Below are 47,100 nucleotides of genomic sequence, written 5' to 3' on the forward strand. Positions count from 1 at the left end.
AAATTTACTCAACGTCAGCTCCTCGCGGAGGCCGGCATTCCAATACCTGCTTATCGCTTAGCAGCGAATGCAGCGGAGGTTGAAATCTCTGCCGCCGAGATCGGCCTGCCGGTGATTCTGAAGCCAGTCATAGGCAGCGGCAGCATCGGTGTGCGATTATGCAGCACCGTCGATGAGTTAGCCGAACATACCACCTACCTATTGGGTGGGAAGCATATTTGGCGATCTTCACCGAGGATACTTGTTGAAGAATACGCGAATGGTCCAGACTACGGCGCTTACGCAATGGGAAATGAAATCGTTGGGATAGAGGCTGCTGTATATGGCGGCCAGCCGCATTTCGTCTGTAGTGAAGGAACCTTCCCAGCCCCGCTCATTGATGACGAGTACAAACTTATGGCCGATGTTTCGCTGAGTTGCTTGCGATCTCTCGGCCTTGGCTGGGGGCCAACCAGTATCCAATTCCGATGGACGACACGTGGTCCAGTCGTTATTGAAGTCAACCCGCGGCTTGGTGGTGGTCCTCAACCGGTTCATCTGGCTTACGGAGTCGACCTCGTCACCGAACACATCAAGCTTGTCATCGGTCGCGAATGTAACCTGCGCAAAAGCCATTCACATATCGCGGCCTGGCGCTCATTGTTTCCTGATCGCGATGGCATCCTCGATTGGATCCATGGCGGCAGTCAGGCTGCTGCTGTACCGGGTGTCGCCGAAGTCAAATTTTATGTTGAGCCCAAGACGCCGATCATCAGGAAGGGCGATTACCGAGACTCCATGGGGTACATTATCGCCGTTTCATCCAACCGTTCTCGGACAAAGTCGATACTCCAGCAAGCCATCGACCTAATCGACTGGTCGATCACACCATTTCCGACTGAACAGGAACAATAATCGGTTCCTCGTCTCTCCGCACCAGCGCAGATGTCCCAGCCAAAGAGTGATCGTTGCCGAACATTGGTGCGATTGAGAGCACGAAAGAGATGCGGAGCCATAGCTATACTTTGCGATCCGTGGCGAATCGCGATCGGTTGATTTTTGCTGATTCACAGAAGCCTCGTGCTTTGCTTTCCGCGACACGATCGTGAGTGGCGACTGATTACCTGCGCTCCAAAGGGGCTTTGCGCGAGCTAGGCTTCGCTTGATCAGGCGGCCGCCACCTGCTGAACAAGTCTCTCGGAGACATCTTGCAGCCAGATGACGTCGATATGGAAACTGCATTTGACCATGGCCGCTGGGCGTTCAATCGTCTGACTTCTCTAGCCGCGAGTTGAACAACAAGCACAGGACGATCAAGCCTCAGCGACCGGATTGTGCTGGCCAGTCTTAGCGGAGGCTGTGTCATTGTTGCGCGAATGCAAACCTCAAAAATCAATGGAGTAGACTCATGACGATCCCAAAGGGTGTACAGGCATTTCCACGCACTGAATACCTGCGCCGGCTGTCCGCCGTGAAGGCTGAAATGGAGGGACGCGACGTGGACGTACTGCTCGTTTTGGACGCTTCCAATATCACTTATCTTTCAGGCTATACCACGCCGTCCGGATATGTTCCTCAGGCGCTTGTGATTGACGGGGTGGCTGAGGAGCCGACATTCATCCTTCGTCGTTGCGATGCGCCGGCGGCCATGTACGAATGTTTCATGGAACAGGATAAGATCATCGGCTACCCGGAAGCGCTCATTGGCAATCTAGCCAACGACGGATACGATGCCGTCATCGACTTCCTGAATGAAGCTGGTCTCGCGAAACGGGGGCTGGGTATCGAGATGTCGAGCCTGCCTGCAGCGACATCGGAAAAGTTCAAGTCACGGCTGCCTGAGGCTCGCGTTGTAGACTGCACCAAGCTTGTCAGCTGGCTCCGCCTAGTCAAATCCGATCTCGAAATAGAAGTCATGCGGGAAGCCGCCGCCATTTCCGACGCCGCGATGAAGCGCGCCAGCGAAGTCATACGTGCCGGTGTAGCGGAAGCCGACGCGGCGGCAGAGATCGCGGCGGCGTTAATCCGGGGAGCGAATGGAAAGCCGGGAACGGCGCTGAAGGCCTTCTATCTCTGCGCCTCGCCTCGGATAGGTACCTGTCACATTCCGTGGACGGGGGACGTGTTCCGCGACGGGTCCCAGATCAATCTCGAACTCGGCGGCACTCGCCATGGATATTCCGCGGGCCTCATGCGTACTTTCTCGATCGGCGCCCCGTCCGAACGCCTGCGCCGCATTCATGAGGCCCAGGTCGAAGGCCTTGAGGCGGCACTCGCCGCAGTCCGGCCGGGATCAACGTGCAGCGAAGTGGCCAACGCGTTCTACAAGACGCTCCGCAAACACGGTTTCGAAAAGGAAACGCGCTGCGGCTACGCGCACGGCATTGGCTGGCTCGAACCGACTGCAAGCCTCCGGGATGGCGACACGACTGAGCTGAAGCCGAACATGACCTTTCATTTGATGCTGGGCAACTGGATTGAGGACGACTTCGGTTACGTGATCAGCGAGACATTCCGGGTCGCCGGCACCGGCGCTGAGGTAATCACAAACACGCCGCGGAAGATCTTCGAAATCTGAACGGGCAATCGTGTCCGGTCGCCTATCTATTCGATCGTGTTGATGTCAGGCGCTTCTAAGTTGTCCGAATCGCCGGCGTTTTGATGTCCTCCGGAGGGTCTTGCTTCTCTCCGGATTGGCTCTTGGGATTAGAAGAATGGCGGAAAGATCTGTTCGGCGTCTGATTCAATGATGCGATCAGCACGTGGACCGTAGCGAACTCCCTCCGAAGGACTTCTGTCCGCCAGTTGGCGGATTTGAGGTGACACTAGTTGCGATGGCTTCTGGAGCGATTGCGGTCAAGCTTGTTAGTGCTTCATGTCCTATTCGATTGTTCGATCGGTTGGCGACCATCTCCTCGTCCTGACTTGGCTTCGGCTGTGCCGCGGGGGACTGGCCGGTCGTGTTGGCCGGCAGGTCATCGCGTGCGCGACGTGGCTTTGATGGAGCTACGAGCCCGATGGCTGCGATCGCGGCTGGTCTCGCGGCGCACCGCGACGATTTCCAGATCCGTGCCTTCCTCATCGAACAGGCGCATGGCTTGGCCTCGTGCCACGGCAATACAGTACCGGAGGGAAGCCGACTGTCCGCCGCATCTCAAAACCAGGAAGCCGCTTATCTGCGAATTCTGTTAATCCAGGCGGCCAGCTTCGGCGCATGGCTGCAGAATGCCGCGCCGCGGCTTCATCGCAGCAAGCTCGCCACGGCACTGGCTATCGCTGAAGCGCCAAAGTCCCGACAGCGATCGAAGGCTTCGCTGTGCCGATCGCCGCGACCAGGAGATCATCGGCGCGACGCCGGCACGCTCATCAGGCGACGGCAGTTCGCCTCGTTCTGGCTGATCTCCTCGATCTCCTGGCTGACCGTTTCGATGAGCTCGTCGAGCCACAGCCAGTCCTCGTAGAGTCCAACGATCGGATCGCTCATGCGCGGCGATATCTCGTCGGCACGGTTCTCCAGGATTGCGAACTGCGAGTTGCGAAGTGCTCTCGCGCCGGGCAGCACGGCAATACCGTGCTGCGCAATGGCTGGACATTCGGCAGCACCGAAACGAGGTGACGGCCATCTAAACCGCCACCCCCCAGTGCGCGAGAAGCATGGAGCGAATATGAACGCACCCGGAATCTGTTTGACCCAAATGGTTGCCTGGCAACCTATCCGCTAATGAGATTAACGGTGCGTGCGAATTCCCCATCAAGGCCATGACACGCGAGCCGACCAAAAGGGCCGGATACATATGAGCGACTTCCGCTATCCTCCACGCCTCACTTGCGATCAGCAGCCGGTCCATACAATTGGGTCAGGTGGCCGCAAGCATGGTGTCTTGCCGTTTCCAGCGAAGTTCGGTGGCGTCCAGCCACGTGCGAGGCATGATCACCGCCAGTCTTCTGGCAAGCGCGACAATGGCTTTTTGCGTCCCTCGCCGATTGGCGACGTTCTTCGCCCCGGCCTTAAACCACGACCAATTTGCCAACGCGTCAGCGGGACTGGGCGGCCTCGAAGGCAACGACCTCTTCATGCCTAGGCCCGCAGGGGGACATGCATTCAACGCGCTCCCTTTCTCCCTGCTGAAATTACCCGGTCATGGCCGACTTCATTATCTCCGGAGGGACAACCCCGGTCGCCTACGAAACAAGATCGATCACGACCAAACAATTGCCCTAGCCACCTGACGGCGATCATCGATGCTGTGATTTGCGACAATGACGCTGCTTCCCGGACCCTTTTTCGATCGCAGCCTGATTATGCTCGATGTCGGAGGGAAATCCTAGCTTCCGCCGCCCCGTGACTAGTGCCATCGCCGAGGCCGCGGTCCACGCTGTCATGGATGATCTGGTCAGAGAGGGCCTCACGATCTTAATTCGGTGGGCCGGGCCGACGCGCGAGGACGCAGACATCCAAGGGTCAGTTCCGTAACCGACTTGCCCCACGGCGACCTAGCATGTGCTGGCCGGGACCGACCTCTGTGCTGAAAAGCGAGCCTCGGGTCCATCTCGTTACTAGATGTCGATGATACACAAAAGGCATTTGACGAAATCGTGCTGCGGAATGATGCTCGCTTAAATAAGGCACTAGGACAGAAAAAGCTGGGAACTAATAGATGTACAGCGTCGACACTTTCCGACATCTCCAGGAAGAAGCCACGCAATGGCGCCGCTACCTGCACCAGAATCCGGAACTGGGATACGAGGTGCACAATACGGCGAAGTTCGTTGCTGAGAAGCTGGCCTCCTTCGGTATCAATCACATCGAGACGGGCATCGCCGAGACCGGCGTGGTTGCCCTGATCCAGGGTGAGGGCGGGGAGGGGCCGACGATCGGACTGCGCGCCGATATGGATGCCCTGCCGATCCTGGAAGCGTCGAACAAGGCCTGGTCCTCGCGGATACCCGGCAAGATGCACGCGTGCGGCCATGACGGCCACACCGCGATGCTATTGGCGGCTGCAAAACACCTCGCCGCGACGCGCAACTTCAAAGGCTCAGCGGCTTTGATCTTCCAGCCCGCCGAGGAAGATGGACGAGGTGCTTTGAAGATGGTCCAGGAAGGAATCATGGAGCGCTTCAACATCTCCCAGGTCTACGGCCTGCACAACTCACCCGGCACTGACATTGGCCAGTTCGCCATCCGGGAGGGCGGTATGATGGCGGCGCTTGACGAGTTTGACATCATCGTCAAGGGGAGGGGCGGGCATGCAGCTTCGCCCCACAGGACTGTCGACCCTGTGGTCACCGCCGCACAAATCATCGTTGCCCTCCAGACCGTGGTGTCCCGCAACACCGACCCCACTGACGCCCTCGTCGTTTCTGTCACGAAGTTCACGGCGAGCCAAGCCTACAACGTCATCGCGGACCAGGTCGAAATGGGTGGGACTGTCAGGAGTCTGACCTCCGCCGTGCGCGATCTGGCGCAGCGGCAGATCAGGTTATGCGCCGAGGGCGTGGCCCACGGGATGGGCGCGGAAATTGAGTTCAGGCATCGGCGGCTCGAACCCCTTACATTCAATCACACGGCCGGAACACATTTCGCGATCACCGCAGCCCGCGGCCTCGTGGGCCATGACGCCGTAAACGACAACGTCAAGCCTTCGATGGGATCCGAAGACTTTGCCTACATGCTGGAAGCGCGGCCGGGCGCGATCATCCTCTTGGGGAACGGCTCGACGCCGGGCTTGCACAATCCCGCTTACGATTTCGACGACGAGGCGATCCCGTATGGCGTGGGCTATTGGGTAACCCTCGTCGAGAAGATTCTGGCGGCCTGACTTGTCGGGTTACGGCTCGTGAACCGGGCTGAACGGCGAGAGATGCTTCAGTTGACCGTGAAACGCGCAGGACAGGACCGCGTCGGCACCGCCACGTAGATCACTTCGCGAAGTCTCGATTGCGGCCGTCCGCTGGGTCGGCGAAAATTGCATATTCAATTATGCTCAACATTAAAAAAGGGGAATGGCCATGAGCTTCTCTATTATCATTAACCGCAGGCGTTTCCTGCAGGCAGCATCAACCGCCTTGGCTGCCGGCGCACTTCCTTCCATTGCCAGTAACAAGGCATCGGCGCAGACTCCTGGCGAACTGCGCGTCCTTGTCTACGGTGGCGATGCCGGAAAGGCGATGATTGAGGCCTATGTAAAACCATTTGAAGCCGAAACAGGCATTAAGATGACCCCGATTACCGATCAGGGCGACCGGGCATCGATCGAGATGATGGTTGCGCAGAATAACGTCACCGTCGATGTTGTCACCGCTAACCAGGGATCTTCGTTCGAGTTGTCCCAAAAGGGTCTTTTTGAGCCGATCGATTATTCTATTTACAGGAATGAAGACCTAGACGGGCTCGCCGACTTCGCAAAGCAGCCGTTTGGCGTAGCTAACGTAGTTTATGCGTTCGTCATGGTCTACAATACCGAAAAATTCCCAGCGGGTAAGCTGCGGCCGACCACATGGGCGGAATTCTGGGACGTGAACAGTTTCCCGGGTGTCCGCAGTCTTGTCAGCGGCCAATATGGTTCAGAAGGCCCTTGGGAGGAAGCCCTTCTCGCCGATGGCGTAAATCCAAAGGATATATATCCTATGGACCTAGATCGTGTTTTCAAAAGTTTGGACAGAATAAAGCCCGATATTCGCAAATGGTGGGGAACAGGGTCCGAAATCCAGCAGATGATGCATGACAAGGCAGTAGATCTTGTAAATGCCTATGATGGTAGGGCCGGCACGTTGATCAAGCAGGGAGCACCGCTTGAAATTAATCGTAACCAGGCGAAAATAACTTGGGACTACTGGCAGATTGTGAAGGGGTCTCCTAACGCGCACGCTGCGCAACAGTTTGTCGCATTTACCGCGCGCGCCGACCGTCAGGCAGCATTTTCACAACTCATGCCGTTCGGCCCGAGCAACCTCAACGCGTTCAAGGTTCTACCGGAAGATATTGGGCGCTCGCTGGCCAGCCACCCCGACTACCTGAGGTCAAGTGTGCTAATCGACTCGAAATGGTACGCCGAGAAGGGATCGGACGGGCTCACGAACACCGAAAAGCTGGTCCAGCGCTGGAACGAGTGGATCCTGCTTTAAGCCCCTGTCGGCCTTTTGCGACGGCATTTACCGATGACGTGCCGCACCGAACCAGCACGTCATCGTTCGGCTTGGAGTGACGAACATGAATGCACCAGTCAGAACGCTGCATCCGCTAGCTAAGGATAGACCATTGGAGAAACTCGCTCTTTCCGAGCAAATCGAATTTCGGAACGTCACCAAATTATACGGTCAGGTCATTGCGGTCAGGAGCCTGTCGTTGACCGTTGGGCGCGGCGAGTTCCTCACGATCCTTGGTCCGAGCGGTTCTGGCAAGACGACGACACTCATGCTGCTGGCGGGGTTCGAGGCGCCTACCGAAGGTGATATCCGCATCGCTGGGAAGTCCGTCGCCTCGGTACCTTCCTATCGGCGCGATCAGGGCGTCGTCTTCCAAAGCTATGCGCTCTTCCCGCACCTCACCGTTCGCCGCAACCTTGAATTTCCGCTCGAGATGCGCGGCATCAGGTCGGCTGAGCGGGCCGCGAGAGCCGAACGCATCCTGTCACGTGTCCATTTGGACGGCTTGGGTGACCGCATGCCATCACAGCTCAGCGGTGGGCAGCAGCAGCGCGTGGCGCTCGCCCGGGCCCTCATAGCCGACCCTCCAATCTTGTTGCTAGACGAGCCGTTGGGAGCACTAGACCGTAACTTGCGTGAGCAAATGCAGGGTGAGATCAAGGGGCTTCACAAAGAGTTCGGAATCACTACGGTGTGTGTCACACACGACCAGGAGGAGGCGCTCACGCTTTCCGATCGGATCGTGGTGATGAACGCTGGACGAATTGAGCAAACTGACACGCCTGAGGCGCTATATGACCGTCCTGTCTCCCGGTTTGTCGCGAATTTCCTTGGGGACGCCAACATCCTCGATGATCCGTCATTCGCTGTTGAGTCGGATACGCCGCAACCGGACGGCACCGTCGCGATGATCCGGCCGGAACGTATACGGATCTCCGCCCCTGGCGCCACGAAGAGTGCCGACGCCGATCAGCGCCAGCATGTCGCCGGCACCGTGACCGATATGATCTATGCCGGCCCGCTGCGAAGATACCATGTGGCTGTCGGCGATAACGACGTGGTCATACGCGAACACGTCGCCGCGGGGCGTCAGATCTTCCAGATCGGGGACACCATTCAGCTCGACTGGTTGAGATCGGACATCCGCTTCGTCACGACGTGATCTCAGGGGACTCGCAGATGTTGACTTTACAAAAGCTTACGCGGGCCTCTGTTGTGCTGACCTTTCCGGCGCTCTGCCTCCTGCTACTCGTCTTTGCCATACCGATCGTCCAGCTCTTCTTAAACAGCATCAACGCCCCCGCGCTCTCCCTCGTCAATTACGTGACGTTCTTCGTGCATCCTGCGAACGTTCGCGTCCTCATCCAGACCATCGAGGTAAGCATCGTAGCCACGGTCATCTGCGCTATCATCGGCTACCCGACGGCCTACCTGATCACGGCTGCTTCGAAGCAGGTCCGGTCTGTCTTGGTCATCCTCGTCCTGATCCCGTATCTCACGAGTTCGCTGGCCCGAACCTACGCCTGGGTCATGATCCTAGGTGACCGCGGCCTTATCAATAACCTGCTGCTCGATCTGCGCGTCATCACCAGTCCTCTGCCTCTGATTTACAACCGTATGGCCATGTATATCGGCATGGTCCACATCATGTTGCCGATCATGATCCTGCCGCTAGTGAGCGTGATGCTCGGCATCGATAAGTCGCAAGTGGCAGCCGCGCGCAGCATGGGCGCGCGTCCGTTCTCGGCCTTCTGGCGCGTGTTCTTACCGCTCAGTCTGCCCGGCTTACGCAGTGGTGCGTTGCTCGTCTTCATCCTGAGCCTCGGATTCTACATCACGCCCGCAGCCCTTGGTGGCCTGCGCGATGCCATGCTCTCGACTTTCATCGCGGCTGAGGTGCAAAGCTCATTCAATCTCGGCCGGATAGGGGCAGCGTCATTTATTCTCCTCGCGATCGCGATGACGGTGCTCGCCGTCCTCAGACTCAATCCGGCCGGCCCCAAAGGCAATGCTGCGTCGGATCGGCGAAACCGTTTTCCCGCAGCGGGGGCCTTGGTGCGACATCTCACTGAGCTCGGCACGCTTCGGCGGGCGCGTCGCTGGAACATGCATCTTTACCGCGCTGGCGACGCCACCCATGTGTGGAGGTTCATAGGGATCACGGTAGTCATATTCACCCTACTCTTTCTCCTCTTCCCGGGCGTGGTGGTGATCATCGTGTCTTTTAGCGCCGGAACGCAGTTGGAATTCCCTCCATCCGGCTTTTCCGTGCAATGGTATCGTTCGTTTTTTGCCGATCCGTCGTGGAACGGGGCCGCGCTGAGCAGTTTCGAAATTGCAATCTCGGTAACCATAATCTCGACCATACTCGGCACGCTGGCCGCCTATGGACTCAGTCGCAGCGCGCCAATGCTGCGCAACGTGCTCACGTTGGTCCTCCTAGCACCGATCACCTTTCCGGTGATCGTGGTCGGCATCGCAGCCTACCTTGGTCTGGTATCCTTCGGCCTAGTCGGATCGAAGACAGGCATCGTCTTGGCGCACAGCATTGGCGCTATGAGCTATGTCGTAGTTGTCGTCGCGGCAACGCTGGCCAACTTTGACATTAGTCTTGAGCAAGCCGCTAAGAGCATGCGGGCCGGGCCGTTCCGGACATTCATGAGGGTGACTCTGCCTTTGATCCGGCCAGGCATCCTCGGCGGGGCGGTTTTTGCGTTCCTCCATTCGTTCGACGAAGTGGTCATATCCTTGCTCGTCAGCGGTCTATCCATACGCACGCTTCCCTTAAAGATGTGGGAAAACATCCGGCATGAAATCGACCCCACCGTCGCCGCGGTGGCGTCGCTGCTGATGCTTCTGCCCGTGCTCTGGCTCGTCGCCATGTACTTCATCTGGTGGCGGTCAAGATCCAGAATGCAAGCTGCCTCAGCCCGCATGCTCGCCGCGGTCTGAATCCGCACTACTCGTTAGGGCTCCCGGGCAGTGCCAGCGTGTCAACCGCACGGCATGTTACGCGCCTTGGGGCCGCGGTCACTCTGCGCCTGACCATTCAGAACTCTATAGGAAGAAACACGATGACAGAAATCGAACCTACCGTTGCCGTAACAATCGCTCGTGCGTTGTCGCGCCACGGCGTGAAGTTCATATTCGGTCAGAGCCTTCCTTCCGCCGTGATCCTCGCTGCGGAGGAAATCGGAATCCGTCAAATCGCCTACCGCCAGGAGAATATGGGTGGTGCGATGGCCGATGGTTTCGCGAGGGCCTCGGGACAGGTCGCGGTGGTCACCGCCCAGAACGGTCCAGCAGCGGCACTGCTCGTTGCACCGCTGGCCGAGGCCCTGAAGGCCAGCATCCCCGTGGTGGCTCTCATTCAGGAGGTAGAGCGACTGCAGGTGGATAAGAATGCCTTTCAGGAACTCGATCACCTGGCGCTTTTCGCATCCTGCGCCAAGTGGACGCGCCGTATTGGCACCGCGGATCGGGTTGACGACTACGTGGACGCCGCGTTCGTGGCTGCGGCGAGTGGCCGGCCGGGGCCTGCCGTCCTTTTACTGCCGGCTGACCTGCTCCGCGAGACAGCCCAGCCCAGCGCCCACAAGCGCGAGGCATGCCTCAGCGCCTGGCCCCTCGACCGGACCCGGCCGTCGGATGCCAGCATTGCCGAAGCGGCTTTCCTAATCGCGAAAGCCCATTGCCCGGTGGTCATGGCGGGTGGGGGCGCCCTTTCCACCGGCGCGCCATCGGCTCTGGCGAACCTTCAGGAATTTGCCTCGCTCCCTGTATTCACGACGAACATGGGGAAGGGTGCCGTCAATGAATTCCACCCCCTTTCATTCGGCGTGCTCGGATCCCTCGTAGGGCCAACATCGCTTGGCCGCTTCACGCGGAGCTTGGTCGAGGATGCCGACCTGATCCTGCAAGTTGGAACACGAAACAACCAGAACGGCACCGACAGCTGGCGCCTCATTCGTCCGGGTACAAGGATCATCCAGATCGACCTTGACCCGCAGGAGATCGGGCGCAACTACGAGGCAGTCCGCCTCGTCGGGGATGCAGCAGAAACCCTCAAAGCACTCACGCAGGCCCTCAAGACCCAAGATCTCAAGGCAAGGTCACAGGCGCGCCCCGGTCTGGCCGAGCGGATTGCCGATGCCTGGCGCCAGTTCGAGACGGTCAGGGCACCCCTTCTAAAGCAGGCAACCGCAGGGATCAGGCCAGAACGCGTGATGGCGGAACTGCAGAATCTGCTCCAGCCAGAGATGATCATCACTGCTGATGCAAGCTACTCATCGATGTGGGTCGTCGGTCATCTGCGAGCGCCACGGGAAGGGACGCGCTTCCTCACACCCCGTGGGCTCGCCGGGCTCGGATGGGGCCTTCCGCTCGCCATTGGAGCAAAAGTCGCGCGGCCTTCGGCACCTGTTGTGGCGCTTGTCGGGGACGGCGGCTTTGCCCATTCCTGGGCCGAATTGGAGACGATGGTCCGCATGGGAATTCCGGTGACGGTCGTCGTCCTGAACAACGGCATCCTCGGCTTCCAGAAGGACGCAGAAACCGTGAAGTTTGGGGCCTATACCACAGCCTGCCATTTTGCAGCGGTTGATCACGCGGCGATTGCGCGCGCCTGTGGCTGCGAAGGGATAAGAGTCGAGGACGCTGCGGCTCTGCCGGAGGTCCTCAAGCGAGCCCTCGTCGCCGAGCGGCCGACACTCATCGAGGTGATGACGGATCCCGATGCGCATCCTCCGATTTCGCTGTTTGCCGGGACCCTGGATCACTGAGCGGAATGGCGTTACGTGGGCAACCGATGGAACAATAAGCCGGAAGGCGCAAACCGGGGCCTGTTCGGCGCCGACGACGAAGTCGGGCGCCTCAACCTGATCACGGATGACATCCGACTGAAAGCGGCCGCCGAGATCAGGACCGGCCGGGCTTTCTGCCTCAGCTTGCCACTGGATCTCCCCGGCGGGACTGCGCTCAATCCGAACCGCAAGCCGCCGCGTCGTCATGTGGCGATACGCAAGCAGGGACTGCCGGCGGTGAACTATCCCCTATATCTGGAGAACACTCATTACATTGACGCGTCCTGCGATGACAGCGTGACACTATTCACACAATATTCGACGCAGTGGGACGCCCTTAGCCACATCGGGCAGCATTTCAACACCGACGATGACGGCACCGCTGAGATCGTCTATTATAATGGCTTCAGGGGCGGCACGGATGTTCTTGGACCCGATGCCGAAGGCGGAGCTCGCGCGCGCCGATTAGGCATCGACAAGTTCGCCGAGACCTGCGTCCAAGGTTGGGGCGTGCTGCTTGACCTAGGCAGGATCTATGGACGGGACCGAACCCTGGTCGGCTACGATGCCCTAGTGCGTGCTATGCAGACTCAGTCCGTTAAAGTCGAGGCGGGCGACATACTGTGCGTTCACACCGGATTCGCCAAACTTGTTGTCGACATGGACGGCAGCCCGGATCCGCGTGTTCTGCACAATGCCTGCGCCGTACTAGAGGGGCGGGACGACAGGCTGCTCCGGTGGATCGACGACTGCGGTATCGCCGCGCTGGTTGCCGACAACTTCGCGGTGGAGGCGTATCCGAATCGCGTACCGGACGGCTGCGACCACTGCGCCGGCCTGCCGCTGCACCAGCATTGTCTATTCAAGCTTGGCCTTGACGAGCTCTGGTATCTATCGGACTTGGCTGCGTGGCTAAGAGATCATAACCTTAGCCGGTTTTTCCTTACCGCTCCGCCTCTGCGCCTGCCCGGCTCGTTCGGCTTGCCGCTGACACCCGTCGCCACAGTGTAGGAGAAGTAGGTCGTGGACCAGGTTTCGCACGCGACCGCATTCGCCGGCAAGGTGGCTCTGGTGACAGGCGCCGCGCGGGGCATCGGACTTTCGATCGCCACCCGGTTTCTCAACGCCGGCGCCAATGTTGTGCTGGCGGACCTCTCCGAGAGTGACCTGAACGCCAGCATTTCGACCCTGTCTTCGGACTGTACTGGGCGGGCCTTGGCGGTGCGCGTTGATGTGTCCACAGACGCTGATGTCACGCGAATGGTCCAGGCTACATCGGCTCGATTCGGGCGGGTCGACATCCTGGTCAACAACGCGGGAATCTCTCCGAAACACGGCGGACGGAAGGCAACGGTTGAGGAGATGCTCGCCGTGGAGTGGCGTCAGGTTCTCGAAGTAAATCTGACAGGCGCCTTCCTCTGCTGCCGGGCTTGTCTTCCCCACATGCGGGCGGCGAAATGGGGCCGGATCATCAACATCGCATCGGTGGCCGGCCGAACGAAAACCGAGATTGCAGGAGCACACTATGCCGCGTCAAAGGCCGGCATGATGGCCCTTGCCCGCACCCTTGCGGTTGAAGTCGGCTCAGCGAACATCACGGTGAATTCCATTGCGCCGGGTCGCATCGAAACTCCGATGGCTGCCGCGGCTGGTGCCGAACTTAACCAGGCCTACGTCGCCAGCATTCCTGTCGGCCGACTGGGCACCGGTGACGACATCGCCGCTGCGGTCGCCTACCTGGCATCTGAAGACGCTGCCTTCCTCACGGGTGTCACGCTCGACGTTAACGGCGGCTCATTCATGATCTGATCCGCCTGGCGGCTGAATACTTACAAGACTTGAAAGTGGAGCTCTGGGTATGGGTGTACTTACCATGATGCCGGAGGGACTGGCCGTTCCTTCTCTTCTGATCGAACGCGCCTATGTCGCCGGCGAATGGATTTCGGGCGGACGTCGCTTTGACATGACCAATCCCCTCGACCGGCGCGGTCGTTTCGTCGGTCCCCGATGTCGGAAGGGATACGGTGGAGCAGGCCATCGACCCCGCGCACCGCGCGTAACGGGAATGGACCCGACGCACAGGCAAGGAGAGAGCTGGGGTCCTGCGCGCCCTCCATGACCTCATGGTCGCGAATGCCAACGATCTCGCGGCCGTCCTCACCGCCGAGATGGGCAAACCGTTCGCCGAAGCGCGCAGCGAGATCCTGTACGGCGCGTCCTACGTCGAGTGGTTCGCCGAGGAAGCAAGCGTCCTACGGCGACGTCATTCCCGGACATCAGGACGACAAGCGCATTATGGTAATACGCCAGCCGGTCGGCGTGGTCGGTGCGATCACCCCGTGGAACTCCCCGGATGAGATGCTAGCGAGGAAGGTGGCGCCAGCGCTTGCTGCGGCTGCGCCATCGTCTCCAAGCCCGCCGCCCAGACACCGCTCTCGGCGCTGGCACTGGCGCTGCTCGCCGAGCGCGCGGGACTGCCGGGCGGACTGTTCTCGGTGATCACTTCGAAGGACGCGGTCATGGTGGGCAAGGCGTTCTGCGAGAACACCAAGGTTCGCAAGATCACGTTCACAGGCTCTATGCAGGTTGGCCGCACGCTGATGCGGCAGGCTTCCGGCCGGATCAAGAACCTTGGCCTCGAACTCGGCGGCAACGCCCCTTTCATCGTCTTCAACGACGCGGACCTGGATGCTGCCGTCGAAGGCGCGATCCTGTCGAAACTCCGCAATGCCGGGCAGACCTGTGTGTGCGCCAACCGCCTCTACGTGCAGTCCGGGATCAATGATGCCGCCGCGGCGGCGTTGACGAAGCGCGTCAGGAGCCTCAAGGTCGGCGACGGCTTCGAGAAAGGCGTGGCGATCGGACCGCTCATCGAGGAGAAGGCCGCCGCCAAGTGAAGGAGCACATTGCCGACGCATGTGCAATGGGTGCTCAAGTCGTCGCCGGCGGCGAACCGCACGAAAGAGGTGGGCTGTTCTTCACGCCGACGATCCTGACCGATGTAACGCAGGAGATGAAGGTCGCGCGCGAAGAGACATTTGGGCCGGTCGCGCCTCTCTTCCGATTTGATACGGAAGAAGAGGTCATCAAGCGCGCAAACGCTACCGAGTTCGGTCTCGCGTCCTACATCTACACCCGCGATGCATCCCGGATCTTCCGTGTCTCCGAGGCGCTGGAATAGGGCATGGTCGTCATCAACACGGGGCTCATCTCCACCGAGGTTGCGCCGTTCGGTGGCATCAAGCAGTCCGGCATCGGCCGCGAAGGTTCGAGTACGGCCTCGAGGACTACACCGAGTTGAAGTATCTATGCCTGTCCCTCCAGGATCCCGGGCAGAGAGTTATCTCCTGCACTAAGCCGGGTAGGGACCGCGTTGCTGCAGGTCATGAGCGGTCTGGATGATCCCAAGCTGTCGACCTCGAGCGCGGGACGCTTGTTGCCGGTCCGGCCGGATTGCGTCTCCTCGAAGATCTACTCGCAGCCGGCGCGCATCAGAGCATCAGAGCATTGCAGGTCCAAGTTCTGGCCGTCGAAACGTGCGCGTAGCCGATCTGCATGTCCGGATTGAATCACAGAATTACAGAATCGATTCCGTAAGAGCTCACGTCCGGACATACAGACGTTATTTCGGCCGGATGCCGCCAACGCGCATGACGCTCCGCAGATGCCGGGAAACGGTCGCTATGCAGATATGCGGCTGGTTTGCTGCGGGGAGACAGCCGCGACGTCGCCGGGAAAGCCATCTGGCCTCACGATGGTGCCGCCTGCATTCGATATTTGACCGGCCGGCACAAGTGCGATCACATGGGCACGTGACCACCCGCAAGGGCGGCGCTGCCTCCGATGATGATGATATAGAATACTGCTCGAGGTTCCCCGCGTGACATCACATAGACCTCCTGCCTCCTTAGGCTTTCTCGAGCTTGAGCGCGGGCTCGCGCCGGGCGAGAAACCTCCGCAAACGTATCCCGGTTCCCTGCTCAATCCAGATACTTACGACTTTCCGATCATCATCGAGACAGTGGAGGGTGCTTGGGCGGATCGCGTCATCCGAGGCGATCCGTCGCTTGAACCGGCCTACGTCACGTCAGCGCAACGCTTGGTCGAACGGGGCGCCGTTGCCGTGATCGCCAACTGTGGGTTCGCCATCCGACATCAGGCAGCGGTGGCCGCGTCGGTGAACGTACCCGTGGCGCTGTCAAGTCTCCTGCTTATACCGACCCTGCTACGTCAGCTTCCACCCGGCGCCAAGCTCGCGGTACTGACTGCCGATTCCACGCATTGCAGCGAAGGCCTATTCGGGATCGACGACCCGGCCGAGCGTGCGCGGATAGTGGTCGGCGGTATCGAAGGTGGAAAGCTCCTGGATAACGAAATGCAGCGCCCGCCGCGGCGCACGCTAGTGTCTGAAATCGAGGACGATGTCACGGCGTGCGTCACGCGACTGAGAAGGAGATATCCGCACATCGCGGCTTTTCTGTGTGAATGTACCGCATTCCCTCTGGTGTCCCCGATCATACGCCGGTTGACTGGGCTGCCTGTTTTCGACACGGTGATGCTGAGCCGAATGTTATTCACCAGCGCGGCGTGGACCGAATCATTCGAAACCAATCAGCGGACCCTCGCAGAAATAGTGAAGGACCGGGATGAAGGCGCTTATCTGGATAGGCGAGTGAAAGTCTTCACGGCGTCGCGATGGGCACCAGCGGCCGGGTCGCCAGCTCCCTCAAGCGACGCCTGTCAGTCGACGTCGACCATGAGCGATGGCAAGACATCGTAGTTATAGCGTCACCTTTAAGCGTTGGCCGTGCAGGAAAATCTGTCGGGCGAGACGCTGCACATTTGGGGGAACGGCATGACATCACCCGCACCCTGATCCTTGTCTGGATTGGCAGAGGCAGGTGGAGTGGTTCGATGAACATACGGCTTCGGCCGCTCTGATCACGGAAATGAGGCGCGAATCGCCGCAGCTGATCGGCAAGCAGGCTCAGGAGCTGGAATTTCTAGGGCGATCACGGCCTGCAACCGAAGGTCAGACGCCGGTTCGTCGCCGCGACCGACAGCATTCATAGCAGTCCGATCTACTCCAATCTGGCAAAAGGACATTGTCCCGACCTGCCAACCAACTCTAGGTCGGCGATATCACCTATGCCGCGCTACCGGCCCGCTTCGTCTACGTCGCCGTCATTCTCGACGTCTGGTCGCGCATGATCGTCGGCTACGCCATCGCCCGCGCGATCGATGCCCCCCGACGGTCGCCGTTGCGCCGCAATCGAGCGCAGAAAGCCGCCGCCAGGCCGCGTCCAGCGGCTCCCGGCCCGCAACGATCGAGGATTAACACATCCGGCAGACGAGCAAAACCGCAGCCCGATCGGTGTAACCCTAGAGCGCACTCCAGATCGCGGTCAGTTTCTGCAGTCGAGCATTGCGACCAACATCTCATGTCGACCGCCGTCATCACCGCCGCCTCGCACTCGGCGCAGCACCGAAATCGGTTGGCGACGTCTCGGCTGCCACGCTGATGGGGCACCGAGTGGGCGCCGACTCGACGCGTGACCGGCTACGGGATGCCGATCCCGAAATACCGCTTGTGGGCCACATCAAGGATGCGATTGATCAAGCTCGAATAGCTGTGCCCAGCGGCGATTGCGGCTAGGACATATTCGGATTGCATACTGAGCCCAGGCATCGTGTTGATCTCCAGCACAAAGGGTTGGCCGGAGCGGTCGATCCGGACGTCGAGGCGTGCATAGTCCCGGCACTCGCAGGCACGGAAGGTTGCAATCGAAATATCCCGCAGCAAAGTCGCAAGACTGCTCCCGACTCGCGCCGGGCAAATCGTCGACGCCTGCTCGGCAGGCAGGTACTTCGCTTCCCAAGTCAAAAGGCCAATTTCGCGTTCGCCGAAGTCGATCTCTGCGAAGGGCAACACCTCGGGTTTTCCGTTTCCCAGCAGCGCGACATGGATTTCCCGCCCATCGATGTATTCTTCCACTAGCGCATCCTGCCCATATTGCCCAATGATCATTTCGACGGCTTGCGCCAGCTGAGAGGGCTCATGCACGAGTTGCAAACCGAAGCTGTTGTCTTCACGGCGCGGCTTCACCACAAGTGGGAATCGCAAATCGCCGGTGCTGTCGGTGCCGCAGCGCATGATGCGAAAGTTCGGCGTCGGCACGCCGCAACTGCGCATGAGCGTCTTGCTGATAACTTTGTCGTCCGTCAGTCCATGCCCGAGTGGGCTCGATCCGGTGTATGGAACGCCGGCCATCTCAAGCATGCCCGGAACGTGCGTGAAACGGTAATCTCCTTGAATCCCCTCCGCCAGGTTGAAAACAAATCCTGAAGGGCGGGCTTGCGGATCGGGTGGCATGAAGCGCTCGAGCGTATTGAGCAGTCCTTTGTCGCCTTCACACAAAAGCGTTTCATGGCCGCCATCTTGCAGTGCCGCCACCGCCCTTTCGACTGTCTCGCCGGGCGGCCAAGGCTGCGGGGGCTGTGGATAAGGCTGACCGAATCGGTTGATCACGCCTGTAAAATCACGATTCCGGACGACGGCTACTCGCATGACGTACTCCTTGATGGTTCGGTTCTGCACTTCATTCGCTCGGATTTGTTTTCTCGAGGGAACAGCCCGCTTTATCCGCGCTCGCCTTCACGGAGTCCTATGCAATCCGCGTGCCACCAAGAGACGGTGCGAATAAAGGGGCAAGCGCTATGTGTCTCGCGGCGCGCCCGCGCGGGACACTTGTGCCTATGCCGCCGCTTGACTTCTGCCGAGGGACCCAGCCCGAGCCAGGCGGCGAAATCGCGACCGCACTTGAAGGGTTCCATCGGTGGCGAAAATGCCAAGGGCAGCAATAGGGCCGACACCGGGCATGGTTTGCAAGCGCCGAGATGTTGCAGCTTGCTTGGACAGCATGTCGATCGTCTTCTTCAATGCCGCGAAACGGCTGCTCAACTGTTTGATTTGGTCAAGAGCGCTGCAGATGTCGCGGACCAGATCCGGCAGGTCTGCACTCTCGTCCTCGACGATCTCTGCCAGACGTGGCAGGTGGCCGATGCCTTGCGGAACAACATAACCGAACTCCTAGAGGTGCGCGCGCAACGCATTCACCCATTCGGTTCTCTGATTCACGAACTGCTCTCTGGTGCGAAACACGATAGCCCGGGACTGCTACTCCTTGGTCTTCGGTTCGACAAAGCGCGTTGTCGGTCGTTGCGCTGCTTCGACGATCGCCTCCGCTTCGGCGACGTCGTTCTTCTGCCGCTTGACGGACGGTTTGGGACATAGGCCGGGACAATCAGTCTTGGCTCATGGCCAAGCCGAGCCATCTGACAGGTCTGTAGTGGGAGCTGCCGCACGCTTCCATTGCCACGACACATGCCGGTTGACTCGCCATGAACTTGCAAAACTGCAGGCGCGACAGCTTCTTGCGGAATACAACCGATCCATCAGCTGCCGCCCCCTGCAGCTGAATGCCGTTCTTTCCCAGATCGACCCCAATGATAGTAACTTTTCCATCGATGCCTGCCTCTCCTTTGCGTGGCGCTAACACCACCAACTTGGCACATTGCGATGCCGTCGGAGAAGGCTGGCATCCACCCCATCAGTAAAATGGGACAGCCATGGTGCTGGTCGCGCGGCTTGGCGCAGAGCATGTTTCTTGTGCTCACGCAGATCGTCCATGTTGATCTAGCGGTTGGCGCCATCCGTTTTCGTTGGTTTCGACAGCCAATGTCCTGACGGGGGCGGCATCTCTATGTTTTGGAAAGATGAGCACGACACAGGTGCGCCGGCGGATTTCCTCGTTGAGGCCGCCCTCGTCCATCTCGGCCTCGAGCACCTCCTGCATCCGCACGGATCACTTCGTGCGGACCTGCGGGGCTGGAAGCAGAATGTCTTTGGCGGCAGCGCTGGTCGATTACCGGGGAATCAACAGGTGCGATTTTCAGAGCTGCACCGTCGACAGAAAGCGTCCATCTGGGCGGGGAGAGTCGTTAGCCATCTACTTATTAGATGGCGATTATATCGAGTCTCTATTTGCCAATTCAGCAGCTGTCGAAGAAATCTAACTTAAGACTATAAAGGGGAACCGCCACACCAATTACCTTGTGCACGCGCTGGCCATCAGTTCCAAATGGGCGCGACGAGGTGCGGGAATGCGGCGTGGCGAGGCTTAAAGGAGGACCAGAATGATGTGGTCTATGAATCGCCGTGCGGTCGTCAAAGCAATGCTGGTGGGATCGGTTGCCCCGTGGGTCATTAACTCAAGGGCGTTCGCTTCGTCTTGTAGCGACCATATTGTGCGTGTCGGCTCGATGGGTGCTCCCGATTCCATGAATCCATTCGCCACCTGGAGTTCGTTCTGGCCGCTTGTCTTGTCCTACGATTCGCTGGTCGGCGTTGACGCCCAGCGACACCCTGACCGGAGGGGGTTTGCGAAGGCGTGGGCCGTTGCTGATGACGGGCTCACTTGGACAATCAAGGTATGGCCCGGCATGAAGTGGTCGGACGGCCAACCCGCCACCGCCAGAGACGCCGCGTTCACCTATAATTATCTGCTTGGCTCCGTGGGCAAGCCAGACGAGCTGAATATTGGCCAAAACAGCACAGACGGCATGGAACAAGTCGCATCCGTTACGGCCATTGATGACGAAACTCTGCGGATCGTGACCAAGGCTCCTACGCGCTGGCCAATTGACAACTTCGTTCTAATGGTCCCTGAGCACGTTTGGAAGGACATCGGCTACGCGGATGCGCGCAGCACTTTTCGCAACGACCCGCCGCTGGTGGGAACTGGGCCTATGATCGTTGCGGAGTTTCAGCAAGGCCAATTTGTGCGCCTTACGCCAAACGCGTATTTTCGCACTGAGCAGCCGAAGACGGCCGGGATGATTATCCACTTCTTCACCACGCAGGATCCAATTGCCCAGGGTCTGAAGAGTGGGAGCTTCGATTGTGGGGGCGTGACAACCGCACAGTGGGCTGCCTTCTCGAAGGAGAGCGATATCGGGGTCTATGAATCTCGCGTGGAGCAGCGGGACTATCTGGCATTTAATACGGCCTCCGGGAAGGGGGCGGGCAGCACCAAGGCCCTGCAGGATCCAGCGTTTCGCGACGCGATCGGCTATGCGATCGATCAGAAAGCGATCGTGGATCGCGCCTACCGCGGGCACGCAGACCCTGGTGTCGGAATTGTGATGCCGGTAGCCGCCGACTATTACTCAGACCTAAGCGACATCAGGCGCCGCTTCGATCTAGCCGAGGCGGGTCGTCGGCTAGACGCGGCCGGATATCGGGACACGAACGGCGATGGTGTCCGGGAGGACAAGGAGGGAAAGAGCTTACAGCTTGAGCTAATCACAGGAAAGGCTTCGGGTGTGAGCGAGATTCCGATTGCAGCCGTGCAGCTTGTTGCGGGCTGGCTGGGACAAATTGGCATTCCCGTGTCGGTGACCCAGCTCGATTCCGGTGCGCTCACAGCCCGCACGACAGCGCCGACGGACGGCGGCGGAAGCTGGGATCTGCTAATCGCCAGCAACTGGCTGTCTTCCTCGCCTCACGACCTGCTCGTCTTGGGCAGTAGCAAGTCCATCGGCCTCACTAACAGATCGTACTGGACAAATGAGAAGTTCGACGCGCTCCTGACTGAGGTCGACCGTACCGTCGACCTGAAGAGGAGCCAGGAGCTGGTCGATCAGGCAGCGCGCCTCATCTATGCTGAGGCGCCGTATATCATTCTGAGTCACCCCTTAACGCTCGGTGCCTATCGTAAGGACTGCTTCCAGGGCTGGGGACCGGAGGACGCGATATCGGATTGGAGCTATTTCCCGTTCGATCGGTTGAGGCCGATCTAACGTGGCTGGCAACGCACAGGAAGGGCGAACAAGCCGCATTGGGAATGTCCTGATCAGGGCGGCCATAACTCTTTCGATGGTGGCCACACTGAACTTCGTCCTGTTCAGGGTCATTCCCGGTGACCCTGCAGCGCTTCTGCTTGGCGGTGCTCGGATGAGCGTGTCCGCTGAACGGATCGAGGCGCAGCGCCAGAACTGGGGACTCGACCGGCCGCTTTTCCCGGACCAGATACTTGACTACCTGTCGGCAACTCTACATGGCGATCTCGGCTACAGCTTCAAGTTCAGGGGTAGACTTGTCTCTGACCTTATTTGGGAGCGCTTGCCGGCCACCATCGCCCTGGTTGGCTTGGCCCAATTAATCGCCATGCTATGCGGTGTCATGCTTGGGCTCTATGCGGGTTGGCGCAGAGGAGGAGCTGTCGACCGTATCGCCATGGGAGCATCTCTAGCGCTCTATTCTACGCCGTCTTTCTGGCTTGCTATGGTACTAGTAGTCATTTTTAGCACGGCATTGGGGTGGTTTCCGGGTTATGGCATCTATTCACCCGGCGCTAGCATAGGTTCAACTGATAAGATCCTAGACTACTTGCGACATCTCGCACTTCCGGTCGCCGCGGTAGCCCTTGGGCTGATCGGGCAATACGTTGTGGTCGCGCGTGCAGCGATGAGTGACGTCGTTACTGAGGACTACATGGTGACCGCACGCGCCAAGGGACTTACCAACGGTCAGATGCTGATGCGCCATGCATTTCGTAACGCAATGCTGCCGCTCGTGACCTTGATTACTCTCAATCTTGGCTACGTGGTCGCTGGTGCGATCACCGTCGAAGCCGTCTTCGCCTGGCCGGGAATTGGTGGTCTCACGGTCGAAGCGCTCAACGCGCGGGACTACCCAGTTCTTCAAGGGATATTCCTGTTGCTTGGTGTATCGATCGTTGTCGCGAACCTCCTAGCCGATCTTGCCTACGGCATTCTTGATCCGCGAATCCGGCAATGAGTGAAAGTATCGTGCGATATTCCTCGCGTAGCCGGGCGAGAGCGATCAAGAGCTTTCTATCCAATCTTCTTGGTCACGCCGGGGCTCAGCTCGGCCTGTTGTGTCTGGTGTTTTTCCTTGTCCTCTCTGCTGTGCCCAATATCCTCGTAGGTCCACTTGAGACCGTAGCCACCGCAACTGGTGATTTCCTCGTTCCACCATCAAGCCAGCATCTGCTGGGGACCGATGAGGTGGGGCGTGACGTGCTCAATCTGGTCGTCCATGGTGCCCGGATATCGCTCACGATCGCGCTGCTGGCGACCGTCATCAGCCTCGTCGTCGGCACTACGGTTGGTATCATTGCTGGCTACTACGGTGGCAGAGTTGACGTCTGGCTGATGCGGCTGACGGATTTCTTTTTCGTCATGCCGTCCTTCGTCCTTGCGCTGGTCATCACACCCGTGGTGCTCGAAGTAATGGGGCGGGGCAGAGAAATCCTCGGCTTCCGTCCTTCCCTCTTCGTGATCCTTGTCGTCATCGGCATAACAAGCTGGGCGTTTGTCGCCCGTATCGTTCGCAGTCAGACACTATCGCTTAAGGAGCGAACATTCATTGATCGCGCACGAGTTGTGGGCAGCAGCAATTTGAGCATCATGGTGCGGCATATCCTCCCCAATCTCGTTCCGCAAATCGCAGCGAATGGTGCGCTGGTCGTCGCTGGCGCAATCTATGTCGAGACGTCGCTCTCGTTCCTCGGGCTTGGCGACCCATTGCAGCCTTCATGGGGCACTTTGCTTTCGCTCGCTCAGCGCGCCGGTGCGGCCAGTACCGGAGCTTGGTGGTACCTCGGCGCCCCCGGGCTGTGCGCCCTCGCGGTTTCCCTTAGCTTCGTCCTGGTCGGCAATGCCCTCGACGACACGTTCAATCCACGGCAGAGGGTGATCCCATGACAAACCTCTCCCAAGACAAGGCATCGCTTTTGGAAGTCGACGGGCTTTCTGTTGAGTATCGGCTCAAGGGCGTTTCATTGCGAGCGATCGACCGCGTGAGCTTCGCGCTCCAGGCTGGAGAGGCCGTTGGCCTCGTCGGTGAATCGGGCAGTGGCAAGACTACCACCGCCATGGCGATCGCTGGTCTACTATCGCCCAATGCACGGGTCAGCGGCGGCCAAGTGCGCTATCGTGGTAACCTGCTGTCGATCGACAATGATGCGGCGATGCGGCCACATCGCTGGACCGAGACGTCCGTCGTTTTCCAGGGCGCGATGAATGCGCTCAATCCCGTTCACCGCATTATCAAGCAAATCGCCGAGCCATGCATCCTGAAGCTCGGCATGTCGCGTGCCGAGGCGACCGCGCGGGCACGGGAGGTTCTAGAACTCGTCGGCATTCCGACGGATCGCGGCACTGCCTATCCCCACGAGTTGTCGGGCGGTATGCGTCAAAGAGTGATGATTGCCATGGCGCTCGCATGTCGCCCCTCGATCATCATCGGTGACGAGCCGACCACGGCGCTCGACGTCATCACACAGGCTCAGATCCTCAAGCTGTTGGGGAAGTTGCGATCGCAGCTTAACCTAGCGCTCATTTTAATCACCCACGACCTGTCTGTCGTCGCTGAGTCGTGTGATCGCGTGATGATCATGTACGCCGGCCGGATAGTCGAGGATGGAACCGTCGCGGAGATCTTCGCTAAGCCCAAACATCCCTACACTCGCCTGCTGATCGAATCGATCCCCAACCCGGCGAGCGGCATACGGATAATTCGCCCTATCCCCGGTGATCCTCCCAACTTAATGAATCGACCGTCAGGCTGCGCCTTCCATCCACGTTGCCCGTCAGCAACGGGGGTCTGCACGACCGAAGTTCCCAGCCTCGAAAAGTTCGGGTGGGGACGCGTCGCCTGTCACCTTCACCGTTCCTCGCAAGAAGGCAGGGTTGCAGTTCATGCCTGACACCTCCGACATCCTGAGTCTCGAGAGCCTGAAGGTCCATTTTCCTATCCAGGGCGGACTGTTCGACCGGGTCCTGGGGCGATCTGCCGGGGCGGTGCGTGCGGCGGATGGAGTCGACCTCAACATTGGACGAGGTGAAATCGTCGCCCTGGTTGGAGAATCCGGAAGCGGCAAGACGACAGTGGGCCGCGTCATCACCAAGCTAGCCCAGCCCACAGGAGGCAGGTTGCTGTTTGAGGGCCGCGATATGACGTCTGCAAAGGGCTTCTCGGCTCTGCGTCCCTACCGGCGACGCGTGCAAATGATCTTTCAGGATGCTTATCAGGCGCTCAACCCGCGACACACCGTGTTCGACAGTGTGGCAGAGCCGTTGCGCTCCCTGCGGCTGGTCAAGAACCATGCTCAACTCACAGAAAGGGTCAGCGAAGCGCTTTCGGCGGCCGGGCTCAATCCTCCCGGTGATTTCTTCGCCCGCTTCCCACACGAACTCTCCGGCGGCCAGCGCCAGCGCGTCGTGATTGCCGGAGCGCTTGCCGTGAAGCCGGAGCTCATCGTTGCCGACGAGCCCGTGTCGATGCTCGATGTATCGATACGCGCACAAATTCTTCAGGTCCTGGTTGACCTGCGCGCCAAGCACAACATGGCGCTACTGTTCATCACCCACGACCTGCCGCTCGCCTGGCTGATCGCCGACCGGATTGCAGTCTTATATCTTGGGAGATTGGTCGAGATCGGCAGCGCCGATGACATCACATTCAACCCCCGGCATCCCTATACGGTCGCGTTGCGCAACGCCACGCCGCAGATTCGCAGCGACGCAAGTCGCTTCGAGCTGCCGGCGTTGCAAGGAGAGGTTCCAAGCGCCGCACGCGTGCCGAAGGGCTGTCGTTTCCATCCTCGCTGCCCGCTTGCTTTCGACCGGTGCAAGGAGGAGGAGCCGCCGGCCATCGAAGTCGGGCCGCAGCATATGTCCGCATGCTGGCTGCCGACGTCAGGTGCGAAAGCAGAATTGTCGACACCCAACCTGAAAAGTGCCGACCATGGTTCCGTCTGACAGTAAGTAATAATAGGGCACTCGAAGCGCTATTCTGCCAGAACGGAATTAACGGATGTTGGTAATAACGCACCGTGGCTCGTTAAACGGTTTACACTATATCGCCTAGGAGCAACATTGATGCACAAACTGTCTGCTCGCGGACTGCCGCGCCAATTCCTTGCTCTTTTTTCCTGAGGGCCTTGTGATGGTAGACAAGCACCTGCAGCCACCGCTTCCTCGTTCCGAGGCACGGATCCGGGTCCTTCATGGCGACGTCACGATAGACTCGTATGGCTGGCTCAGGGACTGGGAGAATCCCGACGTCCGCGCGTATCTTGAAGCCGAGAACAGCTACGCGCAGCAAGCGACAGCCCACCTGGAAGGGCTCAAGGCGGAACTTATCGCCGAGATCGAAGGGCGTCACACCTGCGAGGGCGCCCCACCAACCTTCCAGGTTGGGCCTTTCGAGTACTTCGAAAGACACGGGCGGGGCCTGTCTCATCCTGCGTGGTGGCGCCGGCCGGTGACCGGAGGCTCGGCCGAGCTTGTTCTCGACCCGAACGCGATCCCGGGGGCCGAGATCTTCTATTCGCTCGGTGTCTTCGAGCCGAGTGACGACGGGCGTTACGTGGCGTTCAGCTTCGATGTCATCGGGGACGAGAACTTCGAGCTTAGGGTGCGGGACATAGAGACCGGCCATGACGTCTGGACGGGCTCGAGGCGGGCTGGGATGGTTACTTGGACCGCGGACGGCAACACGCTCTTTTTCACGCGGGAGCGGGCGGACCGGCGGCGGCAACGCCATGAGCTTATACGCCTGGACGTCAACGATTCGCACTCTGAGGTAGTGTTCGAGGAGGCGGACGAGCGACTGAACTTGCGGATTTGGCGCTCTGATAGCGGCGCCTGGCTGCTTTTGGACGTTATGGACAACGCCGGGGCGGTGGAGGTGTGGTGCCTTCCTGCCGACCAGCCGGGCGTTGGGTGGCGCCGGATTGTGGCGCGTGATCTTGGCCACCATGTCTTTGCCGAGCACTGGGGCGACAGGTTCTTGTTTCGGGTAAACGACGCTGGACCCTACTGGCGGCTCGTGTGTGCGCCGATAGGTGACCCGTCACCATCGTGCTGGGAGGAGGTCATCCCGCATCGAGCGGGCGTGACGCTTGAGGAGGTCCACGTGCTCGACCAGCACCTGGTTGTCCTGGAACGAGAGGGCCTTCGTCCTCGCCTCGTCTCGCATAACCGAAGCGGGGGGGTCGCCGCCACGATCGTTCCCGACGAGCCGAGCTGCACTCTTAAGGTCGGCTTGTCTGCAGGGGGTAGCTATTCGGTCGCACGGCATCCGTTCCGAAGCTCGAAGTTGGTCTACTCGGTTAGCTCATTCGTGACGCCCGACACGTTTGTAGAGCATGATCTCGCCGACGACCGATCGGCAGTCCTGTACCAGGCCCGCGTTCCCGGATATGACCCGGCTCAATACGTGGCGACGGTCGTCATGGCGCAGGCGGAAGACGGGGTGGATATACCAATTTCGCTCGTCGCGCGGCGCGATCGAACCACCCCAGGGCCGGTGTTATTGAATGTCTACGGCTGTTATGGAAAACCGAGATGGCCCTCGTTTTTCACTTGGCCCTCATCCATGACCAAACGTTTGAGCCTGCTCGATCGCGGAGTTGCTTTCGGCATCGTGCACGTACGGGGAGGCGGGGAGCTTGGACGTCCGTGGCACGAGGCGGCTACCCGCGATCGAAAACGTATCACCCACACAGATCTGATCGTCGCTGTCGAGGCGCTTGTTAGGCAGGGGGTCGCCACCGGCGACGGCATCGTCATTGAGGGAGCGAGCGCTGGCGGGGGTACCGTGCTTGCCACGGCCGACTTGCGGCCCGACTTGTTCCGCGCCGTACTCGCCGAGGTTCCGCTCGCCGACATCATAGATACCGAGCTGGACTTCACGATGCCGTACGCGCTGCCGGAAATAGCGGAGTACGGCGATCCCCACATAGCCGACGAATATCGGCACCTGCGCAGCTACGATCCTTACTACAACCTCAGTGCCGATCGCCCGCGCCCGCCAACTTACGTCGACGCCGCGCTCGACGACAGCCAGGTGCTCTACTACCAGCCTGCTCGGTACGTTGCCCAGCGACGTTCCTTTACGGCCGGTCGAGACCCAGGTCTTGTTTTCCACATGCGTATGGTCGGTGGCCACGGCGGCGCTTCACATGGGCCTAGTGTAGCCGAAGAAGCAGCACTTCGTATGGCTTGGATTCTAGACCAGGTCCGATGCTCGGGCAATTAGGCATTTCTATGTTACAATCGGAATCAAAGCTAGGGTCAGGACCCATAATCTATTGAGTTGATATCTGTTTGGTGATTCAGGGTGGCAGGAGGTGCTGCCTTGAGTGATTTGCTGATGTTGACGCCGGAGCAGATGCGCCGGATCGAGTCCTATTTTCCTTTGTCGCATGGTGTTCCGCGTGTGGATGACCGCCGGGTGCTGAGCGGCATCCTGTTCGTGATCCGAAATGGCCTTCGCTGGCGAGATGTCCCTTCCGACTACGGTCCGTACAAGACCATCTACAACCGCTTCATCCGCTGGAGTCGGCTGGGTGTGTTCAACCGCATCCTAGCGGAACTGGCCGCGCAGGGCGGCGAAACGGACAATCTGATGATCGATGCCACCCATCTCAAAGCGCACCGCACTGCCGCCAGCCTCCTTAAAAAACTCTATCCCGATGTATCGGACGCAGCCGAGGCGGACTGACCACCAAGGGACGTCCGCGGCTGCTGCATCTGAGCGAAGGGCAGACCAATGATCACAAGACTGCTGCGGCCGTGATCGAGGATTTGCCCGCCGCCAACGCCCTGCTGGCCGATCGGGCCTACAGTTCAGCGGCCTTCCGCCAGGCGCTCGTCGAGCGCGGTATCAGGCCATGCATCCCACCCCATGCCAAGCATCGTGTTCAGCACAGCTATGATCCTGTCCGATACCGGCAACGTCACAGGATCGAGAACATGTTCGCACGCCTCAAAGACTGGCGACGCATCCACACCAGATACGACCGATGTGCTCACACCTTCCTGTCGGCTATCGCCTTCGCTGCAGCCTTCATCTTCTGGATCAATGAGTCCTGACCTAGCTACATGTTTGATCCGGGGCTTTGATGGGGCATCCTTATCTTTCGAATCAAAGGATGCCCTATGGACCAAGTTCTCCATGGGAGCGCCATAACGAAATCAAAGGCGTGCCTTGCCATCATTCATCTCGCTGCTGCCATCAAAGTCTAACGCCTTATTCCTAGGGGTCGTAGGTAACAAGGAAGAATTCAGATACCGTCTTGTGCAACCAGCACCTAGGCGGGTTAAGACTTCGTGTGGGCTGAGGCCCACAGCTTCTGCAAGGTCATCTAAGGTAAAATCATTTCCCAGTAATTCCACAAAGTTACCTGGCCCACAAAGCGCTTCTGGAACATCTGTTATATCAATTGTCATGTTCTCCATGCATATTGTTCCGATTAGAGGGGCCGAATAACCTGCGAACCGAGCTGATATCTTGTTCGCGCAGGCCCATGGAAGGCCATGTGTGTAGCCGATCCCGACGGTCGCTACGCGGGTAGCTCGACCCGTACGAAATGTCGCACCGTAGCCAACAGCCTCCCGCCTAGCGACATTGCGCACGTCGAGTATTTTCGCTCGGAGCCTTGCAACCGCTTGCAGCGGATTTGGTCGAATGCCAGCATCGTTGAGCCCGTACAGGGCTGAGCCCACCCGTACCATGTCGAAATGATAGGATTTACCTAGCCAGATACCGGCGGACGCTGCGAGACTGCCGCAGGTGGGCTTAATCAGATCGTAGATCGCCCGGAAGCGGTTCCGTTGCAACACATTAGTTGGGTCCGCAACGGTTTCGCTGCACGCTAGATGGCTGAGTACGACCGAAGGGGGATACATGTCGAACGTACCAGAAAAATACGCGCGACGCACGTCCGCAATGGCGAGCCCAAAGCGGGAAAATCCCGTTTCCACGTTAAGAAAATATGTCTTCGTTCCTGTTGCAATAACGGCTTCCAATTCGGCGCAATTGTTCACAACCGGTATGAGGTTATTGGATTGGTAGAATCTACCAAATTTCGCGAAATCATCGCAAAAAACCGCGATTGCCTCGTCTACATGGGACGATCTTAGAAGCAGCGCTTCCTCAAGATTGCCGACGAAGAGCAGATCGCAGCCGACATGAATAAGCGCCCTTGCAATCTCTACAACACCAAGTCCATAGGCGTCGCTCTTGACGACAGCGGCGACCCTTACGCCTAACCCAACGAGGGCCGTGATGGCCCGGAAGTTCGCCTGAATAGCCCCAAGATTGATTTCAAATATAGCATTTCTGGGGCGAACTAACGGCAACATCTTTTGCTCTCCAACAGTCCCGTTTTTTATAAACCTCGCCGCCCCGCGATGCAGCCTACTATCCTAGGTAGGCGCGCGAGCTGAGATTGCCGTTTAAAAAGGGGCGCCGTCGAAGCACGGATTAGACACTGGTTAAAGCGGACTGAGACGCAAGCAGTCGCTTCGGCAGGGCACTTGCACGCAGATGACAAAGCATAGTCGTTCAACTGACTAGTAAGCTGTGTTCTGGATAGGGCAGTTGCTGCGCAGCTCTTCGTGCCAAAATCCGCCACAAGCTACTGCTGGTTTCACGCAGTCAGGGCGAAAATCTCGGCACCGGCTGCGAATACAAGGTATTGCGTAAGCTTAGATCAATCAATTTTTGTTAAGGGGTTGGCATGAGCGAACAATCTGAGATCCTTTACGTTAGTGAGCCGAACCTTGACCCGGCCGAATTCTGCCGCGTGTTGGCCGAATCCGGCTTCGGGGCGACCCATGGCGAGCTTCGGCTGCATGCGATGCTCCGCCAAGCCGACTTGGTGCTGACGGCCCGGCTCCATCGGCCGGGGCGGAAGCTGGTCGGAGTACTTCGATGCGTTACTGACTTTTCCTGGATCTGCTACGTCTCCGAGCTTGCCGTATCGGCGTCGGCGCAAGGCCTCGGCATCGGCAAGGGCCTCCTGTATGAAGCCCGCCGGCAACTCGGGCCTGCTGTGGCCATAGCTTTGATCTCTACACCCAACTCTGTCGGCTTCTATGAAGGGATTGGATTGACGCGCATTTCAGACGCATTCTGGTTAATGCGCGAATGCTAACCCAAATGAGGTGAGTACGACGTTGCAATGTCCACCTATACAATAATTCGACGTTCGTCGAATGCTTGCCGGAATACGGGGTGCATGTGTCTGACGCCGGCCATCTGAAAACGCGATGGGACCGTCCGGGACATTATGTTGGCGAACTCAAGATCAAGTGGTGCATAGTCGGCGCAGCAAATCCAACTGCCATCAACGATGTCCGAAAATCGAGCGAAGTGAAATGCAGATCAAAGACGTCCTCCTTGCGCCTGGCAATGGCGCTTTTTTCTATGACGATCAGGGTGCCATCAGGGCCGGCGCGCCCCAGGACGGTTTCGTCTATAGCGGCGAGGCGACAGCGATTGGGTTCACGTCCATCCGCGTTCCGGCATCTTCGCTCAGCATCGGGCTTGCTCTCACCGACGGGGCCGTGGTTTGGGGTGACATGATGAGCGTTCAATATTCTGGTGCTGGAGGACGAGATCCTTTGTTTGAGAGTGCTCAAATCTCGGAGTTAACCTCGCGTATAGTCGTGCCCCGGCTTCTCAATGTCGACGTATCTCGTTATCTCGATGCCTGTGCAAAGGTTTTTGAGCCTCTCCAGCACCAGCGGTTACCTCTCGCGATTGAGTATGGCGTTAGCCAGGCGCTCCTTCGCGCCTCGGCCCATCTTCAAAGTACCACGATGGCGGAAGTCGTTTGCAGTGAATTTAACCTGCCGCTGCCAATTCGCAGGGTTCCGATCTACTGCCAAAGCGGCGATGCTCGCGAAATCAACGTCGACAAAATGATCTTGAAAGCGGTAGATATACTTCCCCACGGCCTGATCAACTCACGGCAGAAATTCGGCGTCGAGGGCCAGGCCTTCATGGAGTTCGTGAAGTGGGTTGCGGCGCGGACGCGCGAAATTGGCCGCCCGGGGTATCATCCGGTGCTGCATTTCGATGTGTATGGCTGGATCGGCCAGGAAATCAGCCTGGAGCCGCAACTCATCGCCGACTTTATCTGCAGGGTCGCCGACGCTGTTCCGGGTTTCACCCTCAATGTCGAGTCCCCGGCGGATTTTGGTTCGACGCAAGCTCAAATTGAGAACTACGCCAAGATCGTATCAATTTTGGACAACCGGGGTTCCACCGCTCGCATTGTCGTGGACGAAAGGTGCAACACGCTCGAGGATATTCGGCTCTTTGCCGAAGCGAAGGCCGCGCATCTCATTCAAATCAAGACGCCTGATGTCGGCTCATTGGCTGACACGGCACGTGCAGTGCTCCTGTGTAAGGAGAACAAGGTAGGCGCGTACGTTGGAGGAAGCTGTACCGAGACAGATCTCTCTGCCCAGGCTTCCGTCCACATATCGATGGCGACCCAGGCAGACATGATGCTTGCGAAGCCTGGAATGGGAGTCGACGAGGCATTCTCGATCGTGGGCAATGAACAGAATCGGTTGCTTGCGATGCTGAATCGTCGTCGGGCTCAAAACGAAAATGTTGGATGAAGAGCGCGGTGTTGCATGCAGAACTCTCTTGAGGGGATCACTGTCGTAGCTGTGGAGCAGGCCGTTGCTGCACCGTATGCATCGTCTCGTCTTGCCGATGCAGGCGCCCGGGTGATCAAGGTTGAGAGGCCTGAGGGAGACTTTGCCCGGAAATACGATAAGTTGGTGCGGGGGCAAAGCGCCTATTTCGTTTGGCTCAACCGGGGTAAGGAGTCAGTATGCTTGGATTTGAGGTTGGAGGCGGACCGTGCTGTGCTGGACACGCTTGTTGCTGCTGCTGACGTCTTTATCCAGAATCTGAAGCCAGGCAGCATCGAAAAACTCGGCTTCGGATCTGCGGATCTGCGTCGCCGTTTTCCGCGGCTAATCACCTGCGACATTTCGGGATTTGGGGAGGGGGGGCCATTTTCTCACCTCAAGGCCTATGATCTCATCGTCCAAGCCGAAACCGGTCTGTGTGCGATCACCGGGACGCAACAGGGACCCGCCCGTGTGGGTGTGTCGGTTTGCGACATCTCGGCAGGCATGACGGCACATAGCGCCATACTTCAGGCGCTGTATCATCGCGAGGTCACTGGCGAAGGGGCTAGCATTCAGGTGTCCCTGTTCGATGCCGTCGCCGATTGGATGAACGTGCCGGTCCTGCAACACGACTACAGCAGCTACCACACGGTACGCGCGGGCGTGAAACACCCCTCGCTGGCGCCTTATGGCGCCTATCGCTGCGCCGATGGCAAGGACGTCATCTTTTCCGTGCAGAATGACCGGGAATGGGTGAATTTCTGCGAGAAATTCCTGAAGCGGCCTGAGCTCACGCGTGCACTTGGTTTCGCCGACAACATGGAGCGCCTCGGCCACCGTCCTCAACTTGATGAGATAATTGAGCTGCGGTTTTCCGAGCTGTCCTGCCACGAAGCGATGCAGGAGCTTGAGGCGGCCGGTTTGGCATATGGGCGACTGAACGAAGTGGCGGACATTTCAAAGCATCCACACGTTCGCAGGGTTGAGATTGGCACACCTGAAGGAACAGTAGAGACGATCGCCCCGGCGGCGATCTTCAACTCTGAGCGCCCCTCGCTGCGCCCAGTTCCGGGCCTTGGTGCGCATACGGAGGCTGTCCGCGAGGAGGTTCGAGCAGGTTTGCGCGCAAGAGCCGCGTCAGCATGAGCGTGCCTGTTGTCGGGAAGGAAGCGCGATCGCGATTCACAGAGTGCATGCCTAGTCCTGGCCCCTCTGGGTGCCACGGCCGCCCAGCAAACTCACTGACAGCGCCCACGCTAGAATCGACCGCAGAGGCGACTTCATGAATGACGCCGTTCAGGCCGTTGAAAGCCCGATGTCTGTTCCCCGCTGGAGATCTCTGCTCTTTGTTCCCGCTCATGTTCCGCGCTTTGTGGAGGCGGCTCATGAGCGCGGGGCAGATGGCGTCATACTCGACCTTGAGGACTCCGTTCCCCAGGATCAAAAAGGTGAGTCACGGCGCCAGCTTTCTGCATCCGTGGCAAAGGTGGGCCGCAGGGGCGCTTATGTTTTAGTTCGCGTGAATCGCGGTTTGCGTGCCTTGGCGGCCGATCTCGATGCAGCCGTAGTAGCGGGTGTTGATGCACTTGTCCTTCCGAAGACGGATTCGGCAGCGTGGGTAATAGAGATCGCAAATGCGGTATCGGAACTTGAACGAGAAAGAAATCTTGCGGTGGGTCGAATCCGGTTCCTTGCCTTGATCGAGACCCCGGCAGCATTACAAAGTCTCTCAGCCATTGCGTCGGCCCATCCCAGGATGGTTGCAATGGCGCTGGGTCCTGAAGACTTCAGTGCCTCCGTTGGCGGTGCCCCGGAACTCGACCTTCTTTTGACACCGAACCTTTCTGTTCTGTTTGCCGCTCGCGCCGCTGGCTTGCTACCGCTTGGTTTCATAGGAAGTATCAGCGAGTTCTCAGACAATGATAGACTTCGTGAGGCCGCGGCCCATGCGCGGCGGCTTGGCTTTACCGGGGCTTTGGCGATCCATCCAAATCAGGTTGCCATATTCAATGAGGCTTTCTCACCAAGCCCACAGGAACTCGAGTGGGCCCGTCGTGTCCTCGCGGCGGAAAAAGATGCGACGGCGCAAGGCAGAGGCGCGTTCGCATTGGACGGAAAGATGGTCGATCCACCGGTTATTCGAAGGGCCCGAGAAATCATCGCGACGGATCCGGGCGCCGAGTTGGCCGTTTGAGTCCTCAGCGGGTTGATCAACAAGACTGGGACGACGACAGCAAGCGTCAGCAGCTCGGCACAATTATTGCTGTCGTGCCATCACATTTTAAGATAGATTGCGTCAATTGCAGTCCGCCCTCGGAAGAGTACCCGTGGAAATCAGGCAGTTAAGATACTTCGTCGGCGTGGTCGAAGCAGGCAGTTTCACGAAGGCCGCTGGCTTTCTGAATGTCGCCCAGAGTGCGCTGAGTCTGCATGTACGCCAATTGGAGGAAGGCTTCGGCACTCAGCTGCTGATACGCGACAGAACCGGCGTGAGCGTGACGGCGTCAGGAGCCAAACTGCTCGAGCGGGCGCGGGCAATTCTCAAAGAAATTCGACTTACCGAGGTGGAATTGACCAACACAGCCGCTTCCCCTGCCGGGGAGGTGACTATTGGGATTCCGTCTGGAGCTGCTCGCGTCCTGAGCGGTCCGCTGCTTGAGGCGGTGAGACACGAACTGCCCAAGGTGTCCCTCAAGATGGTCGAGGGTATGACGGGACCGCTAGAGGAATGGATGGCGGCTGGACGCTTCAATCTGGCGGTTCTGTACCGCACAGCAGACAGTGTGGGGCGAATGACGGTGCTAGCGCGCGAAGACCTTTGTCTGGTGGTTCCGTCCGGCGAGCCACCGTTTGAAGATGCGATATCGCTGGTCGACCTGCATGAATTCCCCCTGGCGGTTCCCATGCGCAACAACAATGTCAGGCGTTCGGTGGCTGATGTCGTCGCACAACACGGTTGCGCGCTGGACGTCAGGTTTGAAGTGGACTCCCTCTCAACGATCATCAACATGGTCGTAGAGGGAAAAGCGCATTCTATTCTCGCCCCGTCTGCGGTTCAGAAAGAAGCCTCCCAAGGGCTGGTCCGGACTGTCAAGATCGTCGATCCGGTGATTACTCGGTCCGTGGTGCTCGCTGTAAATCCCAAAGATGAGCGTTCTGCGGCCGTTTCTGCGGTCTGCAAGCTCATTCCGAAGGTCGCCAGAAAATTGATTGAAATCCGGGACTGGGCGGCGGTGGCGCCTGAGGCGACCTGACAAACTAACCTGTAAAGCTGGGCATGATCTTTTGCGGCCATAAGGACCAGCCCGATCTGGATTCCAGATGGATTTCGGCAATATTCGATATTTGACCCGCCGCGACCATCGCGATGAAACTGGCTCAAGCGAGTTCAGCAGTTTCGATATCGAAACTGCGCTCGTATGCAAGAATTCAGTCAAGTGGAGCCCGTGATGTCCGACGCCAAGAGCTACGAGCTCTTCATTAATGGCAAATGGCGAGCCGGTGGTAGCCGAGCCACTTTGCCGGTGATCAACCCGGCGACGGAGAAGGTATTTGCCTCAGTGGCCTCGGCTACGGTTTCAGACTTGGATGAAGCTCTTGCCTCGGCAGAACGCAGCCGCAAGGCGTGGTCCTCACGACCCGCCAAAGAGCGTGGCGAGATCCTCGTCTCTGCCGCCAGCATTCTGGCAGAGAAAGCTGGCGCCGCAGCCAGGGACCTGTCGTCCGAACAGGGAAAGACGATTGCCGAAGCGACAGGAGAATACGCGCGCGCAGTCGAAACGCTGGAATGGAATGGCCGGCATGCCGATGAGTTGTCGGCCCCGATTCCGTTGGGCTCGAACAGGATGATAGCCCCCGAGCCGCTCGGTGTCGTCGCTGCATTTACGCCATGGAACTATCCGGCCGTTCTTATCGCCCGCAAGCTCGCCCCCGCGCTGGCGGCAGGCTGCCCGGTGATCCTCAAAGGGGCCGAGGAGACGCCAAGTGTGGCTGTCCATATCGTGGAATCTTTGCGTCAAGCAGGGATACCAGAAGGCGTGGTCAACCTGGTGTTCGGTGTTCCTGTGCATATATCGCGGCATCTGCTCAGTTCGCCAATTGTGAAAGTCTTGACGTTCACGGGGTCGACGGCTGTTGGAAAACAGCTAGCCACGCTGGCCGCGAATAATCTGCAGCGTTGCATCCTTGAGCTCGGTGGACATTCCCCGGTTATTGTGTGCGAAGATGCGGATCTGGCAAGGGCGATACCGGCTATTTCGGAATACAAATTCGAGTGCGCGGGCCAGAGCTGTAATGCGCCCAGCAGGATTCTTGTCGCCCGGTCCCGCTATGAGGAACTCCTGTTCCGGATGACGGAGGCGGTCCGAAGAATCAGGATCGGACCACCGGATGACCCTGCAACGCAAATGGGGCCAATGGCAAACGCGCGGCGAATAGAGGCCATGCAGCGCCTGACCAAGGATGCGGTAGAAGGCGGCGCCCGCATCGAGACCGGTGGCATCCCCCTTGACCGACCGGGGTTTTACTGGCCGCCAACCATCCTGACGGGCGTACCGAAGCAAGCGAGAGTGCTTCATGAAGAGCCGTTCGGACCGATTCTCACCGTGGCGCCTTTCGATACGATCGAAGAGGCGATCGAGGAAGCCAACGCCACCGAGTACGGTCTGGCCGCCTACTTGTTTACTGGCGCGGCCGATACGCAACAGAAGCTTATCAATGGTCTCTCTGCGGGCGCAGTTAGTGTGAATTACCTGAAAGGGGTTTCCGCGGATGCGCCTTATGGGGGCGTCAAGCAAAGCGGCTATGGATATGAAGGCGGCGAGCAGGGGGTGCGAAGCTTCCAGATTTTGAAAATGGTCAATGGCCTCGGTTCGTTTGGATAAAATCCGGTGGGAAACAGAACACGGACCATCGCAGGTCGCGACATCACAAGGAGCGTCGCCGACGCCCTTCAGTACATCTCGTACTATCATCCTCCAGATTATATCCGGTCTCTTTCTCACGCATACACGCGAGAACAGAGCCCGTCGGCGAAGAATGCCATAGGTCAGATTCTGCTGAACTCCCGCATGGCGGCCTTTGGGCGGCGCCCGATCTGTCAGGACACCGGACTTGTGGTTGTCTTCGCAAAGGTCGGCATGGATGCCCGCATTAAGTCAACAGCCAGTTTCGCTGATCTTGTGAATGAGGGCGTACGTCAAGCCTATCTCGATCCGGACAATCCCCTTCGGGCATCGATCGTTGCGGATCCCCTCGCTAGACGGGTCAACACCCGCGACAACACGCCGGCAGTTGTCCATGTCAACTTGGTGCAAGGTGACCAGATTGAGATCACTATCGCCGCAAAAGGCGGCGGGTCCGAGAACAAGGCACGTTTTACCACCCTTAATCCCAGCGCCTCCGTTTCCGACTGGGTGGTCAATACCGTTTCGACCCTGGGCAGCGGATGGTGTCCGCCTGGGCTGATCTCTGTTGGTATCGGTGGTAGCGCTGAAAAGGCGATGCTGCTGGCCAAGGAAGCCATGAACGAGCCCATCGATATGGCGGAACTAATCGCAAGGGGGGCGTCAAGCCCGGAAGAGGGACTGCGGATTGAGCTTTATGAGCGGATCAACGCGCTTGGCATCGGCGCCCAAGGGCTTGGTGGTCTGACGACAGTCGTTGACGTCAAGGTTGCGACCTATCCTACTCATGCGGCGTCCAAGCCTGTGGCGCTCATCCCGCAATGCGCCGCCAACCGGCACCTGAAGTTTACTTTGGACGGCTCTGGACCCATCAGGCTCCAGCCGCCCGATTTGCGCGAATGGCCCGACATCGGAGCCGACGAATTGAACCCAGCCGGCGTCCGGCGGGTCAATTTAGATACGCTGACGAAGGAAGAGACGGCATCGTGGCGCTGCGGTGAAACGCTCCTGCTGTCTGGAAAGATGCTGACGGGCCGTGACGCTGCCCACAAACGAATGGTCGAGCTGATCGATGCCGGCAAGCCGCTTCCGGTCGATCTGACGGGACGCGTGATCTACTATGTCGGTCCCGTCCGGGCAGTGAGGAATGAGGTCGTTGGACCCGCCGGTCCAACAACCTCCAGCCGCTTGGACGATTTTACGGACAAGGTGCTCGCCGAAACCGGCCTTTTTGCGATGATCGGCAAAGCGGAAAGGGGACCGGCGGCCATCGAGTCGATTATAAGACACAAAACGCCCTATCTTGCTGCAGTGGGTGGCGCTGCGTACCTGATTTCAAAATCGATTAAGAAGGCGCGGATCGTTGCCTTTGAAGACCTGGGCATGGAAGCCATCTATGAATTCGATGTGCAGGACATGCCTGTTATCATGGCCGTCGATGTTGAGGGAAACTCCATTCACAATTCCGGGCCTCTCGAGTGGCGTAGGCGTATGGCGGCCGACAGCATCGCACGCAACATCGGCGTTTGAATCTTCCCAGTTAGGCGATTTCGGCCAGACACCAGCGTCAAATTGTTGGGCACGCCGTACGACGAGCGGCATTTGCGGTGCCTTGCGCCTCGGCGAGCCGGACGAGCAAGGCCTTCAATTCACCCCAATAGCTGAATGTGCCACTGAATACTGCATTGAGTATGCCGTCCACGCGATCGAGGCTCGAATGCAGTCGCGCGTCTATCAAGTACGGTAGCGGGGATTCAAGAAAATGGGTTATCTATTTTATTTATCAGAAGGTCTCTGCCGCCGCCGACTTCCTCTCCAGCTGCACCATTGCCCGTTAGGCGCTGGGGCGATAGCCAAATTACTTCTGCAGCTTTTCTCAGCGGATCGCTCTCCTTAGCTGATTTTCATACCCATTCTAGCACATCTCGGGCCTGGAACGGATGCCTTCCACTGCTACATTCGGTCGTTTCAATGATAATAGAATTGATCGGCACACGGCGCGCTGTCGATCGCTGCTTGAGAGCAACAGGTTATGAAGTCGAAACCCGATCCCGTGCAACTCGACAGTTGGGACGTCCGGATTCTCTCCGAGATTCAGGCAGACGGTCGGATTTCAAAAAGTGAGCTTGCAAAACGAGTTCATCTTTCGGCGTCGGCCTGTTCGGAGCGGCTCCGAGCACTCAAGGCCGCAGGAATTATTGAGGGATTTTATGCGCGACTGAGTCCTGCACTCGTCGGCGGCATGATCTTTGTGATGGTAGAAGTCGTGCTGGATCGCCATCGTCTTGAGGACCAACGAGTCTTCGAAACTGCAATCCAAGAGATTCCGGAAATCCTGGACTGCTGGGCAATTGGGGGGCGCGTGGATTATTTGATGCGGGTCGCATCTCGTTCTATGGCCGCCTATCAGGATTTCATGGAGGGACTGCTGCAGGCAGGCTTGGGGATTGATCAATACTATAGCCTTGTCGTCACGAAACCAGTGAAGTCCAATTCACCGATACCTTTGTCCGCCCTGAGGCAACGGTGAAAGCGAAAGTTTAAGTTTCAACGGCGTTTGGCACGGATCCCGTAGATTCGTCGGCAAAAGGCGCCCATTCCGACGAAACTCAAGGGACATTTGCGGTATACTAATTGCTGGAAAAAGGTGGCCGAGCGCTATCCGCCAGTTGATGGCGAGGAAGGACGATGCGCTTGAGCAATCTGGAACCGATCATTCCAGGAGACGGATCGAAGCAGCCATCGGACGCACTTGGCCAGCACGGTTACGGCGAGAAGCCAAACCGGATCGTGCCTGGTTGAGGAGGCGTCCATATCTAAGATGCGAAGTGCCGAAAAAATGCCTCTACCGCTACTTCAAGGGGGGAACTTTCGCCCTGGATTGGCGATCAGTGGCGATTGAGCTTAGTCGCGGTCAGCGCATCCGTGTGGGGGGGGCGAAATCTACAGCGAGGGTTTGGCAAGCCGACGGGTAGCGGGAGTGCAAGCTGGCCCGCTCGGCCCTGGCGACCAACCCGGCCCTCGACGCCTGCGGACATTCGGAGATCGCTCCATCGCGTTTTTACGTCGTAAGTTCGTTGCTGATCGAGATTAGGAGATCGTCTGTCCTGTTTGACATCGCTGGTCTCGCAGCCTTCTAAGCGAGGAGCATGGCTGTGCCGGGGTCGCGTAGGTGGGTGACAAGGCCGGTCACTCCTGCCAGCCGACGTGGTCTTTGAGAAGGTGGAGGTTGCGCTACCGGCTGGAGAGCATGGTGCCAGTTTTCACAAGACAAGGGTCGCTTAATCGAATGGGCGTCAAGTTCATAGATTGCGAACAGATCATGGGGGATTTGAATAGTGCTACTGACCGAGGCAGAGCTGAAAAGAGTTGCGAATGCCAGTCGAGGACATAGAGCCGCATCGATCGTTCTAAAGGAAGAGACGGCCGCAGCTACAGCCAGATCTTCATTCGACGTTTTTCTGTCACATTCTTTCAAGGACGCAGAGATCATTCTCGGTGTGAAGCGAATTTTCGAGGAGCTTGGGTTCACTGCTTACGTAGATTGGGTCGAAGATTCACAACTGGACCGCACAAAGGTCTCCTCGGCCACCGCCGAGTTGCTGCGGACCCGTATGAGGCAGTCAAAGACGCTAATCTATGTGCATTCAAACAATTCTCCAGAATCCAGATGGATGCCTTGGGAGCTTGGCTTTTTCGATGGGTTTCGGACCGCGGTAGCGGTTCTGCCCGTGGCAAAAAATTCTTCGGAAACATTCTCCGGGCAAGAATTTTTGGGCCTATACCCTTACATTGATGGGACAGGACCTGCATTCCTGTTTATGAACAGAGGGACCGCGCCTCGCTCAAGAATAGGCTCTGTAAGCTCGACTGCTAACCTCACGTTTGCCAAATCCTGGCTTAAAGAATTTACCGCCACAAAATAGACTGGTGTGCTTCAAAAATGAAATATCCTGGACTCTATAATAGCGCCGACGTGGCATCCAACGAGCAGCAGGCGACGTTTCTCCGCCTGATCCGGGCAGAGTACGTTCTTCTTTTTTTAGCGTCGGTGCTCTCTTTGGACTTGTCGCCATCAAAAGCCTATTTCGGTGTCTATGCTGCGGTATTTCTTTGCTCAATGGGAGTCCTCATTTTCCGGTCGGTCACAAAGCCCGAGCAGGTCTGGTATCAGGCTCGAGCTCTTGCAGAGTCGGTGAAGACATTGACTTGGCGCTTCGCGATGCGAGCACAGCCGTTCGATGACGCGCGCGCCGCTGACGCCAGAGCTGATTTTCGAAAGCTCATGGAAGGTATCCTTGATAGCAATCGTCACCTTGGTAGCGCGTTGAGCGGCACCGATTCAGCATCCCCCCAAACAACCGACCAGATGATGTCGATAAGGGACTCCCCGCTAAAAGAAAGAAAAGACATATATCTGCAGAGACGAATCTGCGACCAGCGGAAGTGGTACGAGAAGAAGGCGCGCTCGAACAAGAGGTCCGCGAAAGTCTGGATGGGCCTTGGTATTTTTGCATACGCTCTGGGATTCTCGTTCATCGTAGTACGCATCGCTGACCCCGCGATGCCTGGCTGGCCGACCGAGCCGCTAATTGTCATCGCCGCCTCGCTTATCGGGTGGACCCAGATCAAGAAATTTAACGAATTGGCATCGGCTTACACGTTGACAGCTCACGAGATCGGCTTGACTGCCGACCTTATTACGGACGCCAACTCGGATGAGGCATTCTCCGCCGCGGTGAACGAAGCCGAACTGGCTTTCTCACGGGAGCACACCCAGTGGGTTGCTCGTCAAAACAACTAAGAGACAACAATGGCATACAGCGATCCGACCTATGTAATATTTGACGGCGATGAAGACGCTTGGGCATACCGCTTTATGAAAGGGTGGAATGCCAGCGAGAATGTGAGTTTTGAATTCGCGAACGCTCACGATCTGGACAATATGACGAGCCGAGCACAGGACGAAGATTATGTTAAACGCAATCTTCGCAACAGAATGAATGGATCGAGCCAGGTACTTGTCCTGATCGGTGAGAAAACGAAAAACCTTTTTCGCTTCGTGCGCTGGGAAATGGAATTGGCCCTTGATCTAGGTCTGCCGATAATCGCAGCAAACCTTAACGGCTCGCGGCAACAAGATGCGAGCTGTCCGCCTATCATCAGGGACAAATGTGTTGTGCACGTGCCGTTCAAGATGAAGGCCATCAAGCACGCGCTAGCCAATTGGCCCAGCGAATTTCATCGGCTTTCAAACGCTCAGCGTGGCGATGGCGCCAGGAGCTATGGCGAAAGCACCTATCGCGATCTCGGCTTATAATCGCCCACCTAAAAGCACTTAGCCGCCAAAACATCCTCGCCATCCGCTGGCGGCGACTAGCCTTAGCAACGTCCCCCAGCGTGTTCCGAGCTTGCCGAGCGATGATAAGAAGAGACGTCCGATTTGCTGAGTTTGGCTGAAAGCTGCAGGTCATGTGCAACCTATTAGAGGAGCCCCGCTCGAAGCGTCGGATCGTCAGACAAGATCATGTCGCGCGAGGGCGCTGGTTTCGCGAGGAAAAGGAGCGGCTGTTCGATGTTTGAGGCTTGATCCAGCGTTTCGAGACTGCACGAGCGGCCAGCATTGATGGAGGCAGCTTTTCAGGCCGCGCAATTCTGTCGGCTCGCCCCCTCCTGCGAGCCGCAGCTCGGCTCGCCCTGCGCAGCAACCACGAATTTGCGATCGCAAGAAAGGCAACACGCTCACGATAGAACTTGGCGGCGCTGGTCGGCTGCGAATCAAGATGTCAATGGCAAGGAGCTCTCGCCGCGCGTCTTTGCCGGGCCGAACCTTCTGGCTATGCTCCTTCGAGAAGTCTGCCGAGCACCAGCCGCCGCACCGCCAAAGCGATCAATATGCGCGAGGGCACGACCTCAGCCTCTCAGCGCTGGCCAACCAGGTTGGAGCCTGTGCCGCGGCACGGAACCCGCTGCCTGCTGATCGAGGCGAATGTGCTTTGCCCCTGATCACCTGCATTACCACCCTTGGGAACGGCAAGACCGATCCGGACCGTCAGAATGTAAGGGATGACCGGCAGTTCGGCGGAACATGGCCGCCGGCGCTCTATCGTGCCTCGCGCGGCCGGCGGGAACAGCGTCCCGAGCGCTATTCATCCGTCAATATCGCCCGCTAATCGGGCACTATGCTGGGCGCATGCGCGTCGTAAGCTGTTCGTGTTTGCATGACGCGCCCCCGACCCTCGGCTAAGGCGAACGTGACGCCTTAGTTTTCACGGCAATTCGGGCCGATCCCGCGAATTTCACGGCGAATAACCTGCATTCCCGAGAAACTCAAGGGACGTTTCCGGTATGCTATTTGCTAAACAGGTGGCTGGCCGAGTGCCCTCCGCCAATTTATCGCGAGGAGAGGGACATGCGCTTGAGCAATCTGGGAACCGAGCAACTCCGGGAGAAGGATAGAAGCTTCGTCTTCCATCCTTCTACGCATTTGGCCAAGCACAGCCGAGGCGAAACGCCAAATAGGATTATGGCCGGTGCGGAAGGCGTCTATATCTGGGACACCGAAGGCCGAAGGAGCCTCGACGGTTTCGGAGGACTCTACTGCGTCAACATGGGATATGGATGCACGGAGATCGCCGAGGCCATTGCCAGGCAAGCACACGAATTGCCGTTCGCACACGTCTATGCCAGCCAAGGTACGGAGCCGGTCGCCCTGTTGGCAGAGGCCGTGGTCGAGTATTTCGGTCAGAACATGCGAAGGGTCTATTTCGGCCTCTCCGGTTCCGATGCCAACGAAACCAACATCAAGCTGGTCTGGTACTATAATAACATTCTTGGCCGGCCCGAAAAGAAAAAGATCATCTCGCGAAATCGCGGCTATCACGGGTCTGGATTGGTCACGGGTAGCCTAACTGGCCTTCCCTTCTTTCACAATTTCTTCGACCTGCCTCTGGATTTGGTGCGCCATACAACCACGCCGCACTATTACCGCCAGGCGCGTGTCGAGGAGAGCGAGGAAGCGTTCTCCCGGCGCTGTGCCGATGAGCTTGAAGCCTTGATCCTGGCCGAAGGACCGGAAACGGTTGCAGCTTTTATCGGAGAGCCGGTACTTGGGACAGGAGGTATTGTGCCGCCCCCCAAAGGGTACTGGACGTCCATTCAAGCGGTGCTCGACAAATACGATATCCTTCTAATCGCGGATGAAGTGGTCTGTGGCTTCGCGCGAACCGGCGAGAAGTTCGGTTCCCACCTGTATAACATGCGTCCGGATTTCGTGACCATCGCAAAGGGTTTGAGTTCCGCCTACCTCCCCATCTCCGGGTCAATCATTGGCGACCGTGTCTGGTCGGTTTTGGAACAAGGAACTGAGAAGCACGGCGCACTCGGCCACGGCTGGACATATTCGGGGCACACGCTTTGTGCCGCAGCCGCGCTCGCCAATATTCGACTGCTTAAAGAAAAAAATATTCTGGAGCATGTCCGCGATGTTGGACCGTATTGGCAAGACCGGATGAAGGCCGAGCTGGCGGGACATCCCATCGTTGGTGAAGTTCGCGGAGTGGGTATCCTGTCGGCCGTGGAGATGATGCGGGACCCAAAACAAAGGATACCATTCGAACCCGACCTTCAGGTCGGGGTGCGCACTGCAGCTGCTCTGTTTGAGAATGGCGTCATCGGACGGGCCATGCCGCATGGCGACATCCTCGGTTATGCCCCCCCCCTGATCATTACCCGAAAAGAGATCGACATCATTGTCGACGCGACGGTAAAGTCGGTCGATACCACCTATCGCGCGCTGAAGGCCGAGGGTGCCGTATGATTTTGCGATCGCGAAGGAGCGAGTCCGGAGGCAGGCATGTCCCTGCGCGCTACTGCGCCGAGCAGACCCAAAACTGTTGAATTCCAGATATCTGATCTTGAGCATGCTCCGGGCTATTTCAGTCACGATTTGTAACCGAATCAGTTCTGCCGCCGCTGTCCTGTTGCCCAACGACCAGGACCTCTGTGCGGCGCGCCCTGCGGGTGTACCTCCCCGCCGGCAGGGCGCCCTTTTTGACCCACGTAATCAGTATCATTATGGCCCGTGCGGGATCGAGGGTCTGGTAAAGGTCATCTGCACGTTCCGATGCAGATTGAGCTTAGACGTGCCCTTTACATCATTGCAGCGGGCCATAATCATTGCGGTGAATTTTATCACGTCAGGTATATAGAAGGACGATACTCACACGCCACCCCGTTCACAAGGAAAGGCATTTTAATATTGTTGAGACGATTTGCCTATCAAAGAAAAGAAAGCATCGCAACACTTCTTTGCGGATCACGGCGCCCCGGGTGGGGGATGAGCGGCTATCCGAATTGTTATGCTAATGCCGACCCAAATTCCTGCAAAAGCTGGGGTCAATGATGGCTTTTGGTCAGCGCAGGATGATTTCTCCTGATTTGGTCGGTGCAGGGGCGGTCATGATTTAATGCATGGAGATTCTCTGATTGAGCTGTTGAGATCATGAGGCGTCTGCCAGACGCCCATCGGGTGAGCCCAGCATGATTGGGATGACCGACGAAGATCGAAAGTGTGGCAGCATTCTGGAGCCCGGTCAGCCCAGCGACGCCCGCGAATTCAATCACGTTTGTCGGGACATACACGACGCAGCCGGAAGGCGTGCAGAAAGAGGAAGAATCGAGCGCGACGATGACGAGGCACATGCCACTTGTTTTCGAGACATTCCTTGAAAGACTGTCACAGAGTATCGATGAGGCAGATTTCCGGGATGCCATGGCTGAGGCGGCCGGACGACTTGACCTAATCTTCTTTGCCTACCTCTCCTTGCCAGCACGGCCTTCCGGCAAACCGAGGTTAATTTCAAACTATCCACCCCGCTGGACCAGACAGTATCTGGAAAATCAGTATGAGAAACTCGATCCTGTGGTCTTGCGTGCTCGAAATGGCGGCTGCCCGTTTCACTGGGGATCGAATTTGGGAGGCGATAAAATGTCGCCGGCTCAACAGCAGCTATTCGATGAGGCGGCTCAATTCAGCATCTGCTGCGGTTTGACGATCCCAATTGTCGATCTCCGCGGCCGCATCGCTGCGGTTACTTTTGCCGCCGATGAGCCTCGTCCAGTATTTCTTCGGGTCGCTGAGCGGTACGAACAAGCTCTTCAACTGATGGCGGCCTGCTTTCATCGTTGCGTTCGCCGCAAATTGCCGAGCGATCGAACAGTGGATGGGGTTTCGCTGACATCCCGCGAATATGAGTGCCTGAGGTGGGCAGCGCGGGGTAATTCAGCCTGGGTGACCGGCCGCATCTTGGGTATCAAGCCACGCACGATCGCTTTTCATTTGGACAATGCCAAGAAGAAGCTAGGCGTGCGAACCCAAAATCAGGCTATAGCCCTTTTGGGGTCCGAAGGGTCCTCAATTGTCTGAGAAGCTTTTTGATCCCCTTGTGCTCGGGCCATTCGATCGCGCGCTTTGTATCGAGCGTTGACTGGATGCCGAGATCTTCTGTTCCGCCGGCTCGGGCGATGCAGCCGTATTCTTCCAGTCCGCGCCGGTGATCATAGTCTATGGGTGCTCGAGCGGGTGTGTCGTCGCTGACGAGCTAGTTGTGGAGCCTCAACAGGTTGTCCTCGGTTAGAGCGAGGCGACTGATAGGTGTTTTGGACTTTAGGCTCCCGTGGGGACGGTGCCAATTGTATCTGTGCAGCCAGACCGGCAACTCTGCGGCGCGGTG

The 47,100-nt window shown here is 58.3% G+C and carries 34 protein-coding genes and 5 pseudogenes; 34 read left to right on the plus strand and 5 right to left on the minus strand.

Going from position 1 to position 47,100, the window contains the following annotated elements:
• The 3 genes and pseudogenes from EOA23_RS04115 to EOA23_RS04125 form a co-directional block, all read left to right on the plus strand.
• Positions 1–894, plus strand: an 894-nt coding sequence (locus EOA23_RS04115) for an ATP-grasp domain-containing protein (RefSeq protein ID WP_127302982.1), incomplete at its 5' end; no start/stop codon positions are given.
• 493 nt (positions 895–1,387) lie between these two features.
• Complete coding sequence (locus EOA23_RS04120; RefSeq protein WP_126080651.1) at positions 1,388–2,557, plus strand: Xaa-Pro peptidase family protein; 1,170 nt, start codon at positions 1,388–1,390, stop codon at positions 2,555–2,557.
• 513 nt (positions 2,558–3,070) lie between these two features.
• Positions 3,071–3,173 (plus strand): annotated as a pseudogene (locus tag EOA23_RS04125) (transposase); the annotation flags it as partial.
• Positions 3,174–3,319: 146 nt separating this feature from the next.
• Here EOA23_RS04125 and EOA23_RS36045 read toward each other — a convergent pair.
• The gene (locus tag EOA23_RS36045; protein WP_127256907.1) at positions 3,320–3,541 is read right to left on the minus strand and encodes a hypothetical protein; all 222 of its coding nucleotides are present in this window, start codon (positions 3,539–3,541) and stop codon (positions 3,320–3,322) included.
• A 1,096-nt stretch (positions 3,542–4,637) separates the two neighbouring features.
• Here EOA23_RS36045 and EOA23_RS04135 point away from each other — a divergent pair.
• The 9 genes and pseudogenes from EOA23_RS04135 to EOA23_RS04175 all read left to right on the plus strand — a co-directional run bounded on the left by EOA23_RS04135 (position 4,638) and on the right by EOA23_RS04175 (position 16,710).
• On the plus strand, positions 4,638–5,801 hold the full coding sequence (locus EOA23_RS04135; RefSeq protein WP_126080652.1) for a M20 aminoacylase family protein: 1,164 nt from the start codon (positions 4,638–4,640) through the stop codon (positions 5,799–5,801).
• A 190-nt stretch (positions 5,802–5,991) separates the two neighbouring features.
• Positions 5,992–7,107 carry an ABC transporter substrate-binding protein gene (locus EOA23_RS04140; protein ID WP_127302983.1) on the plus strand — a complete coding sequence of 372 codons (1,116 nt, stop codon included), beginning with the start codon at positions 5,992–5,994 and terminating at the stop codon, positions 7,105–7,107.
• 85 nt (positions 7,108–7,192) lie between these two features.
• Positions 7,193–8,290, plus strand: coding sequence for an ABC transporter ATP-binding protein (locus tag EOA23_RS04145; protein ID WP_126080654.1), 1,098 nt, complete (start codon positions 7,193–7,195; stop codon positions 8,288–8,290).
• A gap of 17 nt (positions 8,291–8,307) precedes the next feature.
• A complete protein-coding gene (locus EOA23_RS04150; RefSeq protein WP_126080655.1) occupies positions 8,308–10,080 on the plus strand; it encodes an ABC transporter permease subunit in 1,773 nt (590 codons plus the stop codon).
• A 122-nt stretch (positions 10,081–10,202) separates the two neighbouring features.
• On the plus strand, positions 10,203–11,909 hold the full coding sequence (locus EOA23_RS04155) for an acetolactate synthase catalytic subunit (protein WP_126080656.1): 1,707 nt from the start codon (positions 10,203–10,205) through the stop codon (positions 11,907–11,909).
• 15 nt (positions 11,910–11,924) lie between these two features.
• Entirely contained in the window at positions 11,925–12,941 is a 1,017-nt protein-coding gene (locus EOA23_RS04160) for a cyclase family protein (protein WP_126080657.1), read from the plus strand.
• 12 nt (positions 12,942–12,953) lie between these two features.
• Positions 12,954–13,739, plus strand: coding sequence for an SDR family NAD(P)-dependent oxidoreductase (locus tag EOA23_RS04165; protein WP_126080658.1), 786 nt, complete (start codon positions 12,954–12,956; stop codon positions 13,737–13,739).
• Positions 13,740–13,803: 64 nt separating this feature from the next.
• A pseudogene (locus EOA23_RS04170) lies at positions 13,804–15,245 on the plus strand (NAD-dependent succinate-semialdehyde dehydrogenase); the annotation flags it as partial.
• A gap of 565 nt (positions 15,246–15,810) precedes the next feature.
• Positions 15,811–16,710, plus strand: coding sequence for a hypothetical protein (locus tag EOA23_RS04175; RefSeq protein ID WP_245466449.1), 900 nt, complete (start codon positions 15,811–15,813; stop codon positions 16,708–16,710).
• A 780-nt stretch (positions 16,711–17,490) separates the two neighbouring features.
• Here the strand turns inward: EOA23_RS04175 and EOA23_RS04180 are convergent.
• Positions 17,491–18,498, minus strand: coding sequence for a hypothetical protein (locus tag EOA23_RS04180; protein WP_126080659.1), 1,008 nt, complete (start codon positions 18,496–18,498; stop codon positions 17,491–17,493).
• A 252-nt stretch (positions 18,499–18,750) separates the two neighbouring features.
• Between EOA23_RS04180 and EOA23_RS04185 the strand changes: the two genes are divergently transcribed.
• Positions 18,751–19,224 carry a hypothetical protein gene (locus EOA23_RS04185; RefSeq protein WP_126080660.1) on the plus strand — a complete coding sequence of 158 codons (474 nt, stop codon included), beginning with the start codon at positions 18,751–18,753 and terminating at the stop codon, positions 19,222–19,224.
• A 402-nt stretch (positions 19,225–19,626) separates the two neighbouring features.
• On the opposite strand, the pseudogene EOA23_RS36315 reads toward EOA23_RS04185, so the two are convergent.
• Positions 19,627–19,747: pseudogene (locus EOA23_RS36315) on the minus strand (IS256 family transposase); the annotation flags it as partial.
• A 379-nt stretch (positions 19,748–20,126) separates the two neighbouring features.
• Here EOA23_RS36315 and EOA23_RS04190 point away from each other — a divergent pair.
• The 7 genes and pseudogenes from EOA23_RS04190 (at position 20,127) to EOA23_RS04220 (ending at position 28,898) form a co-directional block, all read left to right on the plus strand.
• Entirely contained in the window at positions 20,127–21,791 is a 1,665-nt protein-coding gene (locus EOA23_RS04190; protein WP_245467327.1) for an ABC transporter substrate-binding protein, read from the plus strand.
• Between the two features lies 1 nt (position 21,792).
• The gene (locus EOA23_RS04195; RefSeq protein WP_281013029.1) at positions 21,793–22,791 is read left to right on the plus strand and encodes an ABC transporter permease; all 999 of its coding nucleotides are present in this window, start codon (positions 21,793–21,795) and stop codon (positions 22,789–22,791) included.
• The gene (locus tag EOA23_RS04200; RefSeq protein WP_126080661.1) at positions 22,788–23,720 is read left to right on the plus strand and encodes an ABC transporter permease; all 933 of its coding nucleotides are present in this window, start codon (positions 22,788–22,790) and stop codon (positions 23,718–23,720) included. Before EOA23_RS04195 ends, EOA23_RS04200 begins: the two co-directional genes overlap by 4 nt.
• Positions 23,717–24,724: an ABC transporter ATP-binding protein gene (locus EOA23_RS04205; protein ID WP_126080662.1), complete on the plus strand. Its 1,008-nt coding sequence runs from the start codon at positions 23,717–23,719 to the stop codon at positions 24,722–24,724. The genes EOA23_RS04200 and EOA23_RS04205 overlap by 4 nt, the downstream gene beginning before the upstream one ends.
• Positions 24,717–25,778, plus strand: a complete 1,062-nt coding sequence (locus EOA23_RS04210) for an ABC transporter ATP-binding protein (RefSeq protein ID WP_126080663.1) — start codon at positions 24,717–24,719, stop codon at positions 25,776–25,778. The genes EOA23_RS04205 and EOA23_RS04210 overlap by 8 nt, the downstream gene beginning before the upstream one ends.
• Before the next feature lie 187 nt (positions 25,779–25,965).
• Complete coding sequence (locus EOA23_RS04215) at positions 25,966–28,062, plus strand: S9 family peptidase (RefSeq protein WP_126080664.1); 2,097 nt, start codon at positions 25,966–25,968, stop codon at positions 28,060–28,062.
• Positions 28,063–28,161: 99 nt separating this feature from the next.
• Positions 28,162–28,898: pseudogene (locus EOA23_RS04220) on the plus strand (IS5 family transposase).
• A 102-nt stretch (positions 28,899–29,000) separates the two neighbouring features.
• Here the strand turns inward: EOA23_RS04220 and alr are convergent.
• Complete coding sequence (gene alr / locus EOA23_RS04225; RefSeq protein WP_126080665.1) at positions 29,001–30,170, minus strand: alanine racemase; 1,170 nt, start codon at positions 30,168–30,170, stop codon at positions 29,001–29,003.
• Between the two features lie 377 nt (positions 30,171–30,547).
• Here alr and EOA23_RS04230 point away from each other — a divergent pair, with 377 nt between their 5' ends.
• The 14 genes from EOA23_RS04230 (at position 30,548) to EOA23_RS04290 (ending at position 46,793) form a co-directional block, all read left to right on the plus strand.
• The gene (locus EOA23_RS04230; RefSeq protein ID WP_126080666.1) at positions 30,548–30,964 is read left to right on the plus strand and encodes a GNAT family N-acetyltransferase; all 417 of its coding nucleotides are present in this window, start codon (positions 30,548–30,550) and stop codon (positions 30,962–30,964) included.
• A 223-nt stretch (positions 30,965–31,187) separates the two neighbouring features.
• A complete protein-coding gene (locus EOA23_RS04235; RefSeq protein ID WP_126080667.1) occupies positions 31,188–32,441 on the plus strand; it encodes a methylaspartate ammonia-lyase in 1,254 nt (417 codons plus the stop codon).
• A 15-nt stretch (positions 32,442–32,456) separates the two neighbouring features.
• Complete coding sequence (locus EOA23_RS04240) at positions 32,457–33,608, plus strand: CaiB/BaiF CoA-transferase family protein (protein ID WP_126080668.1); 1,152 nt, start codon at positions 32,457–32,459, stop codon at positions 33,606–33,608.
• A gap of 136 nt (positions 33,609–33,744) precedes the next feature.
• Positions 33,745–34,656, plus strand: a complete 912-nt coding sequence (locus EOA23_RS04245; RefSeq protein ID WP_126080669.1) for a CoA ester lyase — start codon at positions 33,745–33,747, stop codon at positions 34,654–34,656.
• Between the two features lie 133 nt (positions 34,657–34,789).
• On the plus strand, positions 34,790–35,716 hold the full coding sequence (locus tag EOA23_RS04250; protein ID WP_126080670.1) for a LysR family transcriptional regulator: 927 nt from the start codon (positions 34,790–34,792) through the stop codon (positions 35,714–35,716).
• Between the two features lie 195 nt (positions 35,717–35,911).
• Positions 35,912–37,345 (plus strand): NAD-dependent succinate-semialdehyde dehydrogenase, encoded by a 1,434-nt coding sequence (locus EOA23_RS04255; protein WP_126087044.1) that lies wholly within the window; start codon positions 35,912–35,914, stop codon positions 37,343–37,345.
• Positions 37,346–37,351: 6 nt separating this feature from the next.
• Complete coding sequence (locus EOA23_RS04260) at positions 37,352–38,896, plus strand: fumarate hydratase (RefSeq protein ID WP_126080671.1); 1,545 nt, start codon at positions 37,352–37,354, stop codon at positions 38,894–38,896.
• Positions 38,897–39,398: 502 nt separating this feature from the next.
• Positions 39,399–39,896: an Lrp/AsnC family transcriptional regulator gene (locus EOA23_RS04265; RefSeq protein ID WP_126080672.1), complete on the plus strand. Its 498-nt coding sequence runs from the start codon at positions 39,399–39,401 to the stop codon at positions 39,894–39,896.
• An 808-nt stretch (positions 39,897–40,704) separates the two neighbouring features.
• Positions 40,705–41,292, plus strand: a complete 588-nt coding sequence (locus tag EOA23_RS04270) for a toll-Interleukin receptor (RefSeq protein WP_167508689.1) — start codon at positions 40,705–40,707, stop codon at positions 41,290–41,292.
• A 17-nt stretch (positions 41,293–41,309) separates the two neighbouring features.
• Complete coding sequence (locus EOA23_RS04275) at positions 41,310–42,170, plus strand: DUF4231 domain-containing protein (RefSeq protein ID WP_126087045.1); 861 nt, start codon at positions 41,310–41,312, stop codon at positions 42,168–42,170.
• Positions 42,171–42,179: 9 nt separating this feature from the next.
• A complete protein-coding gene (locus EOA23_RS04280) occupies positions 42,180–42,686 on the plus strand; it encodes a TIR domain-containing protein (protein WP_126080675.1) in 507 nt (168 codons plus the stop codon).
• 676 nt (positions 42,687–43,362) lie between these two features.
• The gene (locus tag EOA23_RS35565) at positions 43,363–43,539 is read left to right on the plus strand and encodes a hypothetical protein (RefSeq protein ID WP_164781893.1); all 177 of its coding nucleotides are present in this window, start codon (positions 43,363–43,365) and stop codon (positions 43,537–43,539) included.
• A 239-nt stretch (positions 43,540–43,778) separates the two neighbouring features.
• Positions 43,779–45,185 carry an aminotransferase gene (locus EOA23_RS04285; RefSeq protein WP_063169303.1) on the plus strand — a complete coding sequence of 469 codons (1,407 nt, stop codon included), beginning with the start codon at positions 43,779–43,781 and terminating at the stop codon, positions 45,183–45,185.
• 870 nt (positions 45,186–46,055) lie between these two features.
• A complete protein-coding gene (locus EOA23_RS04290) occupies positions 46,056–46,793 on the plus strand; it encodes a LuxR family transcriptional regulator (protein WP_082826574.1) in 738 nt (245 codons plus the stop codon).
• A 175-nt stretch (positions 46,794–46,968) separates the two neighbouring features.
• On the opposite strand, the pseudogene EOA23_RS04295 reads toward EOA23_RS04290, so the two are convergent.
• Positions 46,969–47,100 (minus strand): annotated as a pseudogene (locus EOA23_RS04295) (IS481 family transposase); the annotation flags it as partial.

The sequence above is a fragment of the Mesorhizobium sp. M2A.F.Ca.ET.042.01.1.1 genome (assembly GCF_003997405.1).
In the GTDB taxonomy this organism is placed as follows: domain Bacteria; phylum Pseudomonadota; class Alphaproteobacteria; order Rhizobiales; family Rhizobiaceae; genus Mesorhizobium.

Excerpts from the sequence above, each read along its gene's own strand:
- EOA23_RS04120 (WP_126080651.1), top strand. The coding sequence starts at position 1,388 with ATGACGATCCCAAAGGGTGTACAGGCATTTCCACGCACTGAATACCTG.
- EOA23_RS04135 (WP_126080652.1), top strand. The coding sequence starts at position 4,638 with ATGTACAGCGTCGACACTTTCCGACATCTCCAGGAAGAAGCCACGCAA.
- EOA23_RS04140 (WP_127302983.1), top strand. The coding sequence starts at position 5,992 with ATGAGCTTCTCTATTATCATTAACCGCAGGCGTTTCCTGCAGGCAGCA.
- EOA23_RS04145 (WP_126080654.1), top strand. The coding sequence starts at position 7,193 with ATGAATGCACCAGTCAGAACGCTGCATCCGCTAGCTAAGGATAGACCA.
- EOA23_RS04150 (WP_126080655.1), top strand. The coding sequence starts at position 8,308 with ATGTTGACTTTACAAAAGCTTACGCGGGCCTCTGTTGTGCTGACCTTT.
- EOA23_RS04155 (WP_126080656.1), top strand. The coding sequence starts at position 10,203 with ATGACAGAAATCGAACCTACCGTTGCCGTAACAATCGCTCGTGCGTTG.
- EOA23_RS04180 (WP_126080659.1), bottom strand. The coding sequence starts at position 18,498 with ATGCGAGTAGCCGTCGTCCGGAATCGTGATTTTACAGGCGTGATCAAC.
- EOA23_RS04190 (WP_245467327.1), top strand. The coding sequence starts at position 20,127 with ATGATGTGGTCTATGAATCGCCGTGCGGTCGTCAAAGCAATGCTGGTG.
- EOA23_RS04200 (WP_126080661.1), top strand. The coding sequence starts at position 22,788 with ATGAGTGAAAGTATCGTGCGATATTCCTCGCGTAGCCGGGCGAGAGCG.
- EOA23_RS04205 (WP_126080662.1), top strand. The coding sequence starts at position 23,717 with ATGACAAACCTCTCCCAAGACAAGGCATCGCTTTTGGAAGTCGACGGG.
- EOA23_RS04210 (WP_126080663.1), top strand. The coding sequence starts at position 24,717 with ATGCCTGACACCTCCGACATCCTGAGTCTCGAGAGCCTGAAGGTCCAT.
- EOA23_RS04215 (WP_126080664.1), top strand. The coding sequence starts at position 25,966 with ATGGTAGACAAGCACCTGCAGCCACCGCTTCCTCGTTCCGAGGCACGG.
- alr (WP_126080665.1), bottom strand. The coding sequence starts at position 30,170 with ATGTTGCCGTTAGTTCGCCCCAGAAATGCTATATTTGAAATCAATCTT.
- EOA23_RS04230 (WP_126080666.1), top strand. The coding sequence starts at position 30,548 with ATGAGCGAACAATCTGAGATCCTTTACGTTAGTGAGCCGAACCTTGAC.
- EOA23_RS04235 (WP_126080667.1), top strand. The coding sequence starts at position 31,188 with ATGCAGATCAAAGACGTCCTCCTTGCGCCTGGCAATGGCGCTTTTTTC.
- EOA23_RS04240 (WP_126080668.1), top strand. The coding sequence starts at position 32,457 with ATGCAGAACTCTCTTGAGGGGATCACTGTCGTAGCTGTGGAGCAGGCC.
- EOA23_RS04245 (WP_126080669.1), top strand. The coding sequence starts at position 33,745 with ATGAATGACGCCGTTCAGGCCGTTGAAAGCCCGATGTCTGTTCCCCGC.
- EOA23_RS04255 (WP_126087044.1), top strand. The coding sequence starts at position 35,912 with ATGTCCGACGCCAAGAGCTACGAGCTCTTCATTAATGGCAAATGGCGA.
- EOA23_RS04265 (WP_126080672.1), top strand. The coding sequence starts at position 39,399 with ATGAAGTCGAAACCCGATCCCGTGCAACTCGACAGTTGGGACGTCCGG.
- EOA23_RS04275 (WP_126087045.1), top strand. The coding sequence starts at position 41,310 with ATGAAATATCCTGGACTCTATAATAGCGCCGACGTGGCATCCAACGAG.
- EOA23_RS04280 (WP_126080675.1), top strand. The coding sequence starts at position 42,180 with ATGGCATACAGCGATCCGACCTATGTAATATTTGACGGCGATGAAGAC.
- EOA23_RS04285 (WP_063169303.1), top strand. The coding sequence starts at position 43,779 with ATGCGCTTGAGCAATCTGGGAACCGAGCAACTCCGGGAGAAGGATAGA.
- EOA23_RS04290 (WP_082826574.1), top strand. The coding sequence starts at position 46,056 with ATGACGAGGCACATGCCACTTGTTTTCGAGACATTCCTTGAAAGACTG.